This window comes from Isoptericola variabilis (assembly GCF_050311655.1).
Taxonomy (GTDB): Bacteria; Actinomycetota; Actinomycetes; order Actinomycetales; family Cellulomonadaceae; genus Isoptericola; species Isoptericola variabilis.
Genome location: NZ_JBNOZM010000009.1, coordinates 15,660 through 71,246, shown reverse-complemented (window position 1 = coordinate 71,246; position 55,587 = coordinate 15,660). Strand labels below are relative to the sequence as shown.

The following is a 55,587-nucleotide window of genomic DNA, read 5'->3' as shown; positions in this document are numbered from 1 at the left end:
GACGGCGCCGCGATCCTGCGCGCGTATACCGACGCGCACCCCGGCCCGTGGTCGAAGCTCCGGCCCGTCCTCGCCGAGTGGGCCGAGCCGCTCGCCCGCGAACAGGGCGAGGAGGACTGGCTGCGCGTCGTGCCGGTGGTCGAGCTGCACCTCGACGGAGCGCCGCGGGCGACCGCCTGACGCGCCTCAGCGGCGGGTGCGCGGCCGCAGCCGCACGTCGGGCAGCACCGGCGCGCGCAGGGGCCCGCCGGCGTAGCCGTGGACCTCGCCGAACCGGCGGTCCGCGGCACCGCCGGCGTAGCGCGTGGGCGTGCCCTCGCCGTCGTCGGCGACCTGCGCCATCCAGTCGGCGCGCGCCCGGGCGACGTCGTCGTGCGTGCGCCCCACGAAGTTCCACCACATGACGACGTCCTCGGTGAACGGCTCGCCCCCGATGAGGACGGCGCGCACGGGCGACGCGCCCGCCGTGACGACGAGGCGGTCGCGGCCGGGCGCGACGTAGCCGAGCTCGGCGGGAGGCACGGTCTCGCCCTCGAGCGTGGCGTCGCCGGCGTCGACGAGCAGGGCGTGCTCGAACGACGGATCCGTCCCCAGCACCACGCTCCCGCCCGCGGGCAGGTCCAGCTGGGCACCGACGATCGGTGTGTACGTGCGGGCGGGCGACACCAGCCGCTCCCCCGCGACGCCGAGCTCCCCCATGAACACCTGCACACGTGCGCCGCCCGAGGTCGCGACGGGCAGGTCGCCGTGGTGCTCGAAGTGCGGCGCGGACGTGCGATCCGCCTCGGGCAGCACCGTCCACAGCTGGACGCCGTGCAGCAGGGGCGGGCGACCCTCGGCCGGCGACTCCTCCGAGTGCGAGATGCCGACGCCCGCCGTCATGAGGTTGAGCTCCCCCGGCCGCACGGTCTGCAGCGAGCCCACCGAGTCGCGGTGCAGGATCTCGCCGGCGAACAACCACGAGACCGTCTGCAGGCCGATGTGCGGGTGCGGCGGCACCTGCATCCCCGCAGAGGCCGAGACGTCGTCCGGCCCGTAGTGGTCGCAGAAGCACCAGGCGCCGACCAGCGAGCGCTGCCGCTGCGGGATGGTGCGCCGCACGTTCATGGCGCGGGGGCCGCCGAGGGGGACGTCGCGGGCGGTCAGCAGCTCGACGCCGGCCGGGCGGTCGCCGGCGGTGCAGGTGCGCTCGGTGGGCCGCGTCTCGAGGTTGCTCATGGGGCGAGGGTAGGACGGCGGACGCGACGGCGGCAGGCCGAGAATGCCGAGGCCCCCCGGGGCGGCCGGGGGGCCTCGGAGAGAACCGCGTACCCCTGATCGACGGTCCCGGGGACCAGGGGCGCCGTGGCGACGTCACGACCCCGGCCGCTCGCCGTGTCCCGTCGAGGCCTGGTGCGTCGTCGCCTCTGCAGAACCCGTTCTCCACGAACAGCCGGACGCGGGTGGTCTTCCGGCCCCGTACAGGCACCTGTGTCGTCACCCACAACCCGCACCGCGGTACGGGACGGCCCGTCGTTCTCCGGTCGACCGTGTCCCGTGGAGCGGGCAGGCGACCGCCCTCGTCGGGTGATCGTCGACCCGATCTCCGCAAGACCGGTACGCACGTTTCTAGACCTGCTGCGGGTGCGGTGCAAGGGGTGTGGAGAGGGTTTTTCAGGTGGATCCTCCGGCCACAGGCTCGTCCACAGGACGACCCGCGGAATCCCCATGTCACCCACAGCCCTGTGGAAGAAATTTGTGGACGACGCGCCGGGCACGACACGCCCCGCCCGTGGGTCGGCCCGCCGCCCCGCCCGCGCCCGTCACGATGCGGCCCCAGCCGGACCGGCGCACGATCCGCAGGATCTCGCGGCTCCCGCGGGTCTCGGACGTCCGGCACGAAGGTTCCGGACGGGACGTCGCGAGCGCTCACGCACCGTTCCAGCGTGGAACGTCGCAGGTGAGGGCCACTCAGGGCGGGCGTGGCGCCCGCCTCCCCGGCCTGTGGACAGGGTCTGTGGACAGCGGCTGTGGACGACCGCCCCTCACACCCAGGCGCGCGACCCCGACGTCGGGCTCGCGCGCCGGAGGTCCAGCTCACGCGCCACGACCTCGAACCCCGCGTCGTCGACCACGACGCCGCCGGCCCGGCCGTGCAGCAGCCCCGCGGCCCGCGCCAGCAGGGCGCGCGCCCGGTCCCGGGCGATCACATGCAGCCCCGACGGGTCCGACACCTGGAGCTCGTACGGGTCCTGCGGCCGCCACGCCCACCGCACGACGGTCGCGGGCGCCCCGTCGGGCCACGACCGGGTCGCGAGCACGCGCGGCAGCCCGGCCGCCGCCCCCTGGATCGCCAGGAGGTCGGCCACGAGGTCGCCGTCGTACGGCGTCCGTGCGAGCACCCGGTGACCGAGGCCGCCCGGCACCGCCTCGAGCGTCGCGGTCGCGACCACCGCCCGCACCACCTCGAGCAGCTCCCCGGCGGGCACCGGGCGAGCCGGCCAGACCGACAGGTCGACGGACGCACCGGGGTCGGGACGCAGCACCTGCCGGCCGTCGGCGAGCAGCAGCCCCGCCGTGCGCCGGGCCACCGCGACCGCCCAGCCGACGAGCCGCAGCTCCTCCCCCACGGGCAGCGCCGTGGCGAACGCCCGCGCGATCCCGTCCCGGTCGTCGTGCACGGACGGGCGGCCGCCGCGCGCGTCGAGCGCGCCGTCCGCGCGCCCCAGCGCCCAGGCGTCCGCCGGGTGCGCGACGCCCAGGTCCGCGGCCGCGCCGGCCTCGAGCGGGAACGGGCCCGTGGCGCGGTGCTCCTCGCCGAGGCGCAGCACCCCCGCGGCCGGCCGGGCCGCAGCCCGCACCCCGTGGAACCGCGCCCCGCCCGCGGGCCGGGCCGGCGCCGCGCCCGACGGCGCGCTCAGCCAGTCGACGTCGTCGAACCAGGCCGCGGCCAGCGTGGGCAGGTCGCGGCTCGGTCCGCCGACGTCGTCGGCCGGGCGCGGCACGACGAGCACGTGGTCGGAGGTGTGCTCCGCGGGGACGAGCGCCGGGACCCTGGCCATGGCGCGGACCGTACCGGCCCCGCCGTCACCTGCGCGTCACGACCGTGTTGCGAACGTGTGACCTGCGGAGACGGTGGGAGCGGGCCTCAGGCGCGCACGTCGTGCAGGTGGTGCACGACGTCGTGCAGGAAGTACTGCCCCAGCGTGCGGACGGTGAACACGGAGCCGTTGGACCGACGCCCGGTGCGCTCGGCCTCGCCCGGCGCGACGGCGTCGAACGCCGCGGCGACGGCGGCGCCGTCGGCGTCGAGCTCGTCGACCAGGGTCGCGACGTCCTGGTGGGCGTAGTCGCCCTCCAGCGCCGCGACGTCCTGGTCCCAGTTCGCGAACGCCGGGTCGTCCTCGGCGAGCATCAGCGCGAGACGCTCGTCGAAGATGCGGAAGACGTCGCGCACGTGAGCGGCGTACTCGAGCGTCGACCAGACGTCGGGGCGCGGGCGGTCGGCGACGTCGGGGCGGCCGAGGGCGGCGCGCCAGCGCGGCAACGTCTCGCGGACGGCGGGCCCGACGTCCGACGGCTCCACGCCGGCGGCGGCGAAGCCGCACTCGGGACAGGGGCGCTCGAGCACCCAGGTCCAGTCCTTGGTGTCGGGAACGATGCCGTCCGGCTGCGCGGTGGGGTCGGTCACACCCGAACCCTAGCGTCCGGAGGTGCTGACAACGGATGCCTATGATGTCAGCATGCCCAAGATCATCGGGAAGAGCCTGCACGAGCACCGCCAGATGACCCGGCACAAGCTGTTCACCGCCCTCTCGACGCTGATGTCCGAGCGGGGCTTCGACTCCGTGACGCTGGCCGACATCGCCACGGCGGCCGGCGTCGGCCGCACCGCGGTCTACAACCACTTCCCCGACAAGGAAGCCCTGCTGCTGGGGTTCATCACCCACGAGACCGAGCAGTACGCGCAGACCCTCGAGCGGGCCCTCGCCGAGGTGGACGACCCCGTCGAACAGCTCCGGACGTACATCCGCCAGCAGGCCCAGCTCACCCGCGTCTTCCACCTCGCCCCCGGCCCGGACCTGCGCACCGTGCTCTCGCGCACCACGCAGGCGCGGCTGCGCGAGCACGCCGAGATCGTGGAGTCCATCCTCAAGCGCATCCTGCGCGCGGGGATCGCGGAGGGCGAGTTCCCCGAGCAGGACATCGAGCCGACCGTGCAGCTCGTGAACGCCTGCCTGTCCGGCCGGCTCATCCCGGACGACCCCGCCGCGCGGGAGCGCGCCATCCGCGCCACCGAGGCCTTCGTGCTGCGCGCCGTCGGCGCGCGCGTCGCCGCGGCCTGACGGCTCGACCGGCGACGGCGCCTACCAGGCGTCGGCGGGCAGGTGGTGGTGCTCGGGCGGGGGCGGCTGGTACGGCTCCGGCACGGGCGAGAGGTGCGCCCGTGCGAACTTCAGCGCCGCCTGCAGGTCGGCGTGCCGCTCGCTCGCGGTGCGCGCCTTGCGCGTCGAGATCTCGACGACGACGTCGCCCGCGTAGTCGCGCCGCGCCAGCTCCTCCAGCACCTTGTCGCAGGCCATGTCGCCCCGGCCCGGCACCATGTGCTCGTCGCGGCCCGACGCCGTCCCGTCGGCGAGGTGCACGTGCCGCAGCTTGTCGCCGAAACCGTGCACCAGCGCGAGCCCGTCCTGGTGCGCGATGGCGGCGTGCGAGAGGTCGAGCGTCACGGCGTCGTAGTCGTGGTCCGCGGGGTCCCAGCCCGGCAGGTACGCCTTGAGCTCGCGGTCGCCGCGGGAGCGCGGCTTCCACGGGTACATGTTCTCGACGGCGACGGTGACCCCGCCCGCCTGGCCCGAGCCCGCCTCGTTGAGCTCGTGCACGAGCTCCTGGAACTGCTTCGCGTACTTGTACTGCCACCGGAACGGCGGGTGCACCACGACCGTCCGTGCCCCGAGCTCGCTCGCCATGTCGACGGAGCGGCGCAGCTTGTCGGCCGGCGACCGGCCCCACACCCGCTGGCTGACCAGCAGGGTCGGGGCGTGCACGGACCGGATCGGCACCCCGTGCTCGTCGGACAGGCGCCGCAGCTCCGCCGGGTCCTGCGTGGCCGGGTCCGACCACACCATGACCTCGACGCCGTCGTACCCCAGCTCGGCCGCCACCTCGAACGCGAACGCCGCGCGGCGCGGATACACCGAGGCGGTCGACAGCGTCACGGGGACTGCCTGTGCTTCGCGCGGTTCCGCCATGCTTCGCACGATAGCCGCCGCGGCTGGACGGACGCTGACAATCGGCTGTCCTCCGATGGCACGGACGGCGTCGCCGGAGTGACCGATAGGGTCGCGGGCATGGTGCGCGCGGTGGTGTTCGACGTCGGCGAGACCCTCATCGACGAGACCCGGATCTGGACCCGCTGGGCCGACCGCCTGGGGGTGCCTGCCCTGACGTTCCTGGGCGTGCTCGGCGGGTGCGCGGCCCTCGACCTCTCGCACCGGCACGCGTTCGAGCTGGTGCGGCCGGACGTCGACGTCCCCGCCGAGATCGAGCGCTGGGCGGCGGACGACCCGACCGGCCTGCGGGAGAACTTCGACGCCGACGACCTCTACCCCGACGTGCGCGAGGCGCTGGCCGCGCTGCGCACCGCGGGGCTCGCCGTCGTCATCGCAGGGAACCAGCCGCCGCAGGCCCGCGCCGCGCTCGAGGCGATGGACCTGCCCGTCGACGCGATCCGCACCTCCGACGAGTGGGACGTCCAGAAGCCCGACCCCGGGTTCTTCACGAGGGTCACCGAGCTGGTCACCGAGCTCACCGGCGTGCCCGCCACCGAGACCGCGTACGTCGGCGACCGCCTCGACAACGACGTCCTGCCCGCGGCCGACGCCGGCATGATGCCGATCCTGATCCGCCGCGGCCCGTGGGGGTACCTGCACGCCGAGCGGCCCGAGGCGGCCCGCGCCACCGTCGTCGACTCCCTCCTGGAGCTGCCCGCGCTCCTCGCGGGCTGACCCTCTTCGCAGACTGACTCTCCTCGCGGGGCCCGCTACGCTCACGCGCGTGCTCACCAAGACGGCGGTCACCGACGAACAGGTCGTCGCGCTGCTCGCGCCGCTCGGCGACGTGCGCCGCGTCGCCCCGCTGAGCGGGGGCCTGTTCGCGAGCGTGCTGCGCGCCGACCTCGCCGACGGGCCGACGGTGGTCGTGAAGGTGACCGGCGCCGACACCTCCCGCCTGCTGCGCTACGAGCACGGCGTGCTCGGCACGGAGGCCGCGGTCGACCGGGTCGCGCACGCCGCCGGGCTGCCCCTGCCGCGGGTGCTGCACCTCGACACCACCCGCGCCCACGTGGACGGCGACGCCCTCGTCACGACCTTCCTCGACGGCGACCTGTGGAGCGCCCTCGAGCTGGACGCGGCGACCGCCGCCCGGGCCCGCCGGTCGCTGGGCGGCCTCATGGCCCGCCTGCACCGGCTCGCCCGCGACGACGCCTCCCGGGTCGACACCGACCGGTTCGGCTACCCGGCGCCCGAGGCGGGCCTCGCCGCCCCCACCTGGCCGGACGCGTTCGCGGGGATGCTGCACGCCGCCCTCGACGACGCCGGCCGCTGGGGCGTCGACCTGCCGGCCGCGCGGCTCGTGGCCGCCGTCGAGCGCCACCACGACCTGCTCGCCGCCGTCACGACGCCCCGGCTCGTGCACGCCGACCTGTGGCCCGGCAACCTGCTGCTCGACCCCGCCGACCGCACGGTGGTCGGGGCGTTCGACGCCGAGCGGGCGCTGTGGGGCGACCCGGTGTTCGAGCTCGTCGGCGCGGACCAGCTCGGCGCCGGCGCCGTGGACGCGGACCTGCTGGCGGGATACCGGGACGCCGGCGGCGACCTCGGCGTCGGCGACGGCACGCCGGGGTCGGGCGACCCCGACGCCTGGCAGCGCCTGCGCCTCTACCGGGCGTACTTCGCCTGCCTCCTCCTCGTGGAGATCGTGCCCCGCGGGTACTCCGGGGACTGGGTGGCGGGGTACGCGCGCACCGCGCGCGCCAACCTCGAGCGGGTGCTGGCCGAGCTGGAGGGCTGACGGCCCCGCCCCGGGCGCCCGCTCAGGTCCAGCCGAGCCGGCCGAGGGCGTTGAGCGTGAGGAGGACCCCGAGGCCGCCGAGGGCCCAGCCGGTGAGCTCCACCGCGTTCTTCGACAGCCACTTCTCCAGGCGGGCCAGCCGCGGCTCGACGAACCGGGCCGCGGCCAGCCGCCCGCCCAGCAGCACCAGCGCCGGCAGCACCATGACCACGCAGTACGCGGCGAGGACGCCGAGGCTCGTGCCGGTGCCGAGGCCCGACGTCGTGATGAGACCGATCGCGGCCAGGTACGGCAGCATCGTCCCGACCTCGATCGCCACCGCGCCCAGCGCCAGCCCCAGCAGCGGCAGCAGCGACGCGTCCGCCTCGGTACCCATCGCCCGGGCCCGCCAGCGCACCAGGCGCCCGGGATTCGCGCCCTGGCGCGCCGCCCGCGCCTCGGCCTTCTTGCCGTCGAAGCGCCAGCTGATGGCGAACAGGAAGACGCCGAGCGCGAGCTGCAGCAGCATCACCGGCCGCGAGTCCAGGGCGTCGCCGTACCGGTCCAGCAGGGCGCCGGCCCCGAGCATCACCGCGATCCCCACCGCGAGGTAGAAGCCCGCGACGGTACCGAGGTAAGCGAGCAGCCGCGCCGGGCGCGGACGGCCGGGCGCCATGAGCAGCCACACGGGGATGAGCAGCGTGCCGAAGCTGGTCGAGTCGATCAGCGCCAGCACGACCAGCGCCCCCGCGAGCACGCCGAGACCCGCGCCCTCCAGACCGCCGAGGTCGATGAAGTCCATGCCGACGATCCTCACGGCGCTCCCCCGCCGCCGTCGTCGCCCGAACGACTGATCCTGCACCGAGGCGGGGCACGCGGCCCGGGTACACCCTTCGACCGATCCCCCGCGGCGCGCCCTGTGCTGGGATGGTGCGGTGCCGACCGACCGCCCCGCCCCCACCCTCCTCGGGAGGCTCGTGCGGGTGTGGGGCGGCGACGACCGTCGCGGCGACGTCACGACCGCGCTGACGCTCTTCGCGCTCGGGGTGCTCCTCCTGGCGATGCCCGCCGACCTGTTCACCTGGGACCCGCCGCCGACCGCGGAACCCGGGCCCTGGTGGCGGGTGGCGCTGCTGGCGGTGGCGTGCGCGATCACCCTCGCCAAGCGGGTGCGCCCGATGCTGGCGCTCGCGGGGGGCGTCGTCGTGACGCTCGCGGATGCGGCGCTCTGGGGCGGCAGCCTCGGCATCATGCTCGTGTTCTGGGACCTGCTGTACGCGGCGGCGATGTGGTCCGGGCCGACGGCGCGCCGCTGGCTGTGGGGGTCGGCGGTCGTGCTGGCCCTCGGCGGCGCGATCGTCGTGGGCGAGGTGACCCGGGACGTGCAGGTGTTCGTCTACGCCGGCCTGCAGTTCGGCGCGATCCTGCTGGTGCCGATGTGGTGGGCCGACAACGTGCGGCAGAAGGCGGAGCTGGCCGCCGTGGAGCGGGCGCGGGCCGACGACCTCGAGCGCATCGCCGAGCTCGACCGGCACGAGGCCGTGCGCGCCGAGCGGGCCGCGATGGCGCGCGACCTGCACGACGTCATCGCCTCCCACCTGTCCACCATCGCCATCCACTCCGGGGCGGCGCTCAGCTCGCCGCCGGACGCCGCGCGCGACCGCGGCGCGCTGGAGCAGGTCCGCACGAGCGCGGTCGCGTCGCTCACGGAGATGCGGTCCATGATCGAGCTGCTGCGCGCCGACTCGCCCCGCGACCCGCTCGCGGCCCCCGGGCGGCTCGACCGGCTCGACGACCTCCTCGCCGCCGCCCGCGCCGACGGCACCGTCGTGACGGTCGAGGACCCGGACGGCGTCGCGACGGCGGACCGGCCGGCCGCCGTGGGGCACGCGCTCTACCGGATCGCGCAGGAGGCCCTGACCAACGCGCGCAAGCACGCACCCGGGGCGGCCGTCGTCGTGCGCCTCGCGTGCGAGCCCGGGGCCGACGGTCCCGTGACCCTCGAGGTGCGGAACACCGCCCCGCGGTCGGGGCGCGCCGGCGGCCCCGGCGCGACCGCCCACCCCGTCAGCGCGGGGACGGGGATGCTGACCATGCGCGAGCGCGCCGAGGCGCTGGGCGGCACGTTCGCCGCCGGGGCGACCGACGACGGCGGCTGGGTGGTGCGGGCGCGCGTCCCCGCGGGCACGACCACCACGACCGGCACCACGACGACCGACAGCACGACCGACGCCGACGACGGGAGCCCGACCCCATGACGACGCCACCCTCGCCCGGCCCGGTCCGCGTGCTGATCGCGGACGACCACGCCGCGATCCGCGCCGGGCTGCGGATGCTCCTGGACGCGGCGGGCGACGTCGAGGTGGTGGGCGAGGCGGCCGACGGGGACGCCGCGGTGACGAACGCCCGCGCGCTGCGACCCGACGTCGTGCTCATGGACCTGCGCATGCCGGGGACGGACGGCATCGCCGCTACGCGCACCATGACCACCGAGGGCCTGGCCGACGTGCTCGTGCTCACCACGTTCGACCTGGACGAGTACGTGGACGGCGCGCTGCGCGCGGGCGCCGCCGGGTTCCTGCTCAAGACGGCGGAGCCCGCCGCGTTGCTGGACGCGGTGCGGCGCGTCGCGGCCGGCGACGGCGTCCTCGCGCCCGAGGTCACCCGCCGCGTGCTCGCCCAGCTGACGGGCACCGCCACCACGCCGTCCGCCGCCGCCGGCGCGCCGCCGAACCCGGCCGCCCCGGCGGATCCCCGGCTGGCGGACCTCACGCCGCGCGAGGTCGACGTGCTGGGCGCGCTCGGCCGCGGGCTGTCCAACCAGGGCATCGCGGACGAGCTCGTGATCACCGAGGCCACCGCCAAGACCCACGTGTCGCGCGTGCTCGCGAAGCTCGGCGTCGTGTCGCGGATGCAGGCGGCGATCGTCGCGCGGGACACGGGTCTGGCGTGACGCGACGTGACCCGACCGCGGGGAGGATCGACGCCCTGCGGCGTGTCGCGCGGCGTCCGGGACGTGGAACCCCGCAGGAGCGGCGTCAGCCGACGGGAGCCAGGCCCGGGCTGCGCACCACCCGCGCGGCGTGCGCGGTGCCCGCCGCGAGCGCCCCGGCGAGGTCCGCCCCGCGCAGGTGCGCGTCGAGGAAGCCGGCGAAGAACCCGTCGCCCGCGCCGTTGGTGTCGACGACGTCGTCCACCCGCTCCGCGGGCACGTCGAGGAAGCCGTCGACCGTGAGGGCGGTGGCGCCCCGGGCGCCGTGCGTGCACACCACGAGCCGAGCCCCGGCGTCGAGGCGATCGGCCATGAAGGACCGATGGTCGGGCAGGCGGTCGGAGCTGAGGAACACGTGCGTGCCGGCGTCGGCCCACGGGCGGTGGAACGCGGTGGCCCCGTCGTAGTCGTGCAGGTCCACCCACACGTCGCGGCCGCGCTCGGCGGCCGCGACCAGCACGGGCACGGAGTGCGCGGCGAGGTCGACGACGACGGCCGCGGCGGCGTCGATCGCCGCGAGCGTCGCGTCCCAGCCGGGCCCGGCGGCGGCGACCTCGCCGGGCGCGCGCAGGTAGACGGACAGCCGGCCGCCGCCGGTGTCCATGAGGTTGAGGTGGCTCTCGGTGCGCCCGTCCGGCGACGGCTCCGCGAGCACGCGCACCCCGGCGTCGTCGAGCACGCCGCGCACGCGCGCGCCCTCGTCGTCGTCCCCGAGCACGGTGCGCAGCACGACTCCTCGGCCCAGGCTCGCCAGGTTCAGCGCCTTGCCCGCGGAGGTGCCGCCGACGGTGTCGTAGGCGCCGCGCGCGAACACGGTGTGGGGCGTCGGGTCGGGCAGCGCGTCGAGGTGCACGATGCGGTTCCAGGACACGGGGCCGGCGACGAGGACGTCGGCGGGGCTCGATGCGGTCACGACGGGAACCCTAAGGTGCCGCGGCCCCGGCGCGCGTCAGCCGCGCAGCGGCAGGCTCAGCGACGCGTCGCCGTCGGCCGTGACGCACACCGGCACGCCCCAGTCCTGCTGCGCCAGGTGGCAGGCGGGGAAGACGTCGGGGTCGGGCTCGCCGTCCGGGCCGAGCGGGACGACGTCGCACGACGCCGCCTTGGCCGTCACGTGCAGCACGCCCTCGGCGACGTCCGGGTTCAGCACCAGCACGCGGCGGAGGTCGACGCCGTCGCCCGCGCCGTCGAGGAGCAGGTCGGGCGGGGTGGCGCTGACGCGCAGCTCCGTGGACGGGCCCCAGCGGTCGTCGAGCTTCTGTCCCGGCGCGGGCACGAACGGCACGTCCAGCCGCAGCTCGCCGGGCCCCACCGGCGTGGCCGGGCGCGCCACGCGGTGCGCGCCGCCGTCGAGCACCTCGCCCGCGACGTCCGCCGGCAGCGCCACCCGCGTCAGCCGGTGCGCGGCGGACTCCACGACGAGCAGGTGGACCGCGTCGTCGGACGTCTCGACCAGCACGTCGCTCGGTTCCGCGAGGCCGGTCGCCAGCGTGGTCACGACGTCCACCGCCGGGTCGTACCGCCGCAGCGCGCCGTTGTACGTGTCGGCGACGACGACGCTGCCGTCGGGGAGCGTCGCCAGGCCCAGGGGGTGCTGCAGCAGCGCCTCGTCCGCCGCGCCGTCGCGGTGGCCGAAGTCGAACAGCCCTCGCCCGACGGCGGTCGTCACGACGACCGCCCCGTCGTCGGCCGGCGTCACCCGGCGCAGGGCGGACGTCTCGGCGTCGGCGAGCCAGAGCGCATCCTCCGCGCCCGGTCCCGTCACCGGGGCCAGGCCGGACGGCTGGGCGAACCAGGCGTCGCCGCCCGGACCGTCCTCCAGGCCCTCGTTCATCGTGCCGGCCAGCAGGCGGATCGAGCCGTGACCGTCCGCCGGGTCGAACGCCCACAGCGTGTGGTTCCCGGCCATCGCGACGACGAACGCGCCGAGCCGCGGCGACCAGGCGACGTCCCACGGAGAGCTGAGGCGCACGGTGGTCGCGGGGTAGGTCGCGGCCGGGTCGAACGCGTCGGTGGACCCGACGACGTTCTCCATCCCGCCGACCATGAACTGCTCGCCGGTGCCCGCCACCGTCCGCACGCGCCCGGTCGCGAGGTCGACGCCGCGCAGGGCGTGGTTCACCGTGTCGGCGACGAGCACGTCGTAGCCGAGCGCCGGGCGCAGCTCGTCCGGCACCAGGCAGAGCCCGTTCGGCTCGCTGAACCGCGCCTCGTCGGGGGCCGCGTCGCCGCGGGAGTCGGCGAGCCCGCGCTCCCCCGAACCGATGCGCCGCAGGAGCGTCTCTCCGTCGGGCCCGAGCTCGGCCAGCGCGTGGTGCCCTGCGTCGGCCACGAGCAGGTTCCCGCCCGGCAGCGTCACCACCTTGGCGGGGAAGCGCAGCGTGCTGGGCTCCGGCGTCGGCGGCACGTACGGCCCGTCGCCGCGGTGCAGGGTGCCCCGGGCCTCGTGCTCGGCGACCAGCTCCTCGACGATCGCCTCGATCGCGGACGCGTGCCCCTCCCCCGCCATCTGCGCCACGACGTACCCCTCCGGGTCGACGACGACGAGCGTCGGCCACGCGCGCGCCGTGTACGCGCCCCAGGTCACCAGCTCGGGGTCGTCGAGCACGGGGTGGTGCACCTCGTACCGCTCGACGGCGGCGGCCAGCGCGTCCGGGTCGGCCTCGTGCGCGAACTTGGGCGAGTGCACGCCCACGATCACCAGCTCGTCGCGGTGCCGCTCCTCCAGCTCGCGCAGCTCGTCCAGCACGTGCAGGCAGTTGATGCAGCAGAAGGTCCAGAAGTCCAGGACGACGACCTTGCCGCGCAGGTCCGCGAGGGCGACGTCGCGGCCGCCGGTGTTGAGCCAGCCGCGGCCGACCAGCTCGGACGCGCGGACACGGGGCAGGCGGGAGGAGCTCACCGGTCCATTCTGCGGGATCGGCCGCGTTCACCCGTGTCGCGTCGGCCGGGCAGACGGGCCCGCCGCCACACCGTGCCCATGATCGACGACCGCAGCACCCTTGCAGCGGCCCCGCCCCGCTGCGGTGACGTCGCTCAGGCGGCGTCGGGCAGCTCGACGGCGTGGGCCGCCTTGTGGATGGGCGCCGTCATCGCGGCCATCATGCGCTCCTTGCCGGGCAGCCGGTCCATGACCCGCAGCATCGCGAGCGAGGCCCGCACCTGACCGCGGGTGCCCACCACCATCCGCTTGATGTTCGCCGGTCCGAGCGCCTGGTTGGCCGCCACGAACGGGCGCATCCGCCGCTCGTAGTCGGCGAACGCCGCGGCGGGGTCGTCGTGCGCGTCGAGCGCCGCGGCCAGCACGTACGCGCCGACGAGCGCGAGGCTGGTGCCCTGCCCGGACGCCGCCGACGCGCAGTACGCGGCGTCGCCGAGCAGCACGGCGCGCCCCGCCGACCACCGCTCGGCGCGCACCTGGCTGAGGGAGTCGAACAGCAGGTCGGGCGAGGCGGGCACGTCGGCCAGCAGGCCAGGCACCTCCCAGCCCTCGCCGGCGTACGCGTCGGCGAGCAGGCGCTCGCGCTGCGCCCGCCCGAGGTCGCGGTGCCCGAGCGGCGCCGACGACCACAGGAACATCGCCCGCGCGCCCTCCTCCCGCGCCGTCGCGTAGACCAGGGCGGTGCGGCCGGGGCCCACGTACGTGACCTCCTCGCGGTCGAGGCCGAGCCGGTTGGGGACGGTCGCCACGGCCACGTAGTACCCGAGGTCGACGACGTGCCGCTCGTCCGGCCCGAGCACGAGGTTCCGGGTCCGGGAGCGCAGCCCGTCGGCGCCGACGACGACGTCGTAGCGCCCCGCGCGCCCGGAGGTGAACGCCACCTCCACGCCGTCGCCCGTATCGGCCAGGGACGCGATCGAGTCGCCGTGGACGTGCTCGGCGTCGGCGGCGCTCTCGCGCAGCAGCCGGTGCAGGTCGCCGCGCAGCAGCTCGACGTCGTCGTGCACGCGGCCGCCGAAGGTGTCGCCGTCCATGCTGGCCGCCCGGCGTCCGCGGGCGTCGACGACGGTGCCCGCGCGGACCTCGGTGCGCAGCGTGCGCGCCTCCTCGAGCAGGCCCATGCGGTCCAGCACCTGCAGCGCGGCGCCCCGCACGTCGACCTTGTAGCCGCCGGCGCGCGGCGCGGGCGCCTGCTCGACGACGGTCACGGCGTCGCCGCGGGCGGCGAGGCGGTGCGCGAGTGCGAGGCCGGCGACGCCGCCGCCGGAGACGAGGACGGAGCGGTTCATGGGAGTTCTCCTGACCGTGAGGAAGGTGGCGCGCACCACGCTAGACCCGATTGAGACGATCGTGCAAGACATTCGTTTGAGACGGTCGAGCTAGCATGGGTCCATGCGTTCCACGGACAACAGGGCCGCGCTCCTCGCCGCCGCCCGGACCTGCCTCCGCGACAAGGGCTACGCCCGCACGTCGGCGCGCGACGTCGCCACCGCGGCGGGCGTGAGCCTCGCCGCGATCGGGTATCACTTCGGGAGCAAGGAGGCGCTGCTCGACGCGGCCCTCGTCGACGCGCTGCGCGACTGGGGCGACGTCCTGGAGTCGATCGGCGCCGAGGACCTGGGGGCGTCGCCGGGCGAGCGGTTCCGCGCGGTGTGGCAGCGTGTCATGGCGTCGGTCGCCGACGACCGCGCCCTCTGGGCGGTGCAGCTCGAGCTCGTCGCGGCCGCCGCGCGCGACCCGGAGCGGGCCGCCGCCGTCGCCGCCGACAGCGCGCACGCCCGCGCCGCGCTGGCCGGGCTCTTCGGCGTCCCCGACGCGCAGGGGGCGCTCGTGCAGATGCTGCTGCTGGGGGCCGTGTCGCGGGTGCTCCTCGACCCCGACGACACCGTCGCGGCCGACGAGCTGCTGGAGCAGGTGGCCGCACTGGCGACGCTGACCGCCTGAGCGGCCCGCGCGTCAGCGCGTCAGAGCGCCGTGACCGCTCCGACCACCGTCACCTGCACGGGGACGCCGTCCACCTGGGGCGGCACGTCCTTGCGCGCGCTGAGGGAGACGACGTTCACCTGCAGCACCCAGTCCGTCTCGTCGCCGCGCTGGGCGAGCCCCACGCCGCACACCCCCTCGACGCTCTCGAGCGCCTCGCGCAGGGCGGGCTTGGCGGCGCGTGCCTCGTCGATCGTGACCATGAAACACCTCCGACCCCTCCATTGTGCGCCACCCGCCGACAGCCGCGACATGCCGGACGACGGGCTATCGCACGGCCGGCCCCTCGACCTCCACCGGCCCCTGCGGGGAACGGTGCTGGACGCGTAGGTCGAGGGTGCTCCTCGACGTCGGGGTGACCGAGACCTGCGCCTCGCCCTCCCCCGTGTCGATGGCCCGGACATGCAGGTGCCCGTCCTTGAGCTTGATCGCGAACTGGCTCGTCCCTGCGACGAACCGCACCTCACGGTCGTCGTCGATCACCGTGGGGCCCAGGGGCAGTGTCTTCGCCATGGGTCCAGCATCGTCGATCGGGACGGCCACCTCCACCAACCCTGGTCGAAAGTACAGGGCTCCATGTACCGTCGGCCTCGTGACCAGGCTCCCCCTGCTTCCGGCCGCCCGGCGCGAGCTCCTCGAGCGCCGGGTGCGTTGGATCGTCACCGCGACGATCGCGTACAACGTCGTCGAGGCCGTGGTGGCGATCGCGGCGGGGCGTGCGGCGTCGTCGGCCGCGCTGGTCGGCTTCGGTCTGGACTCGGTGGTCGAGGTGCTGTCGGCGGCCGCGGTCGCGTGGCAGTTCGCGGCGCCGGACCCGCACCGCCGCGAGCGCACGGCGCTGCGGCTCGTCGCGGTGTCGTTCTTCGGCCTCGCCCTGTTCGTCGCCGTCGACGCCGTGCGCACGCTGCTCGGCGCGACCGAGCCGGACCGCTCCCCCGTCGGCATCACCCTCGCCGCGGTCAGCCTCGCGATCATGCCGTTCCTGTCGTGGGCCGAGCGGCGCACCGGCCGCGAGCTCGGCTCGGCGTCCGCCGTCGCCGACTCGAAGCAGACGTTGATCTGCACGTACCTGTCGGCCGTGCTGCTCGTCGGGCTCGTCCTCAACACCACGCTCGGCTGGTCATGGGCGGACCCGCTCGCGGCGCTCGTCATCGCCGGGTTCGCGGTGCGCGAGGGTGTCGAGGCCTGGCGCGGCGACGCCTGCTGCACACCGGTCCGTGCGCTCCTCACGACGGACGACGACGAGTGCGACTCGTGCGGCGACGGGTGCACCGACGGCTGCTGCACACCCGACGCCAGCGGGGCGGCCGGTCCGCGCTGACCGACCGGCGGCGCCGACGACGCCGGGCCACCCCGCCGGGGTTGCTCCCAGCCTGCGCCGGCGGACCACACCTGGCGAGCCCTGGGGCGATGGGATCGATCACGCGGTGGGGTCATCTCCCTGCGGCCGTGCAGCACCCGGGACAAGATGGGTGACATGAGCACCGAGATCCCGTCCCTTCCCCTGAACAACGGCACGTCGATCCCGCAGCTCGGCTACGGCGTCTTCAAGGTCCCGCCGGAGCAGACGCGCGAGCTGGTGCTGACCGCCCTGGAGGCGGGCTACCGACACATCGACACCGCGCAGATGTACCGCAACGAGCGCGGCGTCGGCGAGGCCATCGCCGCGGCCGGGCTGCCCCGCGAGGACCTCTTCGTCACCACCAAGCTGAACAACGCGTTCCACGACCACGACGCCGCGCTGGAGGCGTTCGACCGGTCCCTCGAGGAGCTCGGCCTCGACCACGTGGACCTGTTCCTCATCCACTGGCCGCTGCCCGCCGTCGGCCGGTTCGTCGAGGCGTGGGGCGCGCTCGAGGAGCTGTACCGCTCGGGCCGGGCCCGCGCGATCGGCACGTCGAACTTCCAGCCGCACCACCTGCGCCGCGTCCTCGCCGAGGGCACCGTGGTGCCCGCCGTCAACCAGGTGGAGATCCACCCGTGGTTCGGCAACGAGGAGGTGCGCGCCTTCGACGGGGAGCACGGCATCGTCACCGAGGCCTGGTCGCCGCTCGGCCGCGGCCGCGTGCTGGAGGACCCGACCCTGGCGCGCATCGCCGCCGAGCACGGGCGCACCCCCGCCCAGGTGGTGCTGCGCTGGCACGTGCAGCGCGGTGACGTCGTCTTCCCCAAGTCCGCGACGCCGTCGCGCATCCGCGAGAACCTGGAGATCTTCGACTTCGAGCTCTCCGGCGACGACATGGCCGCCATCACCGGCCTCGACCGGGGCGAGCGCATCGGCTCGCACCCGGACGAGATGAACGACACCGGCCGTTGAGCGGCGAGATCGAGGCGGGTCAGACGGCCTTGCGGGTCGCCCGGATGCCGACCACGAGGCCGACGGCGCAGGTGGCGGCCGCGGCGACGACGCCCCACAGGACGGCGCTGTCGGCGAACGTGCCGCCGAAGAGCACGCGCTCGGCGTCGACCATGTAGGTGAGCGGGTTGAACCTCGCCGCCGTCTGCATCCACGACGGGCCGGCCTCGAGCGGCAGCATCATCCCGGACAGGATGAGCAGCGGGAACAGCAGCGACTGCTGCACGCCCCAGAACAGCCACTCGCGGTTCTTCGACGCCAGCGCCAGCGCGTGCGACAGCGCCCCGATCCCGACGCCGAAGACGCCGAGCAGCACCAGGCCCGCGAGCGCCGGCAGCACGTGGAACGTGAACCCGAACGGGATGCACACGGCCGCGATGATGAGCCCCTGAACCAGCAGCGGCGCGAACTCCTTGAGCGCCCGGCCCACCAGGATCGCGGAGCGGTCCAGCGGGGTGGCGAGCACCCGCTCGTAGGAGCCGGTCATGATCTCGTACAGGAGGTTCGATCCGGTCATCGACGTGCCGAACAGCGAGATCATGACGATCACGCCGGGCACGAACCACTGCAGGGTGTCCGCGGTGCTCGCGCCGCCGCCTCCGAAGCCGCCGCCGAACGTGCCCGTGAGCAGCGGCCCGAACAGCCCGAGGAAGATCAGCGGCTGCAGCAACGAGAAGATCAGCGTGAACGGGTCGCGCAGCACCAGCAGGATCTCGCGGGTGAACACCGCCCCGGTGTCCGTGACGAACTTGCCCGGCCCGGTGCGCGTGACGATCCGCGCCGCCTCGTGCGGTGCCGACGTCGTGGTGGTCGTCTGCTCGGTCATGCTGTTCCCTCCTGGCGTGCCCACTGCGGTGCCTCGCTCCGGTGCACCTCGTCCCTCGGCGCCCCTCCGCGGGGGCTCCTCGCGGTCACGCGGCCGCCTCCTCGCGCAGGCTCCGACCGGTGAGGTTGAGGAACACGTCGTCGAGGCTGGCCTGGCGGGCACTGGCCGACGTCGTGGCGATGCCTGCCACCCGGAGCGCCTCGATGACGACCGGCAGCGTCTCGGCGCCCTGCGCCGTGCCGACCCGCACGCACAGCCCGGCGTCGTGGGCGGCGAGCTCGACGTCGCCCAGGCCGTCCGGCAGCGCGGCCCGGACGGCCGCGCCGTCGTCGGTCGCGACGACGACGGTGAGGGTGTCGTCGGCGTACCGGCGCTTGAGGGCGTCGGGCGCGGCGTCCGCGATGATCTCGCCGTGGTCGATGACGACGACGCGCTCGGCCATGCTGTCCGCCTCGTCGAGGTAGTGCGTCGTGAGCACGACCGTCATGCCGTACCGCTCGCGCATCGCCGTGATGTGGCCCCAGAGGTTGGCCCGCGAGTGCGGGTCGAGGCCCGTGGTGGGCTCGTCGAGGAACAGCAGCGGCGGGTGGTTCATGAGCCCGAGCGCGACGTCGAGCCGGCGCCGCTGGCCGCCCGACAGCGACTGCACCGACCGCTTCTCGAGGCCGCCCAGCTCGAGCGCCGCCATGAGGTCGGCGGCGCGCTCCCGGTAGACCTCCGGGGTCAGGCCGTAGAAACGGCCCTGGTTGTGGAGCTCGTCGACCACCTTGTAGCTGAACCCGCCCCCGTTGCCCTGACCGATGAAGCCCAGCCGAGCCCGCACCTGGGCCGGGTGCGCGACGACGTCGTACCCGGCCACGGTCGCCTCCCCCGCCGTCGGCTCCAGGAGCGAGGTGAGCATCCGCAGCGTCGTGGACTTGCCGGCCCCGTTGGGGCCGAGGAAGGCGACGAGCTCGCCCTCCGCGACGTCGACGTCGATCCCCTTGACCGCCTCGACGGTCTCCTTGCGACGGCTGAACGTCTTGGTCAGCCCTCGTGCTCGGATCATGACCATCCCCTCTCTCGTACGCTGTACTGGAACTAGTCTCGACTCTAGCCAGGGGGTCCGACAAGACCTGGGCGCCGGCGCGCTCGAGCACCGCGGCGCCGATCGCCCGGCACAGGTGGGAGGATGACGAGCCATGTCGAGCATTTCGCCCGGGCCGCCGGACGACGGCGTCCCCCGCCCGCCCGAGGTCGTGCGGCGGCTGGCCCTCCTGTGGGACCCGCCGCAACCGTCCGGCCGCGGCCGCCGAGCCCGCCTCACCCTGGAGGACGTCGTGGGCGCGGGCACCGCGATCGCCGACGCCGAGGGGCTCGAGGGGCTGTCGATGCGGAAGGTCGCGGCGCGGCTCGGCGTCGGTGCGATGTCGCTCTACACGTACGTGCCGGGGCGCACGGAGCTGCTGGACCTCATGATCGACCGGGCCTTCGCCGAGCTCGCGCTGCCGCCCGCGACGGCGACGTGGCGCGACGGCCTCGCCGCGTACGCCCGCGCGCACTGGGAGCTGTTCCAGCGCCACCCGTGGATCCTGCAGACCAACATGTGGCGCCTGCCGCTCACCCCGTCGGTCCTCGACGCCCAGGAGTGCGGGCTGCGCACCCTCGTGGACACCGGGCTGCCGGAGCGCCAGGTGGTGGAGATCGTCGGGCTGGTCGACGCCTTCGTGCGCGGGCTGGCGCGTTCCACCGTCGCGGAGTCCGCGGAGAAGGACGCCTCCGGGCAGAGTAACGACGAGTACTGGACGTCGATGAGCAGCTTCTGGGTGGACCATTTCGACCCGAAGCGCTACCCCACCATGCTGCGGATCTGGGACGCGGGCGGCTTCGACGCCGAGGCCACGCCGTTCGAGGCGTCGCTGGAGCGGCTGCTCGACTCCGTGGGCATGGCGATCGACCGGGCACGCGGGACTTCCCAACCCGGCGACTCCTCCTTACGATGAACTGGTCCAGACCACCTCTCGTTCGGAGGACACCGTGGAACGCACCGTCGTCGTCGCCATCACCGAGGGCCTGCACGCCCGCCCGGCCGCGCTCTTCGCGCAGAAGGCCGGCCAGCAGCCGGTGCCGGTGAAGATCGCCAAGACCGCCGGCGGCGACGCCGTGGACGCCGCGAGCATCCTCGGGATCATGACCCTCGGCGCCTCGGCGGGCGACGAGGTGGTGCTGCGCACCGAGACCGACGGCGACGACGCCACGACCGCGCTCGACGCCCTCGTCGAGTTCCTGTCGCAGGAAGCGGTGGCCTGACGGACCGGCCCGCCCGGCCGAGCGGGTTCTTCCACTCGGCCGGCTGGCTGTTCGGCGAGATGCTCGTCGGCGCGCTCGTCGGGCTGGTCGCGGCCTTCGTGCTGTCGGTCGACGCCGTCGAGCTCGCCGCGAACCCGGACGCCGCCCTGGCGTGCGACATCAACGCCGTCGTCTCGTGCGGCACGGTCGGTACGTCGTGGCAGGCCAGCCTGTTCGGCTTCCCCAACGCGTTCCTCGGGCTGATCGCCGAGTCCGTGGTCATCACCGTGGCCGTCGCGGGCCTGGCGGGCGTGCGGTTTCCCCGCTGGTTCATGACGGCCGCCCAGACCGTCTACCTGCTGGGCTTCGTCTTCGCGTACTGGCTGTTCTGGCAGTCGATGTTCGTCATCGGCGCGCTCTGCCCGTGGTGTCTGACGATCACCGTCTCCACGACGCTCGTCTTCGCGTCGATGCTGCACTGGAACATCCTCGAGGACAACCTCTTCTGGCCCGCGCGGGTGCAGGCGTGGGCGATGTCGCTGGTGCGCTCGGGCGCGTTCGGCATCCTCACCGCCGCCTGGTTCCTGCTGCTCGCCGCCGCCGTCCTGCTCAAGTACGGCACGGCGCTCTTCGCCTGAGCTCTCGCCCCGCGGATGTTGTGAGCGCGATTTCGGGGACTATTCGCGATCGAATAGTCCCCGAAATCGCGCTCACAACATTCGGGCCGGGCTTCTCAGAGGCCGAGGGGCTCCAGGACGTCGGCCAGCTCGCGCCGGACGGCGGCACGCGCGGCGTCGGCGTCGGGCTGCTCCAGCGCCACCTGGGCGAGCTCGCGACACCGCACGAACGACACCTCGGCCAGCACCGCCGCGACGTCCGCGAGCGCCCGCGGCGTCATGGACAGCGACCTCACGCCGAGCCCCACGAGCACGGGGGCCAGGACGGCGTCGGCGGCCGCCTCCCCGCACACGCCGACCGGGCGGCCGTGCGCGTGCGCGCCCTCGCAGGTGGCGCGCACCAGCTCGAGGACGGCGGGCTGCCACGACGTGGACAGCGCGGCGAGGTCACCGAGCATCCGGTCGGCGGCCATCGCGTACTGGGTGAGGTCGTTGGTGCCGATGCTGCCGAACGTGGCGTGCTCGAAGACCCACCGCGAGCGCAGCGCGGCCGCGGGCACCTCGATCATCGCGCCGGCCCGGCGCAGCCCGTGCCGCTCGCACGCAGCGACGAACGACCGCGCCTCGTCGGTCGTGGCGACCATCGGCGCCATGACCCACACGTCGGCGGACTCCGCCTCGGCGGCCGCCGCGATGGCCTGCAGCTGCCGGTCCAGCACCTCGGGGTGGGCGACGGCGGTCCGCAGGCCGCGGACGCCGAGCGCCGGGTTGGGCTCGTCCTCGGCCGTGACGAAGGGCAGCGGCTTGTCCGCCCCGGCGTCGAGGGTGCGCACCACGACCTTGCGGCCGGCGAACGCGGACAGCACGCCGCGGTAGGCGGCGACCTGCTCCTCGACCGTCGGCTCGACGTCGCGCCCGAGGAAGCAGAACTCGGTGCGGAAAAGCCCGACGCCCTCCGCGTGCGCCGCGACGGCGGCCTGCGCGGCCTCCGGGTCGGCCACGTTGGCGAGCAGCTCCACCCGGTGCCCGTCGGCGGTGCGGCCGTGGCCGTCGAACTCTCGCTCGACGCGCACGGCGGCCCGCGCGGCCTCGACCTCGGCGTCGGACGGGTCGCGCAGCACGGTGCCCGCACCCCCGTCGACGACGACCGTCTCGCCGTCGGCGAGACCCTCCGCGCCTCGGGCGGCGACGACGGCGGGGATGCCGAGCGCCCGCGCCAGGATCGCCGTGTGCGAGGTGGGGCCGCCGCCGCTGGTGACGATCGCGACGACCGCCTCCGGGTCGAGGGTCGCCGTGTCGGCGGGCGCCAGGTCCTCGGCGACCAGCACGAACGGGTGGCCGGGCGAGGGGACGCCCGGCGGCCGCACCCCGGTGAGCTCGGCGACGATGCGGTCGCGCACGTCGCGCACGTCGCGGGCCCGCTCGCTCAGCGGCGGGCCGAGCGGCTCGAGCTGCGCGGCGAGCGCGTTCGCGGCGTCCCACACGGCCCGTTCGGGCGTGCGCGACTCCTCGCGCACGCGCCGCTCGGCGTCGGACGCGAGCGTGGGGTCGGCCGCCATCGCGGCCGTCACGGCGAGCACGTCCGCCGCCGTCCCCGTGGCCTGCGCCGCCTGCGCGGCGAGGCGGTCCCGGACGGCCGACGTCGCGGCGCCCAGTCGGGACACCGCGTCGTCGGCACCGGAGGCGTCGATCGTCGCCTCGGGGGGCTCCGGGACGGGGGCCGGCATCGTCACGACGACGCCGGCCGCCCGCCCGGGGCTCACCGGGGCACCGGTGAGGGTGGTGCTCATCAGACCGCGTCCTTGCCCTTCGGGGACGCGCCGCCGTCCGGCGAGCCGGCCCGCGCGGCGGCCGCGTCCGCCTTCTGCGCCTCGGCGGCCTGCTCGCCCTCGACGGCGGCCACGGCCTCCGGGTCGTCCTCACGACCGGGGGTCTTGAGGTTCCACTTGGTGATCACCCACCGGAAGAGGAAGTAGTAGAGGACGGCGTAGGCGAGCCCGATCGGGATCAGCAGCCACGGCTTGGTCGCGATGCCGATGTTGAGGAAGTAGTCGATGGCGCCCGCGGAGAACCCGAACCCGCTGTGGATGCCGAGCGCGTTGACCAGTGCGAGGGAGACGCCGGTGAGGACGGCGTGGATCGCGTACAGCGGGTAGGCGACGTAGACGAACGCGTACTCGAGCGGCTCCGTGACGCCCGTGACGATCGCGACGAGGGCGGCCGAGCCGAGCACACCGGCGATGACCTTGCGGTTCTGCGGCTTGGCGGTGTGGATCATGGCGAGGGCGGCGGCGGGCAGGGCGAACATCATGATCGGGAAGAAGCCCGTCATGAAGGTGCCGGCGGTCGGGTCGCCGTTGAGGAAGCGGGCGATGTCGCCGTGGACGACGTCGCCGGACGCCGTCGTGAACGAACCGAACTGGAACCACGGCAGCGAGTTGAGCAGGTGGTGCAGCCCGAACGGCAGGAGGAGCCGGTTGAGCGTGCCGAAGACGAAGCCGCCGAGCACGGTGGACCCCGTGACGAACGTGCCGATCTGCTCGTTGAACAGCCAGTCGAACGCCGGGTAGACGTACGAGAAGACGACCGCGATGACCAGCGAGGCACCGGCGGTGACGATCGGCACGAAGCGCCGGCCGCCGAAGAACGCGAGGTACGCGGGCAGCTTGATCCGGTAGTACTTCTGGTACAGCAGCGCGGCGGTGAGGCCGATGGCGATGCCGCCCAGGACGCCGTAGTTGATGAGCTCCTGCTCCTGGCCCGCGGCGGGCTCCCCGAGGATCTGCGGGGACAGCGCCTCGGTCACGCCGGAGAACACGAGGTAGCCGACGAGGGCCGCCAGCCCGGTGGTGCCGTCCGCCTTGCGGGCGTAGCCCACCGCGACACCGAGCGCGAAGATGATCGGCAGGTGGTCCAGGAGGGCGCTGCCGGCCGCGGCGAAGATCGTGGCGACGGTCTGGACCCACTCGACGTCGATCGCGCCGAGCATGTCGGGCTGGCCGATCCGCAGCAGCAGTGCGGCGGCGGGCAGCGAGGCGATGGGCAGCATCAGCGAACGGCCGACGCGCTGCAGCTGCGCCAGGCCGGGGACTCCCCGCTTCTGCTTGGTCTCTGCGACCGTGGTCATGGTTCTCCTCCGATGGATGGCCCGGGGGCGGGCATGTCCGGCAGGCCGTGCCTGCGTCGTCCGGCGGCAGTGTCGCGACGTCGGGGCGTCATTGCCGGTGATCCACACGCTGCCACGGGCAGGTTGTCTGGACCACTTGCAGGAAGAGTGGTCTAGACCTCATGATGTGTCAACCCCGCACTTCCGGCGGGGGGTCGCGGCACCGGCCGCGGGCGGCGACGCCCGATACTGGTCCCGATGTCGCACAGCACACCGATCGATGCCGATCACAGGGCAGGACAGGACACGCGGATGGTCAGGGACGGCGCTCGCTCCGGCGAGCACAAGTACCTCGCGGTGCGCGCGTTCCTCGCCGACCTCGTCACGACCGAGCTCGCCGTCGGCGACGCCATCCCGTCCGAGCGCAGCCTCACCGAGAAGTTCGGCGTCTCCCGCATGACCGTGCGCCAGGCGATCGACGCGCTGGTCACCGAGGGCGTGCTCGAGCGCGCGCAGGGCCGCGGCACGTTCGTCGCACCGCCCCGCGCCGACTTCGAGATGCGCCTGACGACGTTCGGCGAGGAGGCCCGCCGCCGCGGCCTCACCCCCGGCGCCACGGTGCTGCGCTGCGAGCAGCTGCCCGCGCCCGCCGTCGTCGCCGAGGCGCTGGACCGCGAGGTCGGCGTCCCGGTGCACCACGTGGTGCGGCTGCGCACGGCCGACGGCAACCCGATGAGCGTCGAGGAGTCGTGGATCCCCGTCGACCTCGCCCCCGACCTGCTCGACGACGGCGTGCCCGACAGCCTCTACGCCGCGCTGCGCGAGCGCGGCCTCGACCCCACCTGGGGCGAGGAGGTCATCACGGCCGCCGACGCCACCCCCGACGAGCTCGAGTCCCTGCAGATGCAGGGCTCCCGCGCCGTCATGCGCACGGCCAGGCGCACGTTCGGCGGCGACGCCGCCGTCATGTACTCCCGCGCCACCTACCGCGGGGACCGCTACAGCGTCTTCGTCCCGCTGCGCGAGGCACGACCCACGCTGGTCCCCCGCCGCCGACCCGCCGACGGCGGCACGGGGAAGCCCGAGCAGCACCCCGTCCAGCCCGGACGCATCCCCGAAGGGAGCCCTCGATGAGCACGCCCGACCCCGACGCGCAGCTCGCCGCCTCGATCCTCGCCGGCCTCGGCGGGGTGGAGAACATCGAGGAGATCGACCCGTGCACCACCCGGCTGCGGTCCCTCGTCAAGGACCCGACGCTCGTCGACGCCGCGCTGCTCAAGCGCGCCGGCGCGTTCGGCGTGATGATCAACGGGCGGGTCGTGCAGGTCGTCGTCGGCCCGCGCGTCGACACGATCGCCTCCGACCTCGCCGAGCTCATGTGACCTCGCGCCAGCCCGCGTGAGCCAAGGCCTTCCCGCACCCACCGACCCCGGAATCTCCACCCGGACCCACCAAGGAGCATCATGAGCAAGGCACAGCAGATCCTCGACGCGCTCGGCGGCGACGACAACATCATCGACCTCGAGCCGTGCATCACCCGGCTGCGGGTCGAGGTCGAGGACCCCGCCAAGGTGATCGACGCCGACCTCACGAAGGCGGGCGCCATCGCCGTCGTGCGCTCCGGCGTCGCCATCCAGGTCATCGTCGGCCCCGAGGCCGACACCCTCGCCTCGGACATCGAGGACCTCCGCTGATGACGGCGCTGACCGTCCTCGCGCCCGTCACCGGCACCGTCGTCGACGTGTCCGAGGTGGACGACCCGGTGTTCTCCGCCGGCCTCGTCGGCCCCGGCCTGGCCATCGAGCCCGACGGCGTCCGCGGGGGCGAGGCGGTCGCGCCCATCACGGGCACGATCGTCAAGCTGCACCCGCACGCGTTCGTCGTGCAGCACGACGACGGCCGCGCCGTGCTGGTGCACCTCGGCATCGACACCGTCAAGCTCGGCGGCGAGGGGTTCACGACCCACGCGTCCGAGGGCGACGCCGTGCAGCGCGGAACCGTGCTCGTCACCTGGGACCCGGCGGCGGTGCGCGAGGGCGGCAAGTCCGCCGTCTGCCCCGTCGTCGCGCTCGAGGCCACGCCCGACGCCGTGGACCACCTCGCACAGGTCGGCACCCTCGTCGAGCACGGCGAGGACCTGCTCACCTGGGGCTGAGCCGCCCCCTGGGCGTCACGCGAGCGTGACGCCCAGGGCCTCGAGGACGGCGTCGACCGGGTTGCAGTAGGTCAGCCCCGTGCCGTCGGCGCCGCCCGTCTCGGAGCCCGCGAACAGCAGGCCGAGCGCGACGCCGTCCTCCCGGTAGACGAGCGACCCGGAGTCGCCGCCGCGCGAGAACGCGCCGCCGACGCCCTCCACCTCGATCTGGTTGTCGAAGGACAGGGCGCCGAGCTCGTCGCCGTACCCGACGACGACGTCGTCCATCTCGATCGCCGTGACCCGGCCCTGCGTGTGCGCCGTGGTGCGCCCGATCTTCGCGACCGCCTCGCCGCCCGTGGCGACGGCGGTGGTGGTCACCGCGCCCACCGGGTACGTCGGGTCGGTCTCGATCCCCTCGTCCAGGAGCGCGAGCGCGGCGTCGACGGTGGCCGGCTCGCCCGGCGTCAGCGGCACCACCTGCGCGAGCGTGCCGACCCGGTCCGCGGGGGCGCGGCCGCCGTCGGCCGGGCCCGGCTGGACGACGACGTCGCCCACCCGCGCGGACGGCGACCCGGCGAGCACGTGGAAGTTCGACAGGACGTACCGCGCGCCCTCCTCGCCGGTCCTGGCCACGAACGCGCCGAGCGTGCCCGCGGTGACGTCCACGTGCGCGATCGAGACGCCCGGCCGCAGCGGCCGCACCCGGTCGGTCTCACCCAGGGCGCGCGCCGTCGCGACCGGAGGGCGGACCTGGGCCGCGAGCGTCCGGATGCGCCCGGTGCGGCGGACGTCGACGGCGTCGCCCGCCTCAGCGGCCAGCCGACGCACGAACGACCGCGCGGTCGGGACCCCGAGCCGGTACCGGACGGCGATGCCGTACTCGCCGTCCCCGTGGGGCGCGAGGCCCAGCGAGAGGGTGGGCGCGCGGACCACGTCGGCCGGGGTCGCGTCGTCGCCGACCGCGTACGGGCTGGCCGGTACACCGTGCCGTTCGGCCAGGTCACGGGCGAAGTCGGTGAGCTGCGCCTTGGTCTCGCGCGCCTGGGTGAGGTCCATGCGGCGAGTCTGGTGCAGACCTGTGACACACCCCGATGTCACAAACCGGCGAGTCGGACATCTCTCCCGGCGTGAGACCCGCACCATCCCTGCTCGCGCCCGACTTCGACGACGTCCGACGCGCCCTCGCCTGGGCGCTGGACCACGACCTGCACGCGCTCCTCGAGCACCGCCAGGTCGCCCACCTCGGCAAGGCCGCCCGGCGGCGCGCCGACGCCCTCCTCGTGCTGCGCTGGCAGCGCGCCGCCGCCCGCTGCCCGGGGCTGCTGAGCTGATCAGGCGCGCAGCAGCCGCCGCACGCCGAGCCGCCGGCCGCGCGCGGTGACGAGCGCCGCCAGCGCCAGGCCGCCCAGGCCCCACAGCACGAGCAGGGTCACGCCCATCGGCAGGCCGCCGGCGGCGGGCACCACCACCGCCGTCAGGGCGTCGCGCGCGGCGCCGACCGGGAGCGCGTCGACCAGCCCCTGCAGCGCGGCGGGCACGGTCGCGACGACGCCCGTCGCGATGAGCAGGACGGCGATCAGCAGGCTGATCCCGCGGCCCAGGTTGCCGAGCCAGCCGAGGAAGCCCTGGTGCACCGCGACGAAAGCCACGGACGTCACGGCGCCCACGAGGATCGCCCCGACCCAGCCCCCGGCGTCGAGCTTCTCGACCGCCGCGAGGATCACGCCGACCAGCGCTCCTGTGCCCGCGCCGACGGCGGCCGGCAGCCAGAACGCCGACAGCGCCAGCCGCACGGAGTCGCGCGTCGAGCCCAGAGCCCGCGCCACGACCGGCGGGAACACCGTCATGAGGGCCAGCGCGCCCAGCCACAGCGCCACGACCGCGAACAGCGGCCCCGACGCCCCCGTGCTGATGCCCGACGCCGACGGCGCCGCCACCGGCTCGGCGACCACCGACGCGAGCGTCTGGCGCTCGTCGTCCGTGTACGTCGGGATGCCGTCCTTCGCCTCGCCCAGGCCGTCGGACAGGTCGCCCGCACCCGAGGCGAGCTGCCCGACGCCGCCCGCCAGGTCGCCCGCGCCCGTCGCGATGCCCTCGGTCCCCGTCGCGAGCCGGCCGACGCCGGACGACAGGTCGGTCGCCCCCGACGCCACCCCGGTCGCCCCGGTGGCGAGCTGGCCCACGCCGGTCGAGAGCTGCGACGCCCCCGACGCGAGCCGGTCCGCCCCGCCCGAGAGCTCGCCCGCACCCGACGCGACACCGTCCGCGCCGTCCGCGACCTGCGACGCCCCGCCCTGGAGCTGGCGGAGACCCTTCGCGAGGTCCCGGTTGCCGTCGGCGATGCCCGCGACGCCGCTCGCGACGCCCTCGGCGCCGGTCGCGAGCTGGTCGGTCTGCGTGGCGAGCGCGTCGAGCTGCTCGCGCGCGGAGACGATGCCGTCGATGGTGTCCTGCACCGCCGAGGAGTCGTTCGCCATGCCGCTCAGGGCGTCGTCGAGGGCCTTGCAGGCCTCGGTCGACGGGTTCACGTCGCAGCCGAGCGCGGCACCCGCGGCCGCCGCGAACTCGTTCGTGCGGGCCTGGGCGTCGTCGAGCGACTTCTTGAGGGCTGCCACGTCGGGCACGTTCTCGTTGAGCTCGGCGACGCCGTCGGCGAGCTGCCGGTTCCCCTTCGCGACCTGGGTCGCGCCGGCGGCGAGGTCGTCGCCGCCCTTCGCCAGGTCGTCGGCGCCGGCCGCGCTCTCGCCGATGCCGCCGGCGACGCCGCGGGCGCCGTCGGCCACCTGCGAGGCGCCCGACGAGAGCTTCCCCGCGCCGTCCGCGAGGCCCGAGGCGCCGGAGGCCACCCCGGACGCGCCGGTCGCGGCGCTCGACGCGCCGGTCGCGAGCTGTCCGGCGCCGTCCGCGAGCTGCGACGCGCCGTCGGCGGCGTCGCCCGCCCCGTCGGCGAGCTGACCGGCGCCGTCGGCGAGCTGGTCCGCGCCGTCCGCGGCGTCGCCCGCGCCGTCCGCGAGCTGCGTGGCGCCGTCCTGCGCCTCGCCGATGCCGTCGGACAGCTCGTTGAAGCCGACGAGCACGTTGTCGACGTACGTCTCGGTGAGCGTGCTCGACATGACGGACGTCGCGGTGGCGGCGACCACGCGGGCGAGCGCGTCGTCGGCCACGCGGCCGCCGGGCGGCGTGCTGACGTCGATGGTCGCCTGCCGCGCCTCGGACGGGTCGTCGTTCCCGTACGACGTGGCGGCCGCGGAGAAGTCCTCCGGGATCGTCACGACGGCCGAGTAGGTGCCGTTCGCGAGACCGTCGGCCGCGGACTCCTCGTCGGTGATCGTCCAGTCGAAGTTGGTCGCGTCGTCGGCCGGCCGGGCGGCCTTCGCGCCGTCGGCGGTCTCGCCGCCGCTGACCAGCCCGGCGGCGAGCTGGCGGCCCAGCGGCACGGTCTGCCCCTGGACCTCGACCGGCTCGTCGAGGTTGACGATGGCGGCCGGCACCTGGTCGAGCCGGTCCTGCGGGTTCCACAGCGCGGCGAGCAGCAGCCCGAGCACCATGATCGGCAGCAGCGCGACGGCGGCGATGCGCCACGGGTCGCGGGCCGTCCGGGCGGCGATGGTCGGGGCGGTCATGCCCGCACCTCCTGCACGTGGGTGTCACCCTCGATGTGGTCGTCGGTCTCGTCGGCCCCCGCGGGGTCAGGTTCCACGGGCGCGGGGTCGTGCCCGGCACCGGGCGGGGGCGGCGGCACGTCCGCCCCGGTGAGCACGCTCGGCGCGCCCCAGCCGGCGCCGACGTCGAGCACGGCGACCTCGCGGCCGGTGCCGTCGTCGAGCAGGTCGGTCGCGGCGACGCCGCTGGCGCCCAGGAGCACGGCCGTCCCGCCGCGCCTCGCCCGGGCGAGCGCGGCGGCGAGCGCCTCGCGGGCCGGGCGGTCGGCGACGGCGTCGGTGCGGTCCACGACCACGACCCGGGCGCCGTCGCGCACCGCGGCGTCGACCGTCGCGGCGGGGCGGCCGTGCTCGGCGAGGGCGTCGACGACGGCGACGCGGCCGCGCACCGTCATGGCGCGCTCGGGCAGCACCAGGCCGGTCACCTTGACCGCCCCGGCGTCGGGCGCCATGCGCCCGGCGAGCGCCAGCAGCAGCGCGGTCACGGGGGCCGCGGCGTCGCCGTGCACGCAGAGGGCGCCGCCGTCGGGCACGCGCACGCTGACCGGGCCGACCACCGGGGCCGGCGAGCCGTCCGGCCCGGCGACCTCGAGGTCGCGCGCGGCGACGGCGTCCGTCGCACCGGGCTCCGGCCACGACGCGAGCCGCAGCTCCTTGGTGAGGCCCTCGCCCTCGACGTCGAACGTCGGCAGGATGCGGTCGAGCCAGCGCGGCATGTGCCACGCCCGCTCCCCGAGCAGGGCGAGGACGGCGGGCACGAGCGTCATGCGCACGACGAACGCGTCCACGAGCACGCCGACGGCGAGGCCGAGCGCGATGGGTTTGAGCGTCATGTCGCCCTCGGGCACGAACGCGACGAAGACGGCGAACATGATGACCGCGGCGGCCGTGACGACCTTGGCCGAGCCGAGGAATCCGGTGCGCACCGCGCGGCGGGCGTCGCCGCCGTGCACGTAGTCCTCCCGGATGCGGGAGACGAGGAAGACCTCGTAGTCCATCGCCAGGCCGAACAGCACGCCCATGAGGATGATCGGCATGAAGCTGATGACCGGGCCCAGCTTCGTGACGTTGAGCGCGTCCGCGAGGACGCCGTTCTCGAACACGAGAGTCACCACGCCGAAGGCCGCGCCGACGGACAGCAGATAGCCGAGCGAGGCCTTGACCGGCACCCAGATCGAGCGGAACACCATCGTCAGCAGCACGAGCGACAGGCCCACGACGACGAGCCCGAACGGCAGCAGCGCGGCGCCCAGCTTGTCGGAGACGTCGATGCCGACCGCGGCGAAGCCCGTGACGGACAGGTCGACCCCGTACTTCTCCAGGTAGTGGTCGTGCTGGTCGCGGATCTCGTTGACCAGGTCCTTGGTCTCCTGCGACGTCGGCCCGCCCTCGGGGACCACCTGGATGATGCCGGTGTCGGCGGACGGGTTCGGCGTGGACAGCGGCACGTCGGCGACGCCGGGCAGGGCGGCGATCTCGTCGCCCAGGTCGTCCATGAGCGTCACCGGGTCGTTGCTGGTGACGATCGAGCCGGTGACGATCAGCGGGCCGTTGAAGCCCTCGCCGAACTCCTCGCCCACCAGGTCGTAGGTGACGCGGGCGCTGTTGTCCTCCGGCAGCGTGCCGGCGTCGGGCAGCGCGAGGCGGAGGTTCGTGGCCGGCCAGGCGAGGGCGGCGATGGCGCCCACGATCAGCACGATCGTGAGGACCGGGAAGCGGGTGGCGCCGCGGACCCAGCCGTCGAAGAACCGGTTGCGGTGGACGCCGTCCGCGGGCGCGGCGGCACGCTTGGCCTTCCCCTTCGCCTTGCGGGCGGCGCGCGGGGCGCGCGGTCGCAGCCGCTCCCCCGAGAACGACAGCAGCGCGGGCAGCAGCGTGAGCGAGACGAGGACGGCGATGCCGACGGCCACGGCGGCGGCGATGCCCATCACCGTGAGGAACGGGATGCCGGCGACGCCGAGGCCCACGAGGGCGATCATCACCGTGAGGCCGGCGAAGATGACGGCCGAGCCCGCGGTCGCGGTGGCGCGCGCGATCGACTCGTCCACCTCGAGCCCGGCGGCGAGCTGCTCGCGGTGCCGGGACACGATGAACAGCGCGTAGTCGATGCCCACCGCGAGGCCGAGCATGAGGCCCAGCATCGGCGTCGTGGAGTTGATCGGGCCGAGCACGGTGGCCGTGAGCAGCAGGAGCATCGACACGCCCACGCCCATGAGCGCGTTGACCAGCGGCAGGCCGGCGGCGACGAACGAGCCGAGCGTGATGATGAGGACCACGAGGGCGACGACGACGCCGATCGCCTCGATGATGCTCAGGGCCGGGAACTCGACGCTGAACAGCTCGCCGCCCAGGCTGGCCTGGGACCCGGCCGGGAGCGCGGCGGCGAGGTCGTCGCTCGCGGTGCGCAGCGACTCCTTGGTGTCCTCGGTGATGACGGACTGGTCGCCGTCGAGCTGGATCGTCAGCAGCGTGGCCGTGTCGTCGTCGTTGACCGACGCGGCCATCTGGTCGTCGTAGGGCGACGTGACGGCGGCGACCTGGTCGAGCTCGCCGAGGTCGTCGACCGTGTCCTCGATCGGGCCGCGCACCGCGGCGTCGTCGATGGTGGAGCCGTCCGGCGCGACGACGATGATCTGCGCCGACGACCCGCTGACCTGCGGGAACGTGGCGGACAGGCTGTCGAGCGCGTCCTGCGACTCGGTGCCCGGGATGGTCACGGAGTTGTCGAAGCCCTGGTAGAGCAGGCCGGCCGCACCGCCGACCACCGCGAGCACGAGCACCCAGCCGATGACGACGAGCCGCCGGGCCCGGGCGGCCCAACGGCCGAGGGAGTACAGGACGGAGGACACAGGCTCTCCCGGGACGACGGAGCAGGGGTTCGATACGGCACTGTATCCGATACAGGAAGGTATCCGATACACGGATGTATTGGCTAGAGTGAACCGGTGCGGGCGGGCTCCCCGCCCGTTCCCAGCCGGCACCCCGGCGGACCCGAGGAGGACCACTGACCACCGACAGCGCGACGTCCGACGAGGCTACGGTCGCCCCCGAGCGCTCGCCGCGGCGCGAGCGCACCCGCGAGCGGCTGCTCGACGCCGCGTTCGAGGTGTTCGCGCAGGTGGGTGTCCAGGCCGCGTCGATCGAGGCGGTCTGCGAGGCCGCCGGTTTCACCCGCGGCGCGTTCTACTCGAACTTCGCGAGCAAGGAGGAGCTGTTCCTCGCGCTCACGGAGCGGGAGGCGCGCGGCCACCTCGGCGCCCTCGAGCGCGCGGTGACCACCGTCGATCCCGCCGCCCTGCAGACGCCGGAAGGGTTCCGCGCCACGGTGCGCGAGGTCATCGCGTCGGTGCTGCCCGACCAGGCCGCCAAGGCGTCGTGGTGCGTCATGGAGCTCGAGTTCGAGCTCCTCGCGCTGCGCGACCCGCAGATCGCCCAGCGCTACGTCGACCAGCAGCAGGTGCTCCGCGGGGAGATGATCGCCGCGCTGAACCGCGTCATGTCCGCCCTCGGCCTGCGCTTCGCCGTCGACGAGCACGTCGCCATCGACCTGCTGCTGGGCGCGCACGAGGCCGGTCAGCGCGCCGCGATGCTCCCCGCCGAGACGGCCCGCAAGGACGCCAGCGCCATGCTCGAGGTCCTCGTGGACCTCATCGTCACGCCCGCCTGACTCCCGTCCGCCGCGTGCGACGTCGCCGACCTCAGAGGTAGGCGGGCAGCTCCGGCTCGTCGCCCCGCACGTGCTCGCCGAGGAAGGCCAGCACCACCTGGTACCAGACCTTGGCGTGCTGCGGCGCGAGCACCCAGTGGTTCTCGTCCGGGAAGTACAGGAAGCGGTGCACGGTGGTGCCGTCGTCGTCAGCCGGGAGCCCGGAGTCCGTGAGCAGCTCGCGCCACAGCCGCAGTCCCTCGCCGATCGGCACGCGGTAGTCCTTGTCGCCGTGCACCACGAGCATCGGCGTGCGGATGTCGGCGACCGACCGGTGCGGGCTGTTCGCCTCCGCCATCTCGGGCGTCATCTCGCGCTGCCAGTAGTAGGCGTGGTCGGTGGTGGGGCCGAACTGGTCCAGCGCCCACAGGCTGGCGTGCGTGACGATCGCGCGGAACCGGTCGGTGTGCCCGGCCACCCAGTTCGCCATGTAGCCGCCGAACGACCCGCCCATCGCGGCGGTGCGGGTCGCGTCGATCTCGGGCAGCGCCTCGACGGCGTCGGTGATCGCCATGAGGTCGGTGAACGGCGCGCCGCCCCACGCGCCCCAGCCACGCTGCACGAAGTCCTGCCCGTACCCGGTGGACAGCGCCGGGTCGGGCAGCAGGACGGCGTAGCCGCGCGCCACCATCAGCCACGGGTTCCAACGCCAGCTCCAGACGTTCCACGAGCTCAGCGGTCCGCCGTGGATCCACAGCAGCAGCGGGGCGGGGTCGTCGGACGACGCGCCCTCCGGCAGCGCGAGCCACGCGCGCACGCGTGCGCCGTCGTCCGTCGTCGTCTCGACCTCGGTCAGCGTGCCGGGCAGCGCGGGGGCGGGCACGGGGCCGCGCAGCGCGTCCGCGGCGACGGGGGCGCGCTCGCCGGCGACGCCCGTCGCGAGGAAGGCCGCGAGGTCGATCCGCACGGGCTCCGCCGGAGCGGCGTAGCTGCTGCGCAGCGCGTACAGCGCGGAGCCGTCGGGTGCCACGCTGACGTCGCTGAACGACGCGTCGTCGCCCGTCACCCGCTCCACCGTGACCGGCTCGCCCGCCCCCGGCCCGCCGGCGCCGAACGTCAGCAGGAACACCGGGCCGCGGCCGTCCTCGTCGGCGGTCACGACCAGCCCCGACCCGTCGGGCAGCCAGGTGACCGACGTCGGCCAGCGGTCCCAGTCGTCGGCGAGGACCTCGGGCTCGGCGGCCGCACCGTCGCCGCCGTCGAGCCGGACCAGGCCGAGCCGCACCTGCGGCGCCTGCACCGGCGTCGTGATGGTCTCCGACCCGAACGCGACCCACCGCCCGTCGGGGGACACCGCGGGGGCGAAGGCGTCCGCGTCCGGGTCGTCCACCAGGGTGCGGCGCTCCCCCGTCGCCGTGTCGAGCGCGACCAGCGTGACGCGGCGCGCCGCCCCCGGGTCGGCCACGCCCCAGGTCGTGACGAGCGTCGCGCCGTCCGGCGCGAGGTCCGCCTCGTGCTCGTCGAGCTGGCGCCCCGGCCCGCTGAGCTGGCGCAGCGCGGGCCGGTCGTCACCGCCGAGCGTGCCCACGAACCGGCGCACCTCGTCCGGGCCCAGGTCGTGGTCCCAGTGCCGCACCGGGTAGCCGGCGTGCAGGATCGCCGAGAGCTTGCGGTCCGCGCGGTCCTTGCGCAGGGCCTCGTCCTCCGCGAGGTCCGCCGCGCCCGGCAGCACCGGCGCGGAGACGGACACGACGTCGGCCGCGCGGGCGGCGAGCACCCCGCCGACCCCGCCGGGCGCCGTCGCGACGACGCGGGCCTCGCCGCCGCCCGCGGGCAGCAGCCACAGCGCCGCCTTCGGCTCGTCGTCGTCCTTCTCCGCGTCCGGGTCGGGCCGCGCGGACGTGAACAGCAGGTCGCCGGACGCCGCGAACAGCGCCGACGACTCGCCCTTGCGGCTGCGCGTCAGGCGCCTGGCCGGCGCGACGCCGGCGGGATCCACCTCCCAGACGGCGGTCGTCCAGCCGGTGCGCTTCGCGTCGAGCGTCTGGACGGTTGTGACGAGGCGCGTGCCGTCCGGGCTCAGCGCGAGCCCGCCGACGCGCGGGAGCTCCAGGTAGCGGTCGAGGTCGTCGAAGGGCGTGGGGGCGTCGTCGCTCACGCGCCCCGGTCTACCACAGCCCTGGCCGAACGGGCGGTCGAGCGGCCGCCACGGGGAACACGGGATGAACGTTCGCTGAACTTGTGCGCGACGGCGTCCCCTGCGGTTGAGCGGGCGCCGCGCGATCGGGCACGGTCTGGTCGTGAGACCGCCGTCGCCCCGCACCGCCCACCTGCCCCCGCTGCCCGCCGCCGCCGACCTGGTCGTGGTCGGGGCGGGGATCGTCGGGCTCGCGCACGCGCTCGAGGCGCACGCCCGCGGGAGCTCGGTGCTCGTGGTGGAGCGCGACCCGCGGCCCGACGGCGCGTCCGCCCGGCGCAGCGGGCACGTCGCCGTCACCACGCAGGACGCCGCGACCCTGTCCTGCGCGCTGGCGTCGCGCGAGCGCTGGCTGAAGCTCGGCCGGGAGGCCGGGTTCTGGGTCAAGGACACGGGCGCCGTCGTCGTGGCACGCTCCGCGGACGAGCTCGCGGTGCTGGACGACCTCGTGGCCGCCCGCGACGGCGACGCCCTGCTCCTCGACGGCGCTCAGGCGGCCGAGCGCGCCGGGCTGGTGAGCGCGGGCGACGGCGTGGGTGACGTCGTGGGTGGCGCCTTCCTCCCGCTCGACCTGCGCATCGAGCCGCGCGACGCCCTCCGGGCGCTCGCCGCCGCGCTCGACTCCCGGCCGCGCGCCGACGTCGCGTGGTCGACGACGGCGCTCACCTTCGAGGCCGGCACGGGCCGCACGCTGGTACGCACGTCCCGCGGAGAGGTCGTGGCACGCCGCGTGCTGGTCGCCGTCGGGCCCGACCTGGACCGGTTCTTCCCCGACGAGGCGGCACGCGCCGGGCTGCGCCCCGACGTGCGGCAGGTGCTCCGGGTGGCGGCGCCCGGCCGCCGGCACGACGCCGCCGGCCCCGCCGTGCTGGGCGGCACGAGCCTCCTTCGGGACGCCGCCACGGCGCACTCCCCCGCGCTGGCGGACGTGCGCGAGCGGCTGCGCACGAGCGCCCCGGAGCTGCTCGACGCCGGCGTCCACCTCGCGTTCACCCCGCACGGCGACACCCTGCTGCTCGGCGAGGCCCGGCGCACGGACGCCGACCGCCGCGACGACGCCGGCCTCGACCGCGACCCCGAGCGCTCCGAGGCCGCCGACGCCCTGCTGCTGCGCGAGGCGGAGGCCCTGCTCGGGCGGCCCGTCGAGGTGCGGCGGCGCTGGTCGGTGCCCGACCTCGCCGTGCCCCGCCCGCGCCGCGGGCCGTTCGCCGGCACGCCGTTCGTCGTGACCGACCCGGCGCCCGGCGTCACGACCGTCACCGTCGCGGACGGGCTCGGCACCACCACGGCGCTGGGCCTCGCGGCGAAGGTCGTCGACGGCCTCCTCTAGGACCTCACCCGCCCAGCCCGGACCGGATCGCGGCCAGCGCGCGGTCGAGCTCGGCGTCGTCCACCCCGCCGAAGCCGACGACGACGCCCGTGTCGCCGGCGGTGCGGCACAGGTCGGACAGCAGCGGCAGGTCGAAGCCCGCGCGCCGCGCGGCGTCGCGGGCCGACAGCGCGGCGTCCTGCGGCAGCAGCCACGTCGAGTACATGCCGGCGGACGTCGCCGCCGGCGTGGCGTGCGGCGCGAGCACCGCGGCGACGCGGGCCGACCGCTCGGCGTACACGCGGCGGGCGGTGCGCAGGACGGCGTCGAGCCAGCCGTCGCGCAGCAGCGTGAGCAGGGCGCGCTGCGTGGGCCACGCGGCGACGTCGTGCAGGACGGCGCGCTGCCGCGCCACGTCGTCGAGCATCCGGGGCGGCGGCACGAGCCACCCGATCCGCAGCCCGGGCGGCGCGGACTTCGACGCGGTGCCGAGGTAGGCGACCCGGTCGCGGCCGAGCGCCGCCAGCGCGGGGACGGGGGCCACGTCGTACCGCAGCTCGGAGTCGTAGTCGTCCTCGACCACCACCGCGCCCGTGGCCCGTGAGGCGGCCAGCAACGAGCGCCGGTCGTCGGCCGGCATCACCCGCCCGAGCGGGTGCTGGTGCGCCGGCGTCACGTACGCGGCGGCCAGGCCGCGCAGGGCCGCCTCGTCGTGGCGGGCCTCCGCAGGCAGGTCGACGACGGCACGGCCCGCGGCGCGCGCGGTCGCGACGGCCGCGCGGTACCCGGGGTCCTCGATGCCCACCGGTCCCGCGGGGAGCACGCCGAGGAGGTCGCGGAACCCCGCCGTCGTCCCGGCGGTGACCACCACCTCGTCGGGGTCGACGACGAGGCCCCGGGTCCGGCCGAGCCGCTCCGCGAGCGCCGCCCGCAGCGCGGGCAGGCCGCACGGGTCGTCGTAGCCGCGCGGCGGCGTCGTCGCCGACACCTCCCGCCACGCCCGCCGCCACCCCGCGCGGTGGCGCGGGTCGATCCACGGCTCGCCGGTGCTCAGGCGCACGAGCCCGCCACCCTGGGCCACGGGCCGGCGCGGCCCGGCCGCCGCGCGGGTCGTCGTCCGCGGCACGGCATCCGCGGCGACGAACGTGCCCGCCCCGCGGCGCGCCGTCAGCCACCCCTCGGCGACGAGCTGGTCGTACGCCTGCTCGGCCACCGACCGTGCGACGCCGAGGTCCGCGGCGAGCGCGCGCGTGCTGGGCAGCCGGTCGCCGCGCCGCAGCGTGCCGCGGGAGACCAGGTCGCGCACCTGGGCGGACAGCTGCGCGCCGAGCGGGTCACGACCGGCGCGGTCGAGGCGGACGGGCAGCGCGGGCATCGGGACTCCTCATCGGGACGGGCGGGGGTCACCCGGCGAAGTGGCCTGCTGAACCTCGCCGCAAATGGCTCGTGACGACGGGCCATCCGGGCAGCACGCTAGCGCCATGGACACCCTCTCCCCCACCCCGAGGTCCACCGTCCGGCGCGGCCGGAACCGTGCCGTGACGGACCGGGCCGCGCTGCACGCCCTGCTCGCCGACGGGCTCGTCGCCCACCTCGGCGTCGACGTCGGGGACGGCGCGGACCGGCACCCGGTCGTGCTGCCGTGCGCGTACGCCGTCGACCTCGACGGCCCCGACGACGGCGGCACCCTGTACGTGCACGGGTCGGTGGCGGCGCGCTGGCTGGTCGGGGCGACGGACGCGACCGTCTGCGTCACGGTCACCGAGCTCGAGGGGCTCGTGCTGGCGCGGTCCGGGTTCCACCACTCGATGAACTACCGGTCGGCGGTGGTGATCGGCAGGGCCCGGTTCGTCACCGACGATGCCGAGCGCGCCCGGGCCCTGGACGCCATCGTCGACCACATGGCGCCCGGCCGGTCCGCGACCCTGCGGCCCGCCACCCGCAAGGAGCTCGCCGCGACGGCGGTGCTCGCCGTCCCGCTGCGGGAGGCGTCGATGAAGGCCCGCGCCGGCGCGCCCGTCGACGACCCGGCCGACGTCGCCGCGGGCGGCTGGGGCGGTCACGTGCCGGTGCGCCGGGTCGTGGGTGCCCCGGTCCCCGACGCCGACACGCGCGAGCCCGTCCCCGCGCACGTCGTCGCGCTGGGGGGATCGTCCCCGCATCACCGCGAGGTGGTCGCGAGCTCCGCGGGGCAGTGAGCTACTTCGGCTGCTCGTCGCGGTCGGCCATCTTGGCGAGCATCGCGTTGTACTCCTCGAGCTCGGCGTCGCCGTCGCGGTCGGCCTTGCGGTCGCGGCGGCGCGCCTCGCGCTCGTCGGACGTCGTCCACTGCACGGCGACGGCGATGGCGAGCGCGAGCGTCGGCAGCTCGCCGATGCCCCACGCGACGCCGCCGCCGCGCTGCTGGTCCTCGATGGCGGGCAGGCCCCAGGGCCGGCCCATGTTGCCGAACCAGTCGGCGACGAGCAGCGAGGTGCCGGAGGTGAGCACGACGCCGAAGAAGGCGTGGAACGCCATGGTCGCGAAGAGCAGCAGCAGCCGCTGCGGGTACGGAGGGCGCTTCGGGCCCGGGTCGATGCCGACGAGGGCGTTGGCGAACAGGTAGCCCACGAGCGTGAAGTGCACGATCATCCACACGTGCCCGGCGTGGTTGCGCAGCGCGAACTCGAACGCGGGCGTGTAGTAGAACGCGATCATGCCGCCGGCGAAGAGCACCGCGGCCACCACCGGGCGGGCGATGAACTGGCCGAACCGGGAGTGCACCAGGCCGAGCACCCACTCGCGCGGGCCGCGGCTGCCGTCCTTGCGGGCTCCGATGGCGCGCAGCAGGAGCGTCACGGGGGCCGCCAGCACGAGGAACAGCGGCACCAGCATCGCCAGGATCATGTGCTGCACCATGTGGCCGCTGAAGATCACGTGCCCGTACACCGCCGGGCCGCCGCTGGTCACCCAGAACATCACGACCATGCCCAGGAACCACGACACGGTGCGCCCCAGCGGCCACCTGTCGCCGCGGCGCGCGAGCCGCCGCACCCAGCGCAGGTAGACCACCAGGCCCGCCACGCAGGCGAACGCGAGCAGCGGGTCGAGGCTCCACTCGGTGAACCAGCGGGCTATGGTCGGCTCGGGCGGCAGCGCCTGGCCGGTGAGCTGGAAGGCGGGCGTGACGTCGACCGGCACCTCGTCCGGCACGGGCGGGGCGGTGGAGCCGAGCGCCACGGCGACGCCCGAGACGGCGCCGATGACGAGCAGCTCGACGGCGAGCAGCCGCCAGAACAGGCGGCGGACGGCGCCCGCGGAGTCGGCCCGGCCCAGCCGGTCCACGACCCACATCCGGTGCGCGAAGCCGAACGCGCCCAGCGCCACCATGAGCAGCGCCTTGACCAGCACCAGGACGCCGTAGGGGGTGAGCAGGTCGCCCCACGACTCCATGCGGAGCCACGCGTTGAGGATGCCGGAGACGCCCACCGCGGCGAAGCACCACCCCGCGACCGGGGAGAAGCGGGCGACGGCGGCCGCGGCCGTGCGGCCGTCGTCGCGCCCCTCCTCCCGCGTGAGGACGGTGACGAGCAGCGCGCCCAGGCCGCCCACCCACACGGCGGCGCCGACCAGGTGCAGCAGCATCGCGCCGACGGCGAGCTCGTGGTTCGCGGCGCCCGACGCGTGGCCGGTCGTGGACTGCATGGCGAGGGCGGCGAGCGGCAGGATCGTCGTCCAGAGGGCGCCCACCGGCCCGCGCACCGCCATCGCGAGCGCGGACGTGAGGGCGGCGACCACGATGATCGCCAGGTAGAGCTTGCCGAGGTCGAGCTCGGTGACGAACTGGGCGAGCCCCTGACCGAACGCGGGCGAGGCCGGCGAGGTCCCGGAGATGTTCGCGTACCGCAGCACGAGCTGCAGGACGGCGGCCACGGCCCACACGGCGCTGGCGGCGCCGGCCGTCGTGAGCACGCGCGTCTGGGTGCGGCCGGGCGGCACCAGGCAGGCCGCCACGAGGAGCGCGCCGAGGGTCACGGAGACGCTCAGCTCGGTGAGCACGGTGGTCACGGGCAGGCCGTAGCGCACGATGGCGCCCGGGTCGGTGAAGCCGCCGAGCGCCTGGAAGGCGCCGGAGTACGCTCCCCCGCTCAGCACGGCGAGGACGGCGACGAGGACGGCTGCGGGCCCGGCGGCGACGAGCCACCAGGGCCGCGGCGGCACGCTCGGAGTACCGCCCGGCCGCTGCACGGCGGGGGCTGCGGAGATCACCCGCCCAGCCTATGGGCGACGCGCCGCACCCCGAGCCGTCCCGGGTGTGAGATCACCTGCCTCGAGACACCTCCTTCCCAATCCAACGATTATCGATTAGTGTCCCAGTCGTCCCCACCGGACGTCATCCACAGTCGTAGGCCGAACGCCCGGGCACGCGAAGCAGCGTCCCCGGCGGGGCGGCAACCCGAGAGGATCAACGATGATCAAGCACCGCACCCTGGCGAGCGTGGGCACGCTCACGGTCGCCGCCCTCGCGCTCACCGGCTGCGCCGGCTCCGACGACGACGGCGGGTCCGGCGGCACCACCGAGGTGAGCATGCTCGTCAACGTGACGCCGAACCTCACCGAGGAGTACTGGAACGAGCTGGTCAAGCCGTTCGAGGACGCCAACCCCGACATCGACGTCGTCGTCCAGAACCCCGGCGCCGAGGGCGTGGCCGCCGCCCTCCCCCGCCTGCTCACCGCGGGCGACGCGCCCGACGTCGTGCAGTCGCTGCCCCCGACCACCGACCTCGCCCCCGAGCTGGTCGACCTGTCCCAGTACGACTGGGCGACCTCCGGCCCGCTCGCCGACCAGTACTCGATCGACGGCAAGTACTACATGGCCGGCATCGGCTTCCAGCTGCAGAGCCTCTTCTTCTACAACAAGACGGCGTTCGAGGAGGCCGGGATCACCGAGACCCCGACCACGGTGGAGGAGCTCACCGCGGCCCTCGGCAAGCTCAAGGACGCGGGCTGGACACCGCTGCAGACCGGCGGCGACTGGATGACCAGCCACTCGCTCCAGGCCCTCGGCCTCCCGTCGATCGTCGGCCAGGACCCGGAGTGGTTCGCACACATGAGCTCGGGCGAGGCCACCTTCTCCGACACGTACGGCGACGCGGTCGCCACCTACGCCGACTGGGTCGCGAAGGGCTACGTCCCCAAGGACGCGCTGGGCATCAAGTACCCCGACGCCGAGCAGGCGTTCCTCTCCGGCAAGAGCGCGATCTACCCGATGGGCAGCTGGTTCGCCGGCACCGAGGCGAAGGCGGAGGAGAAGGCCGAGATCGGCGTCTTCCGTGCCCCCGCCGTGGACGGCGTCGCCAGCCCCGCCATGGGCGCGAACATCGCCAGCCCGTACTCGATCCTCAAGGCCAGCGAGAACCAGGACGCGGCGGCCAAGCTCGTCGAGTTCCTGGTGACCGACCAGGACGCGGTCGCGTCCCAGCTCGAGGTCGACGGCAACTTCCGCGACGGCTACGAGTACGAGATGGACGACCTGGGCAAGGAGCTGCTGCAGATCGTGGCGGACACGCCCGCCGAGGCGTACACCCCGACCGGTCAGGGCTACGGCGAGCGCACGCTGCCCGCGGGCTACTCGGACGAGATCAACGCGCAGACGCAGGCGCTCATCGGCGGCACCTCGGCCGACAAGGTCGACTCCGCGATGGACGACTGGTTCGCCGCCACGATCGGCTGACGATGGCGACCACCGTCCCCCTCGCCCGCGCGCGCCGCCGCCCGGCGGCGCGCGTGTGGCGCGACCGGCTGCCCGGCATCGTCATGGGCGGCCCCGCCGTCGTGGTCTTCCTGGCGATGTTCATCGTGCCGATGATCCTGGCGTTCGTGCTGAGCCTGACCGACTGGAACGGCTACAGCCTGAACTTCACGTTCATCGGCTTCGACAACTACGCGGAGGCGTTCCGCAACCCGCGCACCGTCGACGCGGCGATCTTCACGGCCGTCGTCGCCTTCTGCGGCACGGTGCTGTGCAACGCGGTCGGGCTGTTCATCGCCGCGCTCATCGCCGGCAACAGCCGCGCGAACACCCTGCTGCGCACGATCTTCTTCTACCCGTACATCATCAGCTCGCTGATCATCGGGTTCCTGTGGTCCGCGATGCTGTCCCCCGAGGGCGCCGTCAACGGCCTGCTGGGTCACCTCGGCGTCGCGCCGCTGCCGTTCCTCACCGAGGTCACGTTCGCCAAGGCCAGCGTGATCCTCACGATCGTGTGGGCGCACTTCGGCTTCAACATGATCCTGTTCCTCGCGGGCATCAAGTCGGTGCCCACCGAGTTCTACGAGGCCGCCACGGTCGACGGCGCCTCGAAGTGGCAGCAGTTCCGCAACGTGACGCTGCCGCTCATCGCCCCGGTGTTCACCGTGAACCTCGTGCTCACGCTGGTGGGGCTGCTCAAGGTGTACGACGTGGTGCTGGCCCTCACCGACGGCGGGCCCGCCGGCTCGACCCAGACGATCGTGTACCAGATCCTGCGGGACTCGTTCGGCCAGTCCGAGCTCGGGTTCGGCGCGGCGCAGTCCGTGATCCTGCTGATCGTCACGGCCGTGCTCGGCCTCGCGGTGACGTTCGCGCGGCGCGGCGCGGAGAAGAAGGTGGCCGACTGATGGCGACGACGACGCACCCGACGACCCCCGTGACCCCGCCGGCCGCTCCCCCGGCGCCCGCGACGCGACCGGCGTCGCGCGCCCGCCGTCGCCGCGTGCCGGGCGTGGGCACCGTCCTCAAGTGGGTGGTGCTGGGCCTGGTGGCGCTGGTCATGGTCGTGCCGCTGTACATCATGGTGATCAACGCCTTCAAGCCGCAGGACGCGATCATCTCCTCGCCGCTGGCCATCGGCCCGGACACGTTCAGCCTGGAGTACCTGCAGGCCGCGCTCACCAGCGAGAAGTTCAACGTGGTGCGCGCGTACGGCGTCACGCTGCTGTTCGTCGCGCTGGTCAACGTGTGCGGCATCGCGCTCGCGGCGCCGGTCGCGTACGTCATCGCGCGCGGCCGCTCGAAGTGGCACCTGGGCCTGCTGCTGCTCTTCGTGTCCGGCCTGTTCATCCCGGGCCAGGTGACGCTGATCCCCGTCGTCTTCGTGCTGCGGGTGCTGGGGCTCATCAACACGATCCCGGGCTTCATCCTGTTCGAGACGGCGGCGACGCTGCCCGTGACGATCTTCCTGTTCGCGGCCTACCTGCGCACCGTGCCGCGCGACATCGACGAGGCGGCAGCGCTGGACGGCGCGGGCAAGATCCGCGCGTTCTGGTCGTGCATCTTCCCGATCATGAAGCCGGTGGTCGCGACGATCGTCGTGCTCAACTCCATCAGCGTCTGGAACGACTTCGTCAGCCCGCAGATCATCCTGGGCCCGAGCTCCGGCATCTACACCGTGACGACCGGCGTGTACGCGGCGGTGGGCGAGTTCTCCACCGACTACACGACCGTCTTCCCGACGCTGCTGCTCGCGGTGAGCCCCGCGATCCTGTTCTTCGTCCTCATGCAGCGACACATCATCGGCGGCCTCGTGGCCGGCGCGACGAAGGGCTGAGCGTGACGGCGACACCCCGCATCCCCACGACGCCGCTGCACGAGGTGCCCGCCTGGGCCGTGCTGGAGCGCCGCCTGTTCGACGCGACGGAGGACGCCTGGCGCCTGTTCTCCGCCCGGTACACCGGGCCCGACGGGCGCATCCTGCACGCGGGCGGCTTCGAGCACCGCGACGGCGTGGACGACCTGTACGAGCCGTTCTTCAACTGGCCCGCGTTCTACGCCCTGGGCGGCAGCGACGAGATCCTCGCGGCGGCGAAGCACCACTTCGAGGGCGTGACGGCGCAGCTCACCGAGGGCGGCATGCTCACCGGCGAGTACGAGAACGGGTACGACTGGTTCCACCAGGGCGAGTCGCTGCTGTTCTTCTACGGGCTGTGCGCGGCCGACCCGGGCGACGAGCGGTTCGCCGAGCGCGCCCGCCGGTTCGCGGCGCTGTACACGGACCCGGCGCACGGCAACTACGACCCGGCGCGCAACATCGTCACGGCGCCGCACAACGGGGCGCGGGGACCGCTGGAGGGGCTGGGCACCGAGTGGCTCACCTACCCCGCGTCCCTCGACTACATGGAGCCGTACGGCCTGCCGCTGCACGGGCTGCCCGGGATCGCGCGCTGGTCCGACCTCGAGGACCCGGCCAAGGCGCAGCTCATGGGCGACGAGCTCCAGCGCCGCGCGGCGGGCGACACGGCGGTCAACCTCGCCGCGACGTCGCTCGTCACCAACCGCTGGCTGTACGACGGCGACGACGCGTCCGCCGCGTGGGTGGCGCGGTACGTCGACGGCTGGCGCGAGCGCGCCGCCGCGGCGGGCGGCCTCATGCCCGACAACGTGGCGCCCGACGGCGTCGTCGGCGGCCTGCACGACGGCGCCTGGTACGGCGGCCACTACGGCTGGACCTGGCCGCACGGCCTGCACTCCGTCGGGATGAGCACGCTGATCGGCGCGATCAACGCGTCGTTCGTGTCGGGGGCCTCCGGGTCGCGCAACGACGGGCCGCTCGACCTCGTGCGCACCATGCTCGACACGGTCCTCGACCACGCGATCACCGCGCCGGTCACCGAGACGCCGTTCAGCCTGCGCGGGAGCTGGCTGGAGCGCCTCGGCCCGCACGCCGCGGAGCCCGCCACGCTCGTGCCGTACCGGTTCGGCACCGACGGCTGGTTCGACTTCGGCCCGCTCCAGCTCGACCTGCCCACCTGGCTGTGGTGGTGGACGCGCGACGACGCCGACCGCAAGCGCCTCGACCGCGTGCTCGACGGCATCCCCGGCTCCGACGAGGTACGGCCCTTCCGCGACAAGGTCGAGGCCGGTCACGAGGGCCCGTGGCTCGCGTTCCTCGACGGCTCGTTGCCGGACTACCCGGAGCGCGCGCTGTCGATGGCGCTCGGCCAGCTCGCCCGCCGCGTCGCCGTGATGGACGCCGAGCCCGTGGACCCCGAGACCGTGCACCTGCACTTCTGGCAGCGCGCCAACCCCGTCGTGACGGAGGTGCTGGGGCAGCTGATCACCGGCACGCCGCAGACCCTGTACAACGGCGGGCTGCCGTTCGCCGCCGTCGCGTACACCGACGCCGACCGGGGCCGCCCCGGACTGCCGCCGGACGTCGCTGGCCTGGTCTCCGGCCTCGACCGCGACGCCGACGGGGCCGGCCGCGTCGAGCTCGCGCTCGTCAACCTCTCCCCCACCCACGCCCGGCGCGTGCGCGTGCGGCCGTCGCGGTTCGGCGAGGAGCGCCTGACCGGCGTCGTCGTGCGCGGCGAGGACGGCGGCGTCTGGCCCGGCCCGTCGACCGCGTCGGCCGGTCGCCCCGGCGCACGGACCGCCGCGACCGTCCCGCTGGACGCCCCCGACCTGCTCGTCGAGCTGCCGCCGTCGCACCGCGCCGACGTCGTGCTGCTCACCGCACCCGCCGGCGGCGTACCACGTCACCACCAGCACCACGAAGGAGCCCGACCATGACCGAAGCGCTCACGCCCGTCGACACCCTGCCGTCCGACCCTGGCGCCGGGCTCGTGCGCCCCGAGATCACGCTGCCCGTGCGCGGCGGGGCGTACGAGCGGGCGGACGCGGAGGCGCTGGAGCGGCTCGGCCAGGTGTCGGCGGCGACGGCCTGCGCGAAGCTGCACGGCCTCGGCATCCGGCACTCGTTCGTCGAGGGCCCGCGGCCGCTCAAGCCCGGGTACCGCGTCGTGGGCTCCGCGCTCACGCTGCAGTTCATGCCCCAGCGCGAGGACCTCGCCGCCGGCGACGAGCAGGAGTACGTGGAGCGGCACACCGCGCTGTGGCACGTGCTCGAGGCGGTGCAGCCCGGCGACGTGCTGGTGATCCAGGCGTTCGGCAGCCGCTTCTCCGGCTGCGTGGGCGACATCCTCGCCCGCTACTTCCAGCGCAAGGGCGGCGCGGGCATGGTCGTCGACGGCCGCATCCGCGACTCGGGCAAGATCGCCGACCTCGGCCTGCCCGTGTGGTCCACCGGCGTCACCCCGCACTACGCCTCGCAGTCCGAGCTGTTCCCCTGGGCCTACGACGTGCCCGTCGCCGTCGGCGGCGTGCTGTGCATGCCGGGCGACCTCGTCGTCGCGGACGACGACGGCCCCGTCATCGTCCCGAAGGCGATGGCCGACCAGGTGGTGGCGTCCGCGCAGGACCACGAGGAGTGGGAGGTCTTCAGCCGGCGGCGGCTCGACGAGGGCGCCCGCCTCAGCGACTACTACCCGCTCACCCCCGACACCCGAGGGGAGTTCGAGGCATGGCGTTCCGCGCAGGGCTCCGCCCGCTGACCGGCCAGGCTCCCGGGGACGCGCCGGAAGGGCTCGCCGCGTCGTCGTTCGGCCTCGGCTGCGCGCCGATCGGCAACCTCTTCACGCCGGTGGCGGAGGCCGACGCCGAGGCGACGGTCGGCCGGGCGCTGGAACGGGGCATCCGGTTCTTCGACACGGCGCCGCACTACGGCGAGGGCGTGAGCGAGCTGCGGCTCGGGCACGCCCTGGCCGGCGTCGACCGGGACTCCGTCGTCATCGCCACCAAGGTGGGCCGCGTGATCGTCGACGCCGACGGCAGGCCCGTCCCGTCGGGCGCCACCGGCGGTCCGGGCGGCCGGACCGTCGGCGACCTCAGCCGCGACGGGGTGCTCCGGTCGCTGGAGGGCAGCCTGGCCCGCCTCGGCACCGACCGCGTCGACCTGCTCTACCTGCACGACCCCGCGGACGTGGACGAGGCGCTGCACCCGAGGCATGGCGCCCTGCCCGCGCTGCTCGACCTGCGCGACCAGGGCGTCGTGCGGGCCGTCGGGGTGGGGATGATGCGGACGGAGCCCGTCGCGCGGTTCGTGCGCGAGGCGGCGGGCGCCCTCGACGTCGTCATGCCCGCAGGGCGGGTGACGCTGCTGGACCGGTCGGCCCTGGACGACCTGCTCCCCGCCGCCCGCGAGCGCGGCGTCGGCGTGATCGGCGCCGCCGTGTACAACTCGGGCCTGCTCGCCGACCCGGTGGCCGCGCCGTTCTTCGACTACCGTCCCGCGACGCCGGACCAGGTCGACCGGGCCCTGCGCATGGCGGCCGCCTGCCACCGCGAGGGGATCGACCTGCCCACCGCCGCCGTCCGCTGGCCGCTGCGCGTCCCGGGCGTGGAGGCCGTCGTCGTGGGGGCACGCACCCCCGCGGAGGTCGACGTCTTCGCCGACGCCGCCGACGCCGCCGTCCCCGACCGCCTGTGGACGGAGCTCGACGCGATCGCGGGCTCTGCCGAGCAGGCGGTGGACACCGTGATCGGGTCGCATGGCACCGCATGACGGTGCCGACCGCCTGGTCGGCGACAGGACGGACGGGATCGTGGACGCGCACGTGCACCTGTGGGACACGGCGGCGATGCGGGTCTCCTGGTTCCGCGACGACCTGGGCCTGCCCGCACGGGTCGGTCCGGACGACCTGGCCCGCGCCGTCGCGACGTCCCCCCTGCCCGTCCGCGCCGCCGTCGCCGTGCAGGCCGCGGACACCGAGGGCGAGGCGCGCTGGCTCGCTCGGCAGGCCGCCGCTCACGGGCCGCTGCCGGGCCCGGTCGTGCTCCAGTACGACGCCCGCCCCGGCCACGACGACGCCTGGGCCGGCATGGCGCAGGCGGTGATCGACGACGGCGTGGCCGTCGCGGGCATTCGCCTCGCCGTCCCCGGCCGCGCCGCGGACCTGTCCGACGTCGCCGGGCTGGATGCGCTGTGCGAGGGCCTCGCGGCGACCGGCCGCGTGCTCGAGACGCTCGTGCGCCCCGAGCAGCTCCCCGCCGTCGCCGTCCTCGCGGGGCGCCACCCAGGCCTCGACGTCGTCGTCTGCCACCTCGGCCTGGGCGCGGGCGACCCCGACGCGTCGTGGCGCGACGCCCTCGCCGCCGTCGCCGCCCGCCCCCGCGCGCACGCGAAGCTGTCGGGCCTCCACACCACCGCTCCCCACGACGCCGCGCGCGTCGCCGTGGCCGCCCGCGCCGCCGTCGACCTGCTCGGCCCGGAGCGCCTCCTGTTCGGCAGCGACTGGCCGATGTCCGCGCGCGTCGCCCCGTACGCGCAGGTCGTCGAGCGCACCGCCGCGGCCCTTCCGGTGCTCGACGGCGCCGCGGCGACGGCGGTCTGGTCCGGGACGGCGGCGCGCCTCTACGGCGCCGGACGCTGACGCGTCGCCCTCACGCGAGCCGCGCCAGCGCCTCCGCGGTCACCGGGGCGAAGCAGTTCACCAGCGTGCCGTCCGGGTCGCGCACCAGCAGCGACCGGTTGCCCCACGGCATGGTGGTCGGCGGGGTGACGACCTCGACCGCGTCGTCGAGGCCGGCGTGCACCGCGTCCACGTCCTCGACGCGGAACTCCACGATGGCGGTGCGGTTGCTGGCCGACGTCGCCGACCCCGGCCCGAACAGGCCGACGGTGGCGGTGCTGCCGATGGCGAGGGTGCCGAGCGGCGTGCGCAGCTCGGCGAACTCGGGCGACGGGCGGTCGGCCACGACTCCGGTGAGCCGCTCGTAGAAGGCCGTCAGGCGGTCGACGTCGTCGGTGATGAGGCGGACGGAGACGAGGTTCGCGGTGTGGGTCATGGTGGTGCTCCTCCGGTCGGGGATGGGGTCGGCCGCGGGTCCCCCGTGGCTCCCGACCAGCGTGGCGGGGCTCCGCGACACCCCGACGTCGGTGTTTCCGGGGCTTCCCGACGCGACGTCGCGGCGCTCAGCCCAGCAGCGTGAGCGTCCGCAGGTCCCCGTCCGGCACCTGGACGTCCTCGGGCCGCACGACGCGCCTGGGCGCACGCTCGGCGGTGGCCGTGACGCGGTCGACGCGGTCGAGGCGGAAGGCGCGGATCCCGTCGCGCAGCCGGCACCAGGCCAGCAGGTACCACCCGGTGGACGACCCGACGAACCCGAGCGGCTCGACGTCGCGCGTGCTCGTGGCGCCGTCGCGGTCCGTGTACCGCAGACGGAGCACACGGCGCGCGGAGATCGCGTCCGCGAGGACGGCGGGGACCGCCGGCCCGTCGGACGGCGCGCCGAGCAGGTGCACGCGGGCGGCGAGGTCGTGCGCGGCGGCCGCGTCGTCGTCGCGCATGGCGGCGAGGATCTTGCGCAGCGCGGTCGCCCCGCCGCCCGCGAACGGCGTCCCCGCGAGGGAGCCGAGCGCGACGGCGACGGCCACGGCCTCGTCCGGGCTGAAGTTCACCGGGGGCAGGCTCCGGGCCCGGTCGAGGCAGTAGCCCCCGGTCCTCCCCGGCTCGGCCCAGACGGGCACGCCCGCCTGCTGCAGCGCGCTGACGTCCCGCTCCACGGTGCGCCGGCTCACCTCGAACCGGTGCGCCAGCCACGACGCGCTCCGCGGGCGGGGAGCGACCGCCCGCAGCTCCTCGACGATCGCGTACAGGCGGTCGGTCCGGTTCACGCGTCGACCCTACGCGCCGGGTCTGCGCGCTCGCCCGACGCCCTGTCGTGCAAGGATCCCCAGGTGCCGGCGCGGGGCCGGCCACCACCAAGGAGGCACGATGTTCGCGAGGTCCCTCGGCGACGACGGCGCGGAGCTGCGGCCGCTGGAGCCGTGGCACGCGGAGGAGCTGCTGGCCACGATCGACCGTGGCAGGGAGTTCGTCGGCCGGTTCATCGGCCTGCCCGACCGCATCACGGACCTGGGGTCGAGCCGCTCGTTCCTCGAGTCGTACGCCCAGAAGGCCGCCACGGACACCGGGCGCCTCTACGGCATCTGGCTGGGCGGCACGCTGGTGGGTGGCGTCCTGTTCCGCACGATGGACGTCGCGCAGGGCACGGCGGAGGCGGGCTGCTGGCTGGAGCCGGCGGCCGCGGGCCGCGGCCTGGTGACCCGTGCGGCGCGCGTCATCATCGACTGGGCGGTCCGCGAGCGCGGCATCCACCGCGTCGAGTGGTGGGCGGCGTCGGGCAACGCGTCGAGCATCGCCGTCGCCCGCCGCCTGGGGATGCGGCGCGACGGCGTGCTGCGCGAGCACCACGAGCACCGCGGGGTGCGGCAGGACATCGAGGTCTGGTCGGTGCTCGCGCCGGAGTGGGAGGCACAGGCATGAGCGGAGGCCCGCGCGACGACGTCGAGCTGATCGGCGGCATCGAGAAGCGCGAGATCGTCCTTGTCGAGCCGGACCCGGCCTGGCCGGCGCGGTTCGAGCGGGAGCGCGAGCGCATCGTGGGCGCGCTGGGCCCGACGGCGGTGCGGGTGGACCACGTCGGCTCGACGTCGGTGCCGGGGCTCGCGGCCAAGCCGATCGTCGACATCGACGTCAGCGTGCCCGACGTCGAGGACGAGGACGCCTACCTGCCCGCGCTGCTCGCGGCCGGGTACGAGCTGCGCGTCCGCGAGCCCGGCCACCGCCTGGTCCGCACGCCGGAGCGCGACGTGCACGTCCACGTCTGCGCCACGGGCAGCGACTGGGAGCGGAGCCACCTGCTGTTCCGCGACCGGCTCCGGCACGACGCCGCCGACCGCGACGCCTACGCCGCGCTCAAGCGCGAGCTCGCGGAGCGCGACTGGCCGAGCATGAACGACTACGCCGACGCCAAGGGCGGCCTGATCGCCGAGATCACCGCCCGGGCGGAGGCGTGGGCCGCCTCGACCGGCTGGTCCCCCTAGTGCAGGGCGGCCTCGTGGGCCACGATCGCCGTCTGCGTCCGGTTCGTGGTGCCCAGCTTGGCCATGGCGCTCGCGAGGTAGGCCTTCACCGTGGACTCGGCGAGGAAGAGCCGCGCGGCGATCTCCGCGTTGGAGAGGCCGTCCGCAAGGGCCTCGACCACGTCGCGTTCCTTGGGCGCCAGGCGCGCGACGTCGCGGCGCGCCTTGGCCCGTCGGCCGGTGACGTCGTCGCCCGCAGCCTTCAACAGGTGCTGGGCCACGGCCGGTGAGAGGATCGCGTCGCCGGCGACGGCGGCCCGGACGCCCTGGTGCAGCTCGTCGGGCCTGGAGTCCTTGAGCAGGTAGCCGGCCGCGCCGGCGCGAAGCGCAGGAAGCACGTAGTCGTCGGTGAGGTAGCTCGTGAGGACCACCACGGCCGTCTCCGGGTGTTCCCGGCGTACCGCGAGAGTGGCATCGAGACCGTCCATGACCGGCATCTGCATGTCGAGGAGCAGGACGTCGGGGCGTTCCTGCCGGACGAGGCGCACCGCAGCCGCGCCGTCCGCCGCCTGGCCCACCACCTGGAGGTCCGGCGCGGCCTCGACCAGGCGCACGATGCCCGCACGCAGCAACGCCTCGTCGTCGGCGACCACGACCCTGATCACGCGGACCTCCTCGGCAGGACGGCAGTGAGCTGGAACCCGCCGTCGGCGGTCGGCCCGGCGTCCAGACTGCCCCCGAGCAGCGTCACGCGCTCGCGGAGCCCGGCGATGCCGAACCCGCCGGTGGTCAGCCCGGTGGGCGCCCGGTCCGGCGGCCCGTTGCGGACGGCGACCCGCAGGCTCGCGGGCTCGACGTCCAGGCCGACCACGGTGGCCGCGCCCGGAGCGTGGCGTAGGGCGTTCGTCAGTCCCTCGGTGACCACGCGCAGGATCGTGCGGTCGACGACGTCGGGCGGGGTGCGCCGTGGGAGCGCGCCCTCGAGCCGCACCGGCTGACCGGCCCTCCGAGCCTCGTCGACCCGTGCCTGGACCTCGTCGCGGACGTCCGGCGCGGCTTCCTCGCCGTCACCGTCGGCGGCGCCCGCGGCATCGCCGGTCAGTGTGCGCAGGACGGTGCGCATCTCGGCCAGGGCCGCCCGACAGCTGTCGCCGATCTCCCGCGCAGCTCGGCGCGTCTCCTCGTCGGTCGCCGTCGTCCCGACCACCTCCGCCTCGACCGCGGCGTAGCTCATCCGGTGGGAGACGACGTCGTGGAGGTCCCGGGCCAGCGCGCTCCGCTCGGCCGCGCGCGCCGCGGCCTCCGCGCGGGCGGCGGCGTCCGCGTCGGCGTCCTGCTGCAGCCGCTGGAGGCGCCCCGCGGCGAACGCGAAGAGGAGCACGAGGATCCCGGTCCACAGGAGGCTGGCGCCCGTGCTCTCGGAGGTGAGCAGCCAGGTGGGCCATGACACCGTGACCACCGCCAGCATCGCCCCGAGGCTCACGCGCGACGACGCGACGTACAGCCCGGTGGCGTGCGCTGCGCCGAGGGCTGCGACGGCCGGGGTGACCAGGCTCGCCGCGACGCAGCCGACGAGCACGAGAAGGGGGTGCCGGGACCGCGCGAGCAGGAGGCCCGCGGCTCCGAGCTGCGCGGCGATCTCCGCCCAGGCCGGCGCCCAGCCGACGTCGGTACCGGCCCGCAGCAGCACCAGGAGCAGGCCGCCCAGCGCACAGGCCGCCGCGACGAGCGCGTCGACGCGCGTCCGTGCGGCATCCACCGTTCCAGCCTAGCCAGCCCGCGCGCGACCGCGCGCGGGAGCACCCGGGTGAGATACCGCCGTTCGGCGGTACCGACGACCGACGTTCGGGCGTGCCGCGGGGTGGTGCTCCGGCGCGACGGTGGAGTCATCAGGGACCCACCGACACGAGGAACGATCATGAAGGCCCGTCGCACAGCCACCGTCTCCGCCGTCTCCGCCGCCCTCGCGCTGGGCGCACCTCTGACGGCCTTCGCCGGCGAGGACAGCACCGATCCGGCGCCCGCTCCGGAGTCCTCCGCGCCCGCCGAGTCCGCGACGGCCGAGGAGTCGCAGGAGGACGCCGGCTCCCCCACCCCGGCCCCCCGGTCCACGACGGAGCCGACGTCCGACGCCGCGCCGTCCACGACGGCGGACGAGCCGACCGAGCCCTCCGACCCGGTCGTCGCCCCGGAGCCCGAGAGCGGGGACGGCGCCCAGCAGGAGGACGCCACGGGAACGGGGGACTCCGCCCCGGAGCAGCCCGGGCAGGAGACCGTCGACGACGCTCAGCCGGCCGAGAGCGCCGCGGAACCGCAGGCAGCCGAGGACGAGGCAGAGCCGACGGCCGAGCCCGCACCGCAGCCTGAGGACCAGGCCGAGACGGCCGAGGAGGCGCCCGCCGCCGAGACGAGCGAGGCCACCGAGGACGCGGCCACCGAGGAGGTGCCGTCGTCGAGCCTGCGGACGGGGGCGGGGCTGTCGGCCATGCTGCTCGCCGGGACGTCGGCCGCCTACCCGGCCCCCGCGTACGAGCCGCACTGGCACGACGGCGGCCAGGACGGCTTCCCCTGCGACTACTGGTACTTCCTCGAGCCCGCCGAGGGCGGCTCCGGCAAGGACTGGAGCGGGTGGGGCGGGCAGCCTCAGCTGCACATCCTGCACCACACGCTCGTGGACGACGACGGCACGGTCCACATGGTCTACGACCGCGACATCGCCGGCTCCTGGTACCACGCGTGGTCCGGCGACGAGAGCGTGACGCCCGACGCCGAGGGCATCCACTGGGAGAACACGTCCGCCCAGCAGACCGTGCTGGTGAACGGCTACCGGGGCGGCAACGACATGACCGCCCGCGGCGCCGACGCACAGCGGCTCTTCGACCGGGCCGGCGTGACGGTCGAGGCGGGCACGCCCTGGGAGACCTACCTGGGCTGGTACCAGGTGTCGATCGACGACGGCACCTACACGGAGGACCAGGTGCGTGAGTGGTGGCAGGCCGAGCAGGACCGGCACCTGGACTACACGGCGTACGAGGCCACCCAGTTCGCGGTGTGGTACTTCTCCACCGGTCACGACGTCATGGGACTGCTCTTCGACGTCGACGAGAACAACCACGTGACGCTGTCCGAGAAGGCGCTGCAGCAGTTCGAGGCGTCCGACGAGGACTGGACGCGCAACTGGGACCAGGGCTACACCAGTGATCGCATGGCGACCCTGCAGACGGCGGCCTGGCTCATCGAGCAGGGGCTCACGACGAACGCCGTCATGCCGCAGCCAGGCTTCACGAGCAACGGCTACGTCCGCAACGCCGACGGGTCGACCGACTACGGCTTCACCGCCTCGCTCGTCGGCGGGACGGGTGAGGTGCACGTCGAGCTGCGCACCGCCGACGGCACTACTCTGCCGGAGGGCGTCGTGCTGGTGGACGCGAGCGGCCGCGTGGTCGACAGCGTCACCCCCGGCCAGAAGGTGTTCGTCCGGGTGCCGGCGGGGACGAGCGTCGCCGACCTGCCGCCCTTCCAGCTCTGGGGCTCCGCCGTGGGCACCGAGCAGGGCAGCCCGCACTTCTACACCGGCTGGGACCACAACAACCACGGCGAGGGGACGATCGACCCCGAGACCGGGGAATGGAAGCCCGCCGAGTTCCAGCACTGGTTCATCGGCCTCGGTGAGCTGGACCGTCCGTCGACCGCCTGGGACTGGATCGGTGTGACGCTGGCGGACGAGCCCGAGGACCCGACCGACCCGACCGACCCGACCGACCCGACCGACCCCACCGACCCCACCGACCCCACCGACCCCACCGACCCCACCGACCCCACCGACCCCACCGACCCCACCGACCCCACCGA

The 55,587-nt window shown here is 74.9% G+C and carries 53 protein-coding genes and 1 pseudogene (1 of these 54 cut by a window edge); 30 read left to right on the top strand and 24 right to left on the bottom strand.

The window, feature by feature from the left end:
• Window positions 1-180: the 3' end of a nitroreductase family deazaflavin-dependent oxidoreductase gene (locus tag ACQP60_RS18165; RefSeq protein WP_429735485.1), read on the top strand. It extends 312 nt beyond the left edge of the window; only the last 180 of its 492 coding nucleotides appear in the window; its start codon lies beyond the left edge, outside the window; its stop codon occupies window positions 178-180.
• 6 nt (window positions 181-186) lie between these two features.
• Here the strand turns inward: ACQP60_RS18165 and ACQP60_RS18160 are convergent, their stop codons facing one another.
• From ACQP60_RS18160 to ACQP60_RS18150, 3 genes are all read right to left on the bottom strand, one after another.
• Entirely contained in the window at window positions 187-1,218 is a 1,032-nt protein-coding gene (locus ACQP60_RS18160) for a pirin family protein (protein ID WP_429735483.1), read from the bottom strand.
• Between the two features lie 806 nt (window positions 1,219-2,024).
• Window positions 2,025-3,041 carry a hypothetical protein gene (locus tag ACQP60_RS18155; protein ID WP_429735481.1) on the bottom strand — a complete coding sequence of 339 codons (1,017 nt, stop codon included), beginning with the start codon at window positions 3,039-3,041 and terminating at the stop codon, window positions 2,025-2,027.
• Window positions 3,042-3,127: 86 nt separating this feature from the next.
• Complete coding sequence (locus ACQP60_RS18150) at window positions 3,128-3,670, bottom strand: DinB family protein (RefSeq protein WP_429735479.1); 543 nt, start codon at window positions 3,668-3,670, stop codon at window positions 3,128-3,130.
• Window positions 3,671-3,722: 52 nt separating this feature from the next.
• Here ACQP60_RS18150 and ACQP60_RS18145 point away from each other — a divergent pair, with 52 nt between their 5' ends.
• Window positions 3,723-4,325 carry a TetR/AcrR family transcriptional regulator gene (locus ACQP60_RS18145; protein WP_429735477.1) on the top strand — a complete coding sequence of 201 codons (603 nt, stop codon included), beginning with the start codon at window positions 3,723-3,725 and terminating at the stop codon, window positions 4,323-4,325.
• A 21-nt stretch (window positions 4,326-4,346) separates the two neighbouring features.
• Here ACQP60_RS18145 and ACQP60_RS18140 read toward each other — a convergent pair whose 3' ends face one another.
• Window positions 4,347-5,231 carry a sugar phosphate isomerase/epimerase family protein gene (locus ACQP60_RS18140; RefSeq protein WP_429735475.1) on the bottom strand — a complete coding sequence of 295 codons (885 nt, stop codon included), beginning with the start codon at window positions 5,229-5,231 and terminating at the stop codon, window positions 4,347-4,349.
• Between the two features lie 99 nt (window positions 5,232-5,330).
• Here ACQP60_RS18140 and ACQP60_RS18135 point away from each other — a divergent pair, with 99 nt between their 5' ends.
• Both ACQP60_RS18135 and ACQP60_RS18130 read left to right on the top strand, forming a co-directional pair.
• A complete protein-coding gene (locus tag ACQP60_RS18135) occupies window positions 5,331-5,987 on the top strand; it encodes an HAD family hydrolase (protein WP_429735473.1) in 657 nt (218 codons plus the stop codon).
• Window positions 5,988-6,036: 49 nt separating this feature from the next.
• Window positions 6,037-7,053: a phosphotransferase family protein gene (locus tag ACQP60_RS18130; RefSeq protein ID WP_429735471.1), complete on the top strand. Its 1,017-nt coding sequence runs from the start codon at window positions 6,037-6,039 to the stop codon at window positions 7,051-7,053.
• Between the two features lie 22 nt (window positions 7,054-7,075).
• Here the strand turns inward: ACQP60_RS18130 and ACQP60_RS18125 are convergent, their stop codons facing one another.
• Complete coding sequence (locus ACQP60_RS18125; RefSeq protein WP_429735469.1) at window positions 7,076-7,834, bottom strand: GAP family protein; 759 nt, start codon at window positions 7,832-7,834, stop codon at window positions 7,076-7,078.
• A 133-nt stretch (window positions 7,835-7,967) separates the two neighbouring features.
• On the opposite strand from ACQP60_RS18125, the gene ACQP60_RS18120 reads away from it, so the two are divergent.
• Both ACQP60_RS18120 and ACQP60_RS18115 read left to right on the top strand, forming a co-directional pair.
• Window positions 7,968-9,290: a sensor histidine kinase gene (locus ACQP60_RS18120; protein ID WP_429735467.1), complete on the top strand. Its 1,323-nt coding sequence runs from the start codon at window positions 7,968-7,970 to the stop codon at window positions 9,288-9,290.
• Window positions 9,287-9,985: a response regulator gene (locus ACQP60_RS18115; protein ID WP_429735464.1), complete on the top strand. Its 699-nt coding sequence runs from the start codon at window positions 9,287-9,289 to the stop codon at window positions 9,983-9,985. Before ACQP60_RS18120 ends, ACQP60_RS18115 begins: the two co-directional genes overlap by 4 nt.
• An 85-nt stretch (window positions 9,986-10,070) precedes the next feature.
• Here the strand turns inward: ACQP60_RS18115 and ACQP60_RS18110 are convergent, their stop codons facing one another.
• The 3 genes from ACQP60_RS18110 to ACQP60_RS18100 form a co-directional block, all read right to left on the bottom strand.
• Window positions 10,071-10,937: a carbohydrate kinase family protein gene (locus tag ACQP60_RS18110; protein ID WP_429735462.1), complete on the bottom strand. Its 867-nt coding sequence runs from the start codon at window positions 10,935-10,937 to the stop codon at window positions 10,071-10,073.
• A 36-nt stretch (window positions 10,938-10,973) separates the two neighbouring features.
• Window positions 10,974-12,926 (bottom strand): NHL domain-containing thioredoxin family protein, encoded by a 1,953-nt coding sequence (locus ACQP60_RS18105; RefSeq protein ID WP_429735460.1) that lies wholly within the window; start codon window positions 12,924-12,926, stop codon window positions 10,974-10,976.
• Between the two features lie 134 nt (window positions 12,927-13,060).
• Window positions 13,061-14,254, bottom strand: coding sequence for an FAD-dependent monooxygenase (locus tag ACQP60_RS18100; RefSeq protein WP_429735458.1), 1,194 nt, complete (start codon window positions 14,252-14,254; stop codon window positions 13,061-13,063).
• 103 nt (window positions 14,255-14,357) lie between these two features.
• Between ACQP60_RS18100 and ACQP60_RS18095 the strand changes: the two genes are divergently transcribed.
• Entirely contained in the window at window positions 14,358-14,909 is a 552-nt protein-coding gene (locus ACQP60_RS18095) for a TetR/AcrR family transcriptional regulator (protein WP_429735456.1), read from the top strand.
• A gap of 20 nt (window positions 14,910-14,929) precedes the next feature.
• Here ACQP60_RS18095 and ACQP60_RS18090 read toward each other — a convergent pair whose 3' ends face one another.
• Together ACQP60_RS18090 and ACQP60_RS18085 are read right to left on the bottom strand one after the other, a co-directional pair.
• Window positions 14,930-15,151 carry a hypothetical protein gene (locus ACQP60_RS18090; protein ID WP_429735454.1) on the bottom strand — a complete coding sequence of 74 codons (222 nt, stop codon included), beginning with the start codon at window positions 15,149-15,151 and terminating at the stop codon, window positions 14,930-14,932.
• 64 nt (window positions 15,152-15,215) lie between these two features.
• Window positions 15,216-15,461 (bottom strand): hypothetical protein, encoded by a 246-nt coding sequence (locus ACQP60_RS18085; protein ID WP_429735452.1) that lies wholly within the window; start codon window positions 15,459-15,461, stop codon window positions 15,216-15,218.
• A gap of 79 nt (window positions 15,462-15,540) precedes the next feature.
• On the opposite strand from ACQP60_RS18085, the gene ACQP60_RS18080 reads away from it, so the two are divergent.
• The gene (locus tag ACQP60_RS18080) at window positions 15,541-16,269 is read left to right on the top strand and encodes a cation diffusion facilitator family transporter (RefSeq protein ID WP_429735450.1); all 729 of its coding nucleotides are present in this window, start codon (window positions 15,541-15,543) and stop codon (window positions 16,267-16,269) included.
• Window positions 16,270-16,425: 156 nt separating this feature from the next.
• Window positions 16,426-17,265 (top strand): aldo/keto reductase, encoded by an 840-nt coding sequence (locus ACQP60_RS18075; protein ID WP_429735448.1) that lies wholly within the window; start codon window positions 16,426-16,428, stop codon window positions 17,263-17,265.
• Between the two features lie 19 nt (window positions 17,266-17,284).
• Here the strand turns inward: ACQP60_RS18075 and ACQP60_RS18070 are convergent, their stop codons facing one another.
• Window positions 17,285-18,130, bottom strand: a complete 846-nt coding sequence (locus ACQP60_RS18070) for an ABC transporter permease (protein ID WP_429735446.1) — start codon at window positions 18,128-18,130, stop codon at window positions 17,285-17,287.
• 85 nt (window positions 18,131-18,215) lie between these two features.
• Window positions 18,216-19,178, bottom strand: coding sequence for an ATP-binding cassette domain-containing protein (locus ACQP60_RS18065; RefSeq protein WP_429735444.1), 963 nt, complete (start codon window positions 19,176-19,178; stop codon window positions 18,216-18,218).
• Window positions 19,179-19,311: 133 nt separating this feature from the next.
• On the opposite strand from ACQP60_RS18065, the gene ACQP60_RS18060 reads away from it, so the two are divergent.
• From ACQP60_RS18060 to ACQP60_RS18050, 3 genes are read left to right on the top strand one after another with little or no spacing between them, the layout of a single operon-like run.
• Window positions 19,312-20,112: a TetR/AcrR family transcriptional regulator gene (locus ACQP60_RS18060; RefSeq protein ID WP_429735442.1), complete on the top strand. Its 801-nt coding sequence runs from the start codon at window positions 19,312-19,314 to the stop codon at window positions 20,110-20,112.
• Window positions 20,113-20,146: 34 nt separating this feature from the next.
• Window positions 20,147-20,419: an HPr family phosphocarrier protein gene (locus ACQP60_RS18055; RefSeq protein ID WP_429735440.1), complete on the top strand. Its 273-nt coding sequence runs from the start codon at window positions 20,147-20,149 to the stop codon at window positions 20,417-20,419.
• A 59-nt stretch (window positions 20,420-20,478) separates the two neighbouring features.
• The gene (locus ACQP60_RS18050) at window positions 20,479-21,036 is read left to right on the top strand and encodes a vitamin K epoxide reductase family protein (protein WP_429735438.1); all 558 of its coding nucleotides are present in this window, start codon (window positions 20,479-20,481) and stop codon (window positions 21,034-21,036) included.
• A gap of 95 nt (window positions 21,037-21,131) precedes the next feature.
• Here the strand turns inward: ACQP60_RS18050 and ptsP are convergent, their stop codons facing one another.
• Both ptsP and ACQP60_RS18040 read right to left on the bottom strand, forming a co-directional pair.
• Window positions 21,132-22,805 (bottom strand): phosphoenolpyruvate--protein phosphotransferase, encoded by a 1,674-nt coding sequence (gene ptsP / locus ACQP60_RS18045; RefSeq protein ID WP_429735436.1) that lies wholly within the window; start codon window positions 22,803-22,805, stop codon window positions 21,132-21,134.
• Entirely contained in the window at window positions 22,805-24,142 is a 1,338-nt protein-coding gene (locus ACQP60_RS18040; protein WP_429735434.1) for a PTS transporter subunit EIIC, read from the bottom strand. The genes ptsP and ACQP60_RS18040 overlap by 1 nt, the downstream gene beginning before the upstream one ends.
• A 291-nt stretch (window positions 24,143-24,433) precedes the next feature.
• Here ACQP60_RS18040 and ACQP60_RS18035 point away from each other — a divergent pair, with 291 nt between their 5' ends.
• The 4 genes from ACQP60_RS18035 to ACQP60_RS18020 all read left to right on the top strand — a co-directional run bounded on the left by ACQP60_RS18035 (window position 24,434) and on the right by ACQP60_RS18020 (window position 26,276).
• A complete protein-coding gene (locus ACQP60_RS18035) occupies window positions 24,434-25,255 on the top strand; it encodes a GntR family transcriptional regulator (RefSeq protein WP_429735432.1) in 822 nt (273 codons plus the stop codon).
• Window positions 25,252-25,503: a PTS sugar transporter subunit IIB gene (locus ACQP60_RS18030; protein ID WP_429735430.1), complete on the top strand. Its 252-nt coding sequence runs from the start codon at window positions 25,252-25,254 to the stop codon at window positions 25,501-25,503. Before ACQP60_RS18035 ends, ACQP60_RS18030 begins: the two co-directional genes overlap by 4 nt.
• A gap of 81 nt (window positions 25,504-25,584) precedes the next feature.
• Entirely contained in the window at window positions 25,585-25,815 is a 231-nt protein-coding gene (locus ACQP60_RS18025; protein ID WP_429735428.1) for a PTS sugar transporter subunit IIB, read from the top strand.
• On the top strand, window positions 25,815-26,276 hold the full coding sequence (locus ACQP60_RS18020) for a PTS sugar transporter subunit IIA (RefSeq protein ID WP_429735426.1): 462 nt from the start codon (window positions 25,815-25,817) through the stop codon (window positions 26,274-26,276). Before ACQP60_RS18025 ends, ACQP60_RS18020 begins: the two co-directional genes overlap by 1 nt.
• Before the next feature lie 15 nt (window positions 26,277-26,291).
• On the opposite strand, the gene ACQP60_RS18015 is transcribed toward ACQP60_RS18020, so the two are convergent.
• Window positions 26,292-27,314, bottom strand: coding sequence for a chymotrypsin family serine protease (locus tag ACQP60_RS18015; protein WP_429735424.1), 1,023 nt, complete (start codon window positions 27,312-27,314; stop codon window positions 26,292-26,294).
• Between the two features lie 71 nt (window positions 27,315-27,385).
• On the opposite strand from ACQP60_RS18015, the gene ACQP60_RS18010 reads away from it, so the two are divergent.
• Window positions 27,386-27,589 (top strand): hypothetical protein, encoded by a 204-nt coding sequence (locus ACQP60_RS18010; protein ID WP_429735422.1) that lies wholly within the window; start codon window positions 27,386-27,388, stop codon window positions 27,587-27,589.
• On the opposite strand, the gene ACQP60_RS18005 is transcribed toward ACQP60_RS18010, so the two are convergent.
• A complete protein-coding gene (locus ACQP60_RS18005; RefSeq protein ID WP_429735420.1) occupies window positions 27,590-29,881 on the bottom strand; it encodes a YhgE/Pip family protein in 2,292 nt (763 codons plus the stop codon).
• Entirely contained in the window at window positions 29,878-32,769 is a 2,892-nt protein-coding gene (locus tag ACQP60_RS18000) for an MMPL family transporter (RefSeq protein WP_429735418.1), read from the bottom strand. Before ACQP60_RS18000 ends, ACQP60_RS18005 begins: the two co-directional genes overlap by 4 nt.
• Window positions 32,770-33,038: 269 nt before the next feature.
• Here ACQP60_RS18000 and ACQP60_RS17995 point away from each other — a divergent pair, with 269 nt between their 5' ends.
• Entirely contained in the window at window positions 33,039-33,587 is a 549-nt protein-coding gene (locus ACQP60_RS17995) for a TetR/AcrR family transcriptional regulator (RefSeq protein WP_429735416.1), read from the top strand.
• 31 nt (window positions 33,588-33,618) lie between these two features.
• On the opposite strand, the gene ACQP60_RS17990 is transcribed toward ACQP60_RS17995, so the two are convergent.
• Window positions 33,619-35,724 carry a prolyl oligopeptidase family serine peptidase gene (locus ACQP60_RS17990; protein WP_429735414.1) on the bottom strand — a complete coding sequence of 702 codons (2,106 nt, stop codon included), beginning with the start codon at window positions 35,722-35,724 and terminating at the stop codon, window positions 33,619-33,621.
• Window positions 35,725-35,866: 142 nt separating this feature from the next.
• On the opposite strand from ACQP60_RS17990, the gene ACQP60_RS17985 reads away from it, so the two are divergent.
• The gene (locus ACQP60_RS17985; RefSeq protein ID WP_429735412.1) at window positions 35,867-37,093 is read left to right on the top strand and encodes an FAD-dependent oxidoreductase; all 1,227 of its coding nucleotides are present in this window, start codon (window positions 35,867-35,869) and stop codon (window positions 37,091-37,093) included.
• Window positions 37,094-37,097: 4 nt separating this feature from the next.
• Here the strand turns inward: ACQP60_RS17985 and ACQP60_RS17980 are convergent, their stop codons facing one another.
• Window positions 37,098-38,447 (bottom strand): aminotransferase-like domain-containing protein, encoded by a 1,350-nt coding sequence (locus tag ACQP60_RS17980; protein WP_429735410.1) that lies wholly within the window; start codon window positions 38,445-38,447, stop codon window positions 37,098-37,100.
• Window positions 38,448-38,553: 106 nt separating this feature from the next.
• Here ACQP60_RS17980 and ACQP60_RS17975 point away from each other — a divergent pair, with 106 nt between their 5' ends.
• Window positions 38,554-39,270 carry a pyridoxamine 5'-phosphate oxidase family protein gene (locus ACQP60_RS17975; protein WP_429735408.1) on the top strand — a complete coding sequence of 239 codons (717 nt, stop codon included), beginning with the start codon at window positions 38,554-38,556 and terminating at the stop codon, window positions 39,268-39,270.
• A 1-nt stretch (window position 39,271) separates the two neighbouring features.
• Here ACQP60_RS17975 and ACQP60_RS17970 read toward each other — a convergent pair whose 3' ends face one another.
• Window positions 39,272-41,320, bottom strand: coding sequence for a bifunctional copper resistance protein CopD/cytochrome c oxidase assembly protein (locus ACQP60_RS17970; protein ID WP_429735406.1), 2,049 nt, complete (start codon window positions 41,318-41,320; stop codon window positions 39,272-39,274).
• Window positions 41,321-41,522: 202 nt separating this feature from the next.
• Here ACQP60_RS17970 and ACQP60_RS17965 point away from each other — a divergent pair, with 202 nt between their 5' ends.
• The 7 genes from ACQP60_RS17965 to ACQP60_RS17935 are packed head-to-tail and all read left to right on the top strand — an operon-like array spanning window position 41,523 to window position 49,300.
• Entirely contained in the window at window positions 41,523-42,785 is a 1,263-nt protein-coding gene (locus tag ACQP60_RS17965) for an ABC transporter substrate-binding protein (RefSeq protein WP_429735404.1), read from the top strand.
• Between the two features lie 2 nt (window positions 42,786-42,787).
• A complete protein-coding gene (locus ACQP60_RS17960; RefSeq protein ID WP_429735402.1) occupies window positions 42,788-43,711 on the top strand; it encodes a carbohydrate ABC transporter permease in 924 nt (307 codons plus the stop codon).
• Window positions 43,711-44,640 (top strand): carbohydrate ABC transporter permease, encoded by a 930-nt coding sequence (locus tag ACQP60_RS17955; protein ID WP_429735400.1) that lies wholly within the window; start codon window positions 43,711-43,713, stop codon window positions 44,638-44,640. The genes ACQP60_RS17960 and ACQP60_RS17955 overlap by 1 nt, the downstream gene beginning before the upstream one ends.
• A gap of 2 nt (window positions 44,641-44,642) precedes the next feature.
• A complete protein-coding gene (locus ACQP60_RS17950; protein ID WP_429735398.1) occupies window positions 44,643-46,601 on the top strand; it encodes a DUF8034 domain-containing protein in 1,959 nt (652 codons plus the stop codon).
• Entirely contained in the window at window positions 46,598-47,422 is an 825-nt protein-coding gene (locus ACQP60_RS17945) for an RraA family protein (protein ID WP_429735396.1), read from the top strand. Before ACQP60_RS17950 ends, ACQP60_RS17945 begins: the two co-directional genes overlap by 4 nt.
• Window positions 47,392-48,432, top strand: coding sequence for an aldo/keto reductase (locus tag ACQP60_RS17940; protein WP_429735394.1), 1,041 nt, complete (start codon window positions 47,392-47,394; stop codon window positions 48,430-48,432). The genes ACQP60_RS17945 and ACQP60_RS17940 overlap by 31 nt, the downstream gene beginning before the upstream one ends.
• Complete coding sequence (locus ACQP60_RS17935; protein WP_429735391.1) at window positions 48,419-49,300, top strand: amidohydrolase family protein; 882 nt, start codon at window positions 48,419-48,421, stop codon at window positions 49,298-49,300. The genes ACQP60_RS17940 and ACQP60_RS17935 overlap by 14 nt, the downstream gene beginning before the upstream one ends.
• Before the next feature lie 10 nt (window positions 49,301-49,310).
• Here the strand turns inward: ACQP60_RS17935 and ACQP60_RS17930 are convergent, their stop codons facing one another.
• Both ACQP60_RS17930 and ACQP60_RS17925 read right to left on the bottom strand, forming a co-directional pair.
• Window positions 49,311-49,715 carry a VOC family protein gene (locus ACQP60_RS17930; protein WP_429735389.1) on the bottom strand — a complete coding sequence of 135 codons (405 nt, stop codon included), beginning with the start codon at window positions 49,713-49,715 and terminating at the stop codon, window positions 49,311-49,313.
• Window positions 49,716-49,842: 127 nt separating this feature from the next.
• A complete protein-coding gene (locus ACQP60_RS17925) occupies window positions 49,843-50,544 on the bottom strand; it encodes a helix-turn-helix transcriptional regulator (RefSeq protein WP_429735387.1) in 702 nt (233 codons plus the stop codon).
• Between the two features lie 100 nt (window positions 50,545-50,644).
• On the opposite strand from ACQP60_RS17925, the gene ACQP60_RS17920 reads away from it, so the two are divergent.
• Window positions 50,645-51,196 carry a GNAT family N-acetyltransferase gene (locus tag ACQP60_RS17920; protein ID WP_429735385.1) on the top strand — a complete coding sequence of 184 codons (552 nt, stop codon included), beginning with the start codon at window positions 50,645-50,647 and terminating at the stop codon, window positions 51,194-51,196.
• On the top strand, window positions 51,193-51,756 hold the full coding sequence (locus ACQP60_RS17915) for a GrpB family protein (protein ID WP_429735383.1): 564 nt from the start codon (window positions 51,193-51,195) through the stop codon (window positions 51,754-51,756). Before ACQP60_RS17920 ends, ACQP60_RS17915 begins: the two co-directional genes overlap by 4 nt.
• On the opposite strand, the gene ACQP60_RS17910 is transcribed toward ACQP60_RS17915, so the two are convergent.
• On the bottom strand, window positions 51,753-52,400 hold the full coding sequence (locus ACQP60_RS17910) for a response regulator (protein WP_429735381.1): 648 nt from the start codon (window positions 52,398-52,400) through the stop codon (window positions 51,753-51,755). The genes ACQP60_RS17915 and ACQP60_RS17910 overlap by 4 nt on opposite strands.
• A complete protein-coding gene (locus ACQP60_RS17905) occupies window positions 52,397-53,494 on the bottom strand; it encodes a sensor histidine kinase (RefSeq protein ID WP_429735379.1) in 1,098 nt (365 codons plus the stop codon). Before ACQP60_RS17905 ends, ACQP60_RS17910 begins: the two co-directional genes overlap by 4 nt.
• 159 nt (window positions 53,495-53,653) lie before the next feature.
• On the opposite strand from ACQP60_RS17905, the pseudogene ACQP60_RS17900 reads away from it, so the two are divergent.
• Window positions 53,654-55,587: pseudogene (locus tag ACQP60_RS17900) on the top strand (hypothetical protein); the annotation flags it as partial.

Bases quoted from the DNA above. Each gene is read 5' to 3' on its own strand.
- ACQP60_RS18160 (WP_429735483.1), bottom strand. From the start codon at position 1,218: ATGAGCAACCTCGAGACGCGGCCCACCGAGCGCACCTGCACCGCCGGC.
- ACQP60_RS18155 (WP_429735481.1), bottom strand. From the start codon at position 3,041: ATGGCCAGGGTCCCGGCGCTCGTCCCCGCGGAGCACACCTCCGACCAC.
- ACQP60_RS18145 (WP_429735477.1), top strand. From the start codon at position 3,723: ATGCCCAAGATCATCGGGAAGAGCCTGCACGAGCACCGCCAGATGACC.
- ACQP60_RS18140 (WP_429735475.1), bottom strand. From the start codon at position 5,231: ATGGCGGAACCGCGCGAAGCACAGGCAGTCCCCGTGACGCTGTCGACC.
- ACQP60_RS18135 (WP_429735473.1), top strand. From the start codon at position 5,331: ATGGTGCGCGCGGTGGTGTTCGACGTCGGCGAGACCCTCATCGACGAG.
- ACQP60_RS18125 (WP_429735469.1), bottom strand. From the start codon at position 7,834: ATGGACTTCATCGACCTCGGCGGTCTGGAGGGCGCGGGTCTCGGCGTG.
- ACQP60_RS18115 (WP_429735464.1), top strand. From the start codon at position 9,287: ATGACGACGCCACCCTCGCCCGGCCCGGTCCGCGTGCTGATCGCGGAC.
- ACQP60_RS18100 (WP_429735458.1), bottom strand. From the start codon at position 14,254: ATGAACCGCTCCGTCCTCGTCTCCGGCGGCGGCGTCGCCGGCCTCGCA.
- ACQP60_RS18095 (WP_429735456.1), top strand. From the start codon at position 14,358: ATGCGTTCCACGGACAACAGGGCCGCGCTCCTCGCCGCCGCCCGGACC.
- ACQP60_RS18090 (WP_429735454.1), bottom strand. From the start codon at position 15,151: ATGGTCACGATCGACGAGGCACGCGCCGCCAAGCCCGCCCTGCGCGAG.
- ACQP60_RS18085 (WP_429735452.1), bottom strand. From the start codon at position 15,461: ATGGCGAAGACACTGCCCCTGGGCCCCACGGTGATCGACGACGACCGT.
- ACQP60_RS18075 (WP_429735448.1), top strand. From the start codon at position 16,426: ATGAGCACCGAGATCCCGTCCCTTCCCCTGAACAACGGCACGTCGATC.
- ACQP60_RS18070 (WP_429735446.1), bottom strand. From the start codon at position 18,130: ATGACCGAGCAGACGACCACCACGACGTCGGCACCGCACGAGGCGGCG.
- ACQP60_RS18065 (WP_429735444.1), bottom strand. From the start codon at position 19,178: ATGATCCGAGCACGAGGGCTGACCAAGACGTTCAGCCGTCGCAAGGAG.
- ACQP60_RS18060 (WP_429735442.1), top strand. From the start codon at position 19,312: ATGTCGAGCATTTCGCCCGGGCCGCCGGACGACGGCGTCCCCCGCCCG.
- ACQP60_RS18050 (WP_429735438.1), top strand. From the start codon at position 20,479: ATGCTCGTCGGCGCGCTCGTCGGGCTGGTCGCGGCCTTCGTGCTGTCG.
- ptsP (WP_429735436.1), bottom strand. From the start codon at position 22,805: ATGAGCACCACCCTCACCGGTGCCCCGGTGAGCCCCGGGCGGGCGGCC.
- ACQP60_RS18040 (WP_429735434.1), bottom strand. From the start codon at position 24,142: ATGACCACGGTCGCAGAGACCAAGCAGAAGCGGGGAGTCCCCGGCCTG.
- ACQP60_RS18035 (WP_429735432.1), top strand. From the start codon at position 24,434: ATGGTCAGGGACGGCGCTCGCTCCGGCGAGCACAAGTACCTCGCGGTG.
- ACQP60_RS18030 (WP_429735430.1), top strand. From the start codon at position 25,252: ATGAGCACGCCCGACCCCGACGCGCAGCTCGCCGCCTCGATCCTCGCC.
- ACQP60_RS18025 (WP_429735428.1), top strand. From the start codon at position 25,585: ATGAGCAAGGCACAGCAGATCCTCGACGCGCTCGGCGGCGACGACAAC.
- ACQP60_RS18020 (WP_429735426.1), top strand. From the start codon at position 25,815: ATGACGGCGCTGACCGTCCTCGCGCCCGTCACCGGCACCGTCGTCGAC.
- ACQP60_RS18015 (WP_429735424.1), bottom strand. From the start codon at position 27,314: ATGGACCTCACCCAGGCGCGCGAGACCAAGGCGCAGCTCACCGACTTC.
- ACQP60_RS18005 (WP_429735420.1), bottom strand. From the start codon at position 29,881: ATGACCGCCCCGACCATCGCCGCCCGGACGGCCCGCGACCCGTGGCGC.
- ACQP60_RS17980 (WP_429735410.1), bottom strand. From the start codon at position 38,447: ATGCCCGCGCTGCCCGTCCGCCTCGACCGCGCCGGTCGTGACCCGCTC.
- ACQP60_RS17975 (WP_429735408.1), top strand. From the start codon at position 38,554: ATGGACACCCTCTCCCCCACCCCGAGGTCCACCGTCCGGCGCGGCCGG.
- ACQP60_RS17965 (WP_429735404.1), top strand. From the start codon at position 41,523: ATGATCAAGCACCGCACCCTGGCGAGCGTGGGCACGCTCACGGTCGCC.
- ACQP60_RS17960 (WP_429735402.1), top strand. From the start codon at position 42,788: ATGGCGACCACCGTCCCCCTCGCCCGCGCGCGCCGCCGCCCGGCGGCG.
- ACQP60_RS17955 (WP_429735400.1), top strand. From the start codon at position 43,711: ATGGCGACGACGACGCACCCGACGACCCCCGTGACCCCGCCGGCCGCT.
- ACQP60_RS17945 (WP_429735396.1), top strand. From the start codon at position 46,598: ATGACCGAAGCGCTCACGCCCGTCGACACCCTGCCGTCCGACCCTGGC.
- ACQP60_RS17940 (WP_429735394.1), top strand. From the start codon at position 47,392: ATGGCGTTCCGCGCAGGGCTCCGCCCGCTGACCGGCCAGGCTCCCGGG.
- ACQP60_RS17935 (WP_429735391.1), top strand. From the start codon at position 48,419: ATGGCACCGCATGACGGTGCCGACCGCCTGGTCGGCGACAGGACGGAC.
- ACQP60_RS17930 (WP_429735389.1), bottom strand. From the start codon at position 49,715: ATGACCCACACCGCGAACCTCGTCTCCGTCCGCCTCATCACCGACGAC.
- ACQP60_RS17920 (WP_429735385.1), top strand. From the start codon at position 50,645: ATGTTCGCGAGGTCCCTCGGCGACGACGGCGCGGAGCTGCGGCCGCTG.
- ACQP60_RS17915 (WP_429735383.1), top strand. From the start codon at position 51,193: ATGAGCGGAGGCCCGCGCGACGACGTCGAGCTGATCGGCGGCATCGAG.